This window comes from Caballeronia temeraria (assembly GCF_001544795.2).
GTDB lineage: Bacteria > Pseudomonadota > Gammaproteobacteria > Burkholderiales > Burkholderiaceae > Caballeronia > Caballeronia temeraria.
This window is the reverse complement of the sequence record NZ_FCOI02000042.1, coordinates 1-55,088: the sequence shown is the minus strand read 5'-3', so window position 1 is coordinate 55,088 and position 55,088 is coordinate 1. Positions and strand designations below refer to the sequence as shown.

Here is a 55,088-nt window from a genome sequence, read left to right as displayed (position 1 = left end):
CGAAACGCAGTGTCGTTTCCGTATCCTGCATCGGCCAGTACGACGCCGTCCGGTGCACCGCTTTGCCGGGCCTCGCGCAACTGCGTGAGTGCGATCTGCGGCTTGGTCGCAAACCCGATCTCGGCGGGCACGCCAGCCTGCGCCCGCCGTAGCGGATCATCGGCCCATTCCTGTGGCAGATAAAGCTGATAAGCCACCGGCAGGCTTGCCTCTTCGGTGGCCACCAACAGGCTCACGGCCACCTGGCACTTATCCTGTTTGCCCAGTTGCCCGCAATATTGCCGCGCCACCCCAACCGAATGTTTTCCCTTCTTTGGGAAGCCCGTGTCATCGATGATCCAGTACAGGCCCTTTGCCGGATCCATGTGCGGCAGCACCCAGCGACGCACTTGCTCGAGTAACGCGGCGTCAGACCATTCCGACTTCGACACGAAGTGATGAAGTGATTGGTGCCGCGCACTCACGCGCTGAGGTTCCAGATGTGCTGCCAGCGGCTCCACGCTCTTGCGCCGGATCGGCAGCATCAAGCCTTGGCAATAGCCAATCAACCCGGAGTGGCGATCGCTATGTCTGACTGCCTCACATAGATGTTCCAGATACTCCTCGAACGACGTCTCCCAGTCCATCACTTCCTCATGCAAAGGACGAAGAAGCTCCTAACGGATAGCGCAGTCACCGACGTCCACCAGGTCTTAAGGGAAGAAATAGCCGGCGCACAGAACCATTCGCTCCTACCGTTGCCCTAGTGATGACATCTGCGGCCCACCCCGTTGAGGCCTTTTTCAATGAGTGGGTTTATCGAACTTGGTTCTATATTTCACGGGGCTTAGCCGCTGTTCGACGATTGCGACGACTCGCCGAAGCATGGCTCCGGTTACAAATGTGCTTTCAGGCCGGGCCGTTGCCATATGTCCTCTTATCAGGCATAAAAACGCGTCAGTCTCCGCCTCGTGCGCTCGCTGCACCTGCCTCGCCCGCACTTCCTGTGCGCAAACGCGACCAGCAGCCACCGGATTCGGCCGAGGCTTGGCGTGGCGGTCGGTGAGCAGATAGGCGTGTTGATGAAATGAAGCACCGATGACAGTCAACCTTAACCCGCGCTCAAATCTGCCGTAAACCATGCATCGTCCCTCGACCGAGGACCGCCTCATACAGACCTGTAAATGCGAGTTGCCCCGCTGCCTTCCAACGAACTCGACCGATTGCGCGTACTGCGCAGCCTCGCAATTCTAGATACTCCCGCCGAAGAGGCATTCGATCGTCTCACGCGCCTGCTTGCGCACATGCTTCGGGTGCCGGTGGCGCTCATCACGTTCGTCGACGACGATCGTCTGTGGTTCAAATCGCGCATCGGCGTAAGCACGTGCGAGACGCCGCGGGACATGGCTTTCTGCGCGCATGCACTGACGGCCGAGGACGTGCTCGTCGTCGAAGATGCGCGCGAAGATCCGCGCTTCTACGACAATCCCGCGGTGACCGGGCCGATGCGCGTCCGCTTCTATGCAGGCGTGCCCTTGCGCTCGGCGGATGGCTACGTACTGGGCACGCTATGCGCGACCGATACTGTCGCACGCACGCTATCTGATGACGAGCGCGCAGCGATGCGCGATTTGGCGCGCACGGTCGAGCGCGAACTACTCGTGCGCAAAACCGCCGTATCGGCGCGTGCACTGCATCAGGCGGATGCTGAAGCGATCCATCTGTCGGAAGCGCGCTTTCGCACAATCTTTCATCAGACGCCGACGGGCGCGGCCATCGTCGATCTCGACGGCCGATTTATCGAAGTCAATCCGCGCCTGTGCGAATTGGTCGGCTATACGGCCGACGAGTTGCTCGCGCTCACCTTCCAGCAGATCACCCCCAAAGAGGATCTCGAACACGAATTGTTACGACTGGTCGAATTGCTCGCGGGGCGCATCGGAGCTTATACGCTGGAGAAGCGCTATCTGCGCAAGGACGGCATCCAACAGTGGGTCCAGTGGCACGCCTCGCTCGTGCGCGATGGAAACGGCGATCCACTGCACTTTATAGCGGTCGTCGAGGATATCGACGCGCGTAAGGAGAACGAGCGACTCCAGATCGAACATCGTTGCGCGCTCGAGGAACAGGTCGCGCGACGCACTGCAGAACTGCATGCGCAGAACCGGCATCTGCAGGCCGTCATCGACAATGCGCAAGCTGCGTACGTATCCATCGATGAGGGCGGCAACGTCACGGAATGGAACGACGCAGCCGTACGCATGTTTGGGTGGGCGCGGCACGAGGTGCTGGGCCGGCCAATGGCCGAAATCATCATTCCGCCGGAATGGCGCGATGCGCACCTAGACGGCATGCGTCGCTTCCTGCGCACAAAAGGAGGATCGATCCTTTCGAAGGCGACCGAAGTGTCCGCGCTGCGCCGTTCCGGCGCCACCTTTCCCGCCGAGTTGCGAATATCGACGGCGTCGACGGACGATTGTCACACCCTCTTCGCTTTTATCTCCGATGTGAGCGAGCGCAAACGAGTCGAAGCAGAAGTCGCCGAAAGCCGCGAAACAATTCAGAAGATCACCGATAGCTTGCCCGTTCTGATTGCCTACGTCGACCGGGATCTGTGTTACCAGTTCAACAACGACGGCTATCGAAGGCTGATCGGCATGAGCACCGCGCAATTGCGGGGACAACCGCTGGCTTCGGTGATGCCGCGGGCGCTCTATCGGGCGCTGCTGCCTTCGTTTCACCGGGCGCTCGCTGGGGAGCGAGTGCAGTGCGACGACATCGACGACGACGAGCTACGTCATCGGACGTGGAGCATGTCGCTCGTGCCCGACCTACGAGGGCGCGAGGTCATTGGCTTCTACATGATGGCGCAGGACGTGACCGACCGGAAAAAGGCGGAACAACAGCTCGTCGTTCAGGCGATGCGAGATGCGCTCACCGGCCTGCCGAACCGTCGCGCGCTGTCGGCGCAACTTGACCGCGCCATCGGCCCGGGTGCGCTCGCGCGGCGGCCCCTCGCCGTGTTCTTTCTCGACCTCGACGGATTCAAGCAAGTCAACGACGCGCACGGCCACGAAGCAGGCGACGCGTTGTTGAATCAGGTCGGCAGGCGTCTTCAGAAAACCATACGGAGTACGGATTTTGTCAGCCGGCTCGCTGGCGACGAGTTCGTGATCCTGAGTCACGGTGTAGCTGAAGACGTGACGGCAGCGCGTATCGCCGAATCGATTTGCGAGGCTCTGCGAACGCCGTTCGACGTGGCGGGCAGCGAGGTCACGATTGCGACGAGCGTGGGCGCCGTGATATGGGACGGGCACGCCGCCACGACGCCCGGCATGCTGCTCGCCGCTGCCGACAAGGCGATGTACGAAGCGAAACGCAAGGGCCGGAACGGTTATACCCTGGCTCCGAGCATCGCGGTACGGTGACGGCGCTTATGGGCCGTTAGACCTGTCCTTTGGCTATCACCCAAAATCCATCGTTTCCCGCAGGCGAGTGGCACTTAACTCGTCGGCGAGGAACAACTAAGATGACTGAGCGACGCTTGCGTCTTCATTCGATTTCCGCACAATAAATTTCGAAGTGTTTAAGCTCCGAGCCGCCGGACCGTTCGCGTCTCTCTTTCCCAATCGCGGCCCCACCTGGGAGCGTGGCGTCTCTCGCAATCTCTGGGGGAGCAGGTGCGCTTATTGCCGGCGTCTGCGTGATGCTGTCCGCCGTGGCGCTCGGCGAGCACTACGCGAACGGCGCAATCCACCGCCGCGAAGAACTCGTCGCTGGCGACATGATCGAATCGGTCGAGCGCATCCTGCGTCATGTGATGTCGAGCCAGCGCGAGCCGCTCGACCGACTGCCGGGTCAGCGTTGTGAAACTGAGGCGAAGCTGCTCGCCGAATTGAAGACACACGTCCGCTACGTGCGCGGCGTCAACCTCTTTCAGAATGGACACCTCTATTGCTCCTCTGCGTTGGGACCGATGAACGTACCCTTGTCGGCGTACATCTCCACCGCGCAACGCGATCTCGGCATCAGCCTGATCCGCGGCACCCCTTACCAGCCTGCGGTCCCCGTACTGCCGGTCTTTCGCTCGACTGGACACGGCACCGGCCTGCTGTACGTCATTGAAGGGGCGTACGTCGCAGATATCCTGGCGCACGGCCTGCGCTACGGCGCAAGCAAGGTGACGCTGTCTGTCACCGGATCCGGTGCGATTGACGAACACGGCGTATCTTTCGCCACCGGCGTTGCTGCGGCGCCTCGCCCCCGCACGCTGGTGGGATCGGCCGGGCTCCCCCTTCTCCGTGACGGTGACGGCATCGCCTGCTTTTGCATCGCAGATGCGCTGGAAGTACGGTGCGATCTGTTGCGGGACCGGGGTGCTGCTGAGTCTTCTGATTGCCGCGTCTTACCTGCTTGCTTTCGCGCCGCGGCGACTGTTGCTGTCGGCCGTCAAACAAGGGCTCCGGACCGGTCAGCTCGAGGTGGTTTATCAACCGGTCGTCGACATCGCGACCCGCCGCACCGTGGGCGCTGAAGCCTTGCTGCGCTGGACTCATCCTCGCTGGGGGCCAATCAGCCCCGCTGTGTTTATGGCGGAGCTTGAAAAAAGCAACCTTCTCGCCGACGTCACCCGGTTTGTGCTGCAAAGGGCCACGGCCGATGTCCGGAGGACGACCGAAAGCGCGCCGTTCCGGATCGCTGTCAACGTGGCGCCGATGGACCTCGAACGCAAGGGGTTCGTGTCGGAACTGCTGGCGCTCACTGAACGACTGCCCGAATCGACGATTCTCGTGCTCGAAGTCACCGAGCGTTTCCTGCTGGCTCGGCATCCCCGTGTTCAGAAGATCTTCCAGACCCTGCGAGAACAAGGAGTTCGTTTCGCACTTGACGACTTCGGTACGGAGAACAGCAACCTCGATTTGCTTGGAAGGTTCCCGTTCGATTTCGTAAAGATCGACAGGCAGTTCATCGAGCATGTTGACAATGGCGGTGCGAACCATATTGAAGGAATTGCCGCTGTGGCAGGCCACTATGGCATGCAGGTGATCGCCGAAGGCGTCGAAACGGAAGCGCAGCACAACGCGCTGCGGAAGCTGGGCATTCCCTACGGTCAGGGCTATCTGTACCAACGGCCGGTGAGCGCCGACGAACTTTTTGGCGTTCGGCCTCCAGTGGCATTTGCCGCCGATCCAGTAAATTGACGCAGCGTGACGGGAGCAGGTGCTCCGCACTCACGCGGAGCCGCTTCAATTCACCGCCCGAGTGGCGCTTGAAAATTCCGTGATGCTTGCCATCGCACCGCCTATTTTTCGACGGCCGGGGGGTGCGGCGTCTAATCATCCTTTAATTATCCGAAAAGCAGGCCATGGACGTGATTGAGCAGCGTTTTTCTTGCCAGTTATCCATGCGCGACTGCCATGGCTCTTTCATCATCGCTGTATCCAACAATGACGCCAAAAGACGACCGTTTGGGGCACGCCACCGGCCATTGACACCACGCGACGTCGAAGGACCGAAGCGGGTCGGCAAGGCCCGGCCACATCCGGCCGGACGGGGCCATTAGCTGACTTCCTTTCGCCAGGTTCCGGGTAGGACCGCCGTGGCATCAACCTTGCTGCCCTTGGGGAAAACATGTCAGGGCGCAAGGGATGAAAGCAACAATTTGGGGACATACACGGCTGCCGGACGGGCATCAAGAGATTCATCGCTTTGCTTTCGAACTACACGACGGAAGCACGGCTCCGCCCGTTCGCGAGTCTATTTCTTTGCGCACCGCTCGTGTTGTCGTCGCACATCTACACGATGGCAACGCATTAATCCAGATGTTCCGAGCCATCGTGAATAGCGAGCCGACGGACTACGATCACTTGGTCGGACAGACCTTTGAGGATGATTTCATTGAAAATGGTCCGAGCGATCGCATCGATGAATCCCCGGAATGGCAAAACGCCGATCGCTGACGCCCTGATATTGACGAAATTCGGACCGCGGGGCGCTTGTCGGCCAGTTTGCGACATTCGACACTGGTGCATGGATCGTCGACAATCTGCTGCGAGCGACAACCAGGTGTCGCCCGCAGGAATCGGATCTTCGCCGCCCCGGCAAAGTGATTCTGTTTTCTAGCCCCAAAAACACCATTCAACGTCACTGCATCTATGGCAACCACGCAACCTGTCGCCCTTGTCACTGGCTCGACCTCAGGTATCGGCTCAGCGATCGCCCGGCGTCTTTCGTTGGACGGATTTTCGGTCGTCCTGCATTCGCGAAGTTCGGCGGAAGCGGGACACGCACTGGCCCGTGAACTCGGATCGGCGGCGTACGTGCAAGCCGACCTAGCGAATGATGCTGACAGGGTCAAGCTAATCCGTGAAGCGATTGCCGTATATGGCCGACTCGACGTTCTGGTCAACAACGCCGGCATCGGTCGAGTTATCCCCCATACCGATATGGCGGCGGCCACACCGGAAGTGTGGCGGGAGTTGCATGAAGTTAATGTCGTCGCGCCGTTTCGCCTCGTAACCGAAGCACAGTCGGCGCTGCGTGAAGCTGCCGCGGAAGGAAGGCCGGGTTGCGTCGTAAACGTCAGTTCGCATGCAGGAGTCCGCCCTAAGGGCGCCTCCATTCCCTACGCGGCGACCAAGGCGGCACTAAACCACGTGACGCGTTTGCTCGCGCTGTCGCTTGCCCCAGACATTCGCGTGAATGCTGTCGCGCCGGGTCTGGTGGACACACCCCTCACAGCAAAGTGGACGCAGGCCCAGCAGCTATGGAAAGAGCGTTCGCCTATGCGACGAGCCGCAAGCCCCGAGGATATTGCTCAGGCGGTCGCTTTTCTCGTCGCTTCGGATTATCTGACGGGCGAGATTCTGCTCTCTGATGGGGGACTGAATCTCACGTAGGCAGCGAAACACGACCCACGTCTGGGTCGGTTGGGCGTCATTGTCCGTCAAACGATGAACTGAGGAACGCGCCATAGGCTTGCGAGAAACGCCACATCCGAGTCTTCCAAGGTGCGGCGTTTCGTCCTCGGCGCAAACCGCATGCAGTCGCTCAAGTGATCGGTGATCTTGCCGTAAACAAGGGTTTTCCCTAGCGGCCAATAATGAAAAATATTCCTTTCCGGGTGCGCATGTGGCTCCCTTTGGCGATCAGCCTCGTCTGCCTCACTGCACTTTCCATCTTTGATGCGTTCGAAATGCGCGAAATCCGATTCGAGGAACGTCGCGCCACGCTCGGGGCGGTCACGGACGCAGCCCTCAATACGATCAAAGACTACGCGGCAAAGGTGCAGACGGGGCAACTCACGGACGCCGAAGCGCGCAAACAGGCGGCGGAGCGCGTGCGGGTGATGCGTTACGGCGCAGACGGCTATTTCGCGATCATCGATCCCGATGTCACGCTGGTGATGCACTCCACGAAGCCGGATATGGAAGGCAAGAGTGCCAAAGACATTCGGGACAAGGACGGCGTTCACATGTGGTCCGATGCGGTAGCGCTTGCACAGCGCGACGGCCAAGGCTTTCTTCGGTATAGCTGGCCGAAGCCGGGCGCGAGCGAAAGCGTGTCCAAGCTCAGCCATGTCGTCTCGTACGGGCCGTGGAAATGGACGATTCTGACGGGCGTCTACCTCGATGATCTTCAGGCGGACTTCATGCGGTCGATGTATCGCGCGCTTCTGGTGTTCGCTGGCATGGCCGCGCTGCTTGCGCTGACTACAGTGTTGCTCAACCGTTCCCTGCGACGCACGCTCGGCGGAGAGCCCGAATATGCGGTTCAGATTGCAGACGGGATTGCGAGCAACGACTTATCGGTGGCGGTCGTGACCGAACCGGACGACCACTCGAGCCTTCTGTATGCGATCAGCCGTATGCAACGGCAACTGAAGCAAACCGTCACGGCCATCAAGACGTCCGCGGATTCGATCGCCACTGCGTCGAATCAGATTGCGGCCGGCAACCTCGATCTTTCTCAGCGTACGGAGCAACAGGCGGCATCACTGCAGCAGACTGCAGCGAGCATGGAAGAGTTGACGTCGACGGTTACTCACAATGCGAGTAACGCGCAGGAAGGAAATCGTCTAGCTTCTGCAGCGGCAGACGTCGCCGACCGTGGCGCAAGTGTCGTCTCCGATGTCGTCGCGACGATGGAAGCGATCAACAGCGACTCCAGGCAGATCGCGGATATTGCCGGAATCATCGAGGGCATAGCGTTTCAGACCAACATCCTGGCACTGAACGCTGCCGTCGAAGCCGCGCGAGCAGGCGAGCACGGGCGAGGCTTTGCTGTCGTCGCCTCGGAAGTACGATCCCTCGCGCAACGATCGTCAGCGGCATCGAAAGAAGTCCGCGAGTTGATCGACAGATCCGTTGAACGTGTGCGCGCTGGAACGACGCACGTCGAGGATGCCGGTGCAACCATGACGCAGATCACAGAAGCCATTAAGCGAGTCACGGGGCTGATGAGCGAGATTGCCGCAGCGTCTGAAGAGCAAAGCAAGGGCATCGAACAAGTCAACCAGGCGGTATCGCAAATGGACGAGGTGACGCAACAGAATGCGGCGCTCGTTGAAGAGGCCGCGGCTGCCACGAATGCACTCGAAGCCCAAGCCGGCGAGTTGCGCGCGTCGACGACGGTTTTTGTCGTCTGACGCATAGCTGAAAACGACCTGTAAATACTGCCGAGGACGGCTGACACACCCTATTTTTGACGGGAAGGGCGCGCCCCAAGCACTTTGGAAGCGGCCGTTCCTGGTTGCTCAGCTTGGAACGGCAGGTACGGGTCCGGCAAGCGAAGCTCGCCGGCCAGCGCGTTCAGCGGCGAGCCGCGCGTCCTACCAACTTCGGGGATCGGCCAGAAGCGGCCGGCCGACCTTGCCTCAGAATTGTCGACAACGCCGCCGATATCGAGAGGCGAGCTAGCCCAACGCGCTGTTATCTCCTCCAGAAGAGCCCTTCTGGGCACAAGCGAAATCGCCGGTCGGCGCTCCACGATTTCTTCGCCTCAGAGGGTGATATTGCTGCGAAGGGCACTCTTACGTGGATCGCCCGGCGTATAGCGCGACCGCCTCGAAGGGCGCACAAGAACGAGGTCTTGTGCGCCCTTCACGCATCACTCACACAGTGCGTTCTTTGACCCGATCAAGCACGGGCAGCAGTTCTTCGGGGTCGGGCCGGCGCGTGTAGTCCGGATTAACTTCAGCATAAAGGATCACGTCGTCTTGCCCGATGACGAATCGCGCTGGCATCGGCAACGTCCAGCTCGGCTCACCGTTCGCAACGGCTAGATCGTTTTTGAAAGCGGTCTTGTACAGGTCCGCCAAATAGTCGGGCAACTTGAACCGGATACCGAATGCCGCTGCGACTTCATTGCCTGGATCCGATAGGATGGGGAAGCTTACGTGGTTCTCGCGCTGGCTACGCCGACTATTCGGAGCGGTCTGCGGTGAAATCGCGACGAGTTGGGCACCCCGGCTTTCAAGCTCCGGGAGCGCGGCCTGAATCGCCTGCAGATCGAAGTTGCAGTACGGGCACCATACGCCGCGATAGAACGTGACGATCAGCGGGCCATTCGCGAGGAGATCAGTAGACGAGTGCGGCGTTCCTTCCGCATCTTTCAGGGTGAAGGTTGGGGCCTTGTCTCCAACCTTCAGCGCCTTTGCAGCGGCACTGGACTCGATGAGTTCGCGCGTGGCGCGATGCATCGGTTCGTGAATGTGTGACGGTGCGTTGTAAGGAGGGCCGCCGGCCTCGAAGTTGGCACGGAATGCGTCGAGCTTGTCTTGCAGTGACATGAGAAGACCTCTTTCAGGTGATAAAAATTACGTCTTGGGTACATCAGCGTAAAAGGGATAGTCGAGATAGCCGCGGTGATCGCCGCCATAGAACGTCGAGCGGTCATAGCCGTTGAGCGGCACGTTGCTCCGGAATCGTTCCGGAAGATCGGGGTTCGCGAGGAAGGCGCGTCCAAAGGCGACTGTGTCGGCAACACCGGATTCAATGATGGCTTCGGCACTGTCGCGATCGAAACCACCGGCTGCCATAACCGAGCCATGGAAGATTCCCCGCAGCATGGCCGCGGCGATCGGTTGAGCACCGTCTTCGATTTCCTCGGTGCCTTTGATGCGGGGCTCGATGACGTGAAGATAGGCGAGGCCGAAGCGGTTCAGCGCTTGCGTCGCGTTGGAGAATGTTGCTGCCGGATCGCTGTCGGACATCCCACCGAACGTCCCGCTCGGAGAGAGCCGGACGGCGGTTCGATCCCCGCCCCAGACAGAGGTCATTGCCTCCACTAATTCGATCAGAAATCGCGCTCGATTCTCTTTTGTTCCGCCGTATGCATCGGTGCGGATGTTGCTACCATCCTGCAGGAACTGATCGGCAAGATAGCCGTTCGCGGAGTGCAGCTCGACGCCATCGAATCCTGCTTCCATCGCACGCTCCGATGCCCGACGAAATTGAGCAATAAGTTCAGGTATTTCGTCCAGTTCGAGCGCACGAGGCATCGCAAATTCGATCTCACCATTCCTAGAGAAACCAAGGCCGTCGGCGCGCAAGGCGGATGGCCCGATGGGTGTTTCGCCGTCGATGATATCGGGATGAGACTGGCGGCCACTGTGCCAAAGCTGCAAAAAGATAGTCGAGCCGGCTGCGTGCACGGCATCCGTGACCCTGCGCCATCCCGCGATCTGATGATCGCCATAAATTCCCGGCGCACCGGCATAAGCGATTCCTCGCTTCGAGACCGGCGATGCTTCGGCAATCATGAAGCCGCCTTTGCTCGCGCGTTGCCGGTAGTAATGAACCATCAGGTCGCCGGGTACGTCGCCCGCCTCGGAGCGCATTCTTGTCAGGGGAGCGAGAACCACGCGATGGGCAATCTCGTATGGACCGATCGCTGTAGGGCTGAAAAGCTTGCTCATGAAAAACCACCAAATTGATGTGCTGAGTGAGCAAGTTAAGTTATTCCATGAAAAAGCAGTAGACTGCTATTTTCGATAACACTCATTCCAATGGAGAATGACCCGTGGACCGATTCGCGACCATGGAAGCATTCGTGCGCGTTATTGAAACGGGCTCCTTTTCGGCAGCTGCGCGCCAACTCAGGGTTGGTCAGCCCTCGATATCAAAAGCTGTTGCACAGCTTGAAGAACGACTGGGAACGCGACTTCTTTCACGTTCGACGCGCGGGTTAACGCCGACCGAGGCAGGTCAAGGTTTTTACGAGCGGGCGAAGCGTGCGCTCGACGAAGCAAACGAAGCGGACCTGGCTGCGACTGGAGCCGGGACTGGGTTGACGGGGCGTTTGCGCTTCAGTGCGACTGTGACGTTTGCCCGGCTACACGTCATGCCGGTGCTACGGGCTTTTCTTGAGGCGCATCCTGCACTCACCGTGGAAGCAATTCTCGACGACCGTAGCGTCGACCTGATCGGAGAGAACATCGACATTGCGCTGCGGATGGGAGATCCCAAGTCGATGACAGTAACGGGAAAACGGATCGCCACGTCCCGACGCTTAGTCGTTGCGACTTCCGACTATCTTGATCGGCATGGCACGCCTAAACGACCCAGTGATCTACCAAACTTCCCTGCCGTCATCTATGCGCAGGGCGGTGGCGGAGAAACATGGACTTTTCGAAAGGGCGTGAAGTCTGAGGTGGTGACGCTCAGGAACATGATCAGCACCACCGCAGCCGAGGGCGTACGTGAGGCCGTCTTCGCAGGCATGGGGTTGGCAGTTTCCACGGAGTGGATGTTCCAGCCAGAGATCGATCTCCATCGTGTTGAGACTGTTCTTCGCGACTGGACGCTCCCTTCACTTGATCTTTGGGCTGTTTATCCGGCAGGGCGGCAAGCGACTGCGAAGGCGCGCGCCTTTGCAGCTTTCATCAGCGAATGCCTGGCAAAAACACCTTTTTCGCCTGTTGGGTAGGCCGATCGTTGCCGCCCGCAGTCGGCGAAAGATTGGCCGAATGGCTGCTACCGGGTGGGCCGTCGGTCCGCTAAGGGTCAGGTCGGCAACGGCCGGCGCCGACTCGACACATCGGCGTTCGCGCGGCTACGTTGCGGAACGCAGATAGGCGTCCAGCATCTCCAAATGCATTTCGGAGATCTTCTGCCGATCAGACCAGTGCGAATAATCGCGACCGGTGAACGCGTTGATAGTGAAGCGGTTTGAAGCGATGTAGTAGCCCATACCAACTAGCGTGACATAAAAGTCAAGCGGATCGATTCCGCTACGAAACTGTCCTGCATCGGCTCCGCGCGCAAGAATCGACCTGACGACTTCAACCACTGGCAAGATCGTCTCGCTGAGTTTTTCTGAAGACTTCAGGTACCGGCCCTGATGCAGGTTCTCGTTGTTGATCAGGCCGATCCATTCGGGGTTGTCCCATAGATGCGCCCAGATTGAGGTTGCGAGCGCTGCCATCGCCTCGCGAGGCTGCAGGCCGCTCAGGTCCAGCTCGCTCTCCTTCTGCGCGTAGTCGGCGTACATGGACTCCAATACGGCGACATAGAGCAGTTCCTTACTGCCGAAGTAGTAGTAGAGCATTCGTTCGTTCGTACCCGCGACCTGGGCAATTGCGTCGGTCCGCGCGCCGGCTAGTCCGAACTTGGCGAACTGACCTTTTGCCGCTTCGAGAATGCGGCGGCGGGTCCCCTCGGGGTCACGCTTGACTACTGACTTCGGCGGTTTGCTGTCCATTTTTTGTCGGTAAAGTTAGCGGCGGCATATGGCTGCTCGACAGCATTATGAACGCCACATCGCACCCTAGATCGGTTTGCCGCCTTGCCTTGACTTCGCTGGCCGCTCCGTAGGCTCGGTAGTGAGTCGTGACGATAGTGTCGCGGCAGCTAACGGAGGGAGCATGGCGTATCTAGGTCAACTCAGAGACATCGTCTACGCGAATGAGAAACGGGAGCCTCGCGTCGCGACTTACCGCTTGGTGCTACTTGAAGAAAAGCCCACAGCGGCTGTTGTGGTCCACCTGCTTCGTAACCACAACGCAGGAACCGTTCGCTTCGCGCGAGAGCAAGAACTCGACGTCGTCATCGGTCGCATTGTCGGCCAAGAGCTTCGGGGCATTCGCGTCGACCGCACGCGCGTCGTGGTGGAAACGGATCAGGGATTCATCGAGTACTCGCTCGACTTCAACGCGGCTGACCTGCCGGGCACTCGGCGAGTTGGCGAACCATGGAAACCGGCGGTTGTCGCCGTTGAGTCGCGCGACATCGTCGGCGGCAGTTTGCCCATATTTGTGGACCTAGCAAGTGCGCGCCCCGTCGACGCGTGGCTGCTGAAGGTTCTAAAACGACGGTCCAAATAAGGACTTTTCGGCAAGCCCTTAAGAATTTCGCTGGTTTGGCCGCTATGACGTCTTCTACCGCCGAAATTATTTTAGGAGAGAGGATCTGCTGTGCCGCCGAGATTTATACAAGCAGGAAACGAGATAAGCCTCGCGCTTTTGGACATTGAATTTGACGTATTCGAGCAGTACAAGACGAAAGAAGATCGCATTCAGGCACGTCGCGACGTCCATGAGCATGTGCGGCAAAAGTACGGCTTGGCGAGCGCTCGCGAGGCGGTTCGCTGTCGGGAGATTAGCGCGTTGGTCGCGAACCGACCCGCGATGATGCATCTTTTCGACTATGACGAACTGAAGGCGATGGTGATGCTCAGGGTGAAGCCGACACTCGTTGACCAATTCATTGCGGCAAAAAGAGGGACGTCGTCGTTTGGCTTACCGGATATTCTTGGGTTGGCTCTCCATGCGAAAGAGCGTCACGATTGGGGCTGGGACTAGGAGCGTCGATGCAACGATATGCGGTCGGAGAATGGGATTCGCTGTGGGCCAGCGAGCCCTACATGAAGCACCGGTTCGTGCTCGATCTTGAGTCGCGCGCCGTAATCGCCGGCGAAGACCGCGTCCGACGCCACTGGTAGTCGATGCGTCTTGAGCACGTCGCCTATATGCAGCAACTTCTCGATCAAACGTTCGATTCGATATGGGACGAGCCAGAAGAATTCGGCCTTGTTCGTCAGGACTGGATCCCATCATGGGCGACAAAAGCGTGGCCGTGGCCCCCATTGCCCGAGGTCCAGGACGTCGAGAAGATGCTGGACAGTTCAGACCTGCCCGTCGAGCGCGACGAGCACGGCTGCATCATCTTTCCGCCTCGCTTCATCGCCGACGGACGCAAGTAGCAGCAGCGAGCGTGGCGGCCGCGCCGGCACCGGTCGGTCGAACATGCGGCACACTGCTTGTTTTCGTTGGAAGAGCGATCGGTGGCCAAGGCATACAAACCCACGGCGGAACAGGAAGCCGTCGTCGAAGCCGCAAAAGGCGGCGGCGACCTGAAGGTCAAAGCGTATGCGGGCGCAGGCAAGACTTCGACGCTTCGGCTCGTCGCCCAGCAACTCACTGGCCGGCGCGGTAGCTATCTGGCGTTCAACAAGGAGATCGCGGACTCGGCGCGCCGCGGCTTTCCGGCCAACGTCTCAGCCCGCACCGTCCATTCGCTCGCCTACGCTAGCACCCCCGCGTGGCTGACCGCGCGCATCAACCTGCCGTCCGAGCCGCCGCACGAACTGGCCGCGCGATATGGGTTCGGTCCTATCGAAGTGCCGACCATCACGGGAAAGAATGCGGAAGTCGCGCCGTTCGAGATCGGCCGGATGATCGCCGACGGTCTCGGCCGCTTTTGTCGGTCCGCTGACGATACGCCACAGCCCTTTCACATACCGGTCGACGAAAAGATCCGCGACGACGCGGCCGACTGGCTTCGCGAGCAGCTCGCGCCTAGCGTTGGGCGGTTGTGGGCGGAAAGCATCAACCCACGCGGTCTGAAGGCGATACAGCCGGACGTTTATCTGAAGGTGTGGGGCCAGTCCAATCCGCGTATCAACGCCGACTTCATCTTGTTCGACGAAGCCCAGGATAGCGATGGGATCATGCTGTCCGTTCTTGCCAAGCAACGACACGCGCAGACGATCTACGTGGGCGATCCGTACCAGCAGATCTACGAGTGGCGCGGCGCGGTCAACGCGATGGCACAGATCAATGCGCCAGAGCGACCGCTGACTGAGTCGTTTCGTTTCGGGCCGACCTTCGCAGGACTCGCGAGTTGCGTGCTCGCACTGCTTGGGGAATCCACCCCGATCCGAGGCCAGCCGACCATCGGCTCGATCATGGTCGAAGATCCATCAGTGCAGCCGCCCGTCGACGCGGTGCTTTGCCGCAAGAACGCGACGGCAATCTGGCAGTTCGCGGCGGGCATTGAGATGGGGCACCGACCGGCGCTTCGCATGAACCCGAGCGAGATCATTGCCTTTGCGGACGGTGCTGATCAGTTGCTCAACGGAAGGCGGACCTTCCGACCAACCGCCCTATCGCTATTCGAGAACTGGAAAGAAGCGCAGGCTTTCGCGCGCAGCGCGGTCGGACGCGACTTGCTGCCTGTCGTAGAGATCGTCGACGATCGCGGCACGGATTACTTGCGCGCACTCGCTCAACGCCAAACGCCCGAAGGCCAAGCTGACTATGTCATCTCGACCATTCACCGGGCGAAGGGACTGGAATGGAAGCGGGTGCGGATCGTCAACGACTTCCGCTTCAAGATGGTCGACGGTCGGCTGACCTCGGACGAGGACGAGATGCGGCTGCTGTATGTTGCGCTCACGCGGGCGCAACACGTGCTCGACATCTCGGATGTTCGCGACGAACTGCTTCGGCTCTTTAACGTGCCGAAGGCCGCTCGCGGATAAACGCTCAGGCCGCTTTTGCCCGCAAGGCGGCGTCTCGCTTGAGCGCGGCTTTCGCGGCCGCCTTGGTCTTACCTGCCCGTGACGGCGGCTGGCAGATGCCACACACCATCGAATGTCAGCGGGCGTGTGCCCAGGCACGTGCATCGCCTTTGCAGTCATGCCGCCGATGGCAAACGCTTCGCCGTCCGCCAAAAGATGATCGAACTGTGTTCCGTCCAGGCAGAACTCCGGCTCGAGGTTGAAGTGAACCGCACCGTGAACCGCACCGGGAATCGTGGAGGCCGGTCGGTTTAAGTTAATGCAGGCACGTCAGCGGCATTTCTGAGTTGCCTGTAGTGGTTTGCCTCAGCCTCGGCGGGCGGGATATAGCCGAGCGGTTCCATGAGCCGACAATGGTTGTACCAGGCGACCCATTCCCCTCGCTGCCCGAGGACGTCAGTAGCGCTTCTCGGCGCAACGACTGTCGTCGCCGCGCCTGCCGATAGGAATCGCCTTCGCCGACGTGAATCCGCTGCCTACCTAGAACGCCTCGCCACCCGGACGGGTACGCATCCCGCGCGCAAGGCGTGTCCAAGGCAAGTCAGCCGGGTCAGCCACCATTGGGCCGGGCGCTTTCGCGACAAGCACGGCCTTGGCGATCGGCTCGAAATCTGCACGGAAATGCACCGAGCTCTTGTTCACCAAAATCCTCATCTCCTCAGGCTGGATACCGGCCACGCGATAAAGATTTCGATCCAGCATCTGCGCCTTGCGCGAGCTCACCGCGATCAGCACGTCATCGAAACGCAGACATGCCACAGGGCCAAGCTCAGCTTGCATCCCGTTCATCATCGGGCCGTCGTAGCGGCAACGTCCATCAGATAGCGATACGACCTCGAATACGCCGGCGAACGGCGCATCGCCCGGTACGTTGGATTGCCCGCCCAGCGACAGTTCCAAGCGCGCGCCGACGCCCGCACGATGCGCAGCCGCCGCCGCAGCGGGATCGTAGATCAGCCCGAAGGCCGCGCCGTTCGCGCCATTGCGTACCAGTGCACGCAGCATCTCCATTGTGTTGGCATCGCCACCCGCGCCAGGATTGTCCTGCGTATCCGCAATCACAACCGGACGGCTTGCACCGTTCGACAGTCGCATCGCTTCGCGCACGGCCTCGTCGGGCGAGAGAAACGGCACGCACCAGGCGGACTCTTCAGCGAGCATGCGGCTGTACAGCGCGTCGACGGCCGCTTCCGCCTCCTCGGCCGAATGTGCGTAAGCCCAGATCACCGGACCGCATTCGGCGAAATCTGCTGCCGGAAAACCCGGCGCGAACGACGCGGACACCACCGCGCCCGCCTCTGCCGCGCTCACGGACTCGTACATCCCGCGCGACGGCTCGAGCAAGGTGCACATGCCGTTGATCGGAATCAGGAATGGCAACCGCCGCGACGCGCCGTGCAGCGTCTCGCCCGCCAGGAGCCGTTCGAGCAGCGCGGCCGCGCGCGCACCCGTGTCCGCCATATCGACATGCGGATACGTGCGGTATGCGACCAGCGCGTCGGCGTTACGCAACATGCGTTCCGTGACGTTTGCATGCAGATCGAGCGAAGCGACGATCGGCACATCGCGCCCGACTATCTCGCGTACGCGCGCGAGGAGCTCGCCTTCGCCGTCGTCGACATGCTCGGCGACCATCGCGCCATGCAGATCCAGGTAGACCGCGTCGAAGTCGCGCGTACTCGCGGCCTCGACGACTTCGCCCGCGATCCGCTCGAAGGCGTCGCGCGTGACGTGCGCCGATGGACTCGCGCCCGCCCAGATGACTGGCACTAGCGTGTGCCCCGACGCTTGCGCCGCGCGAATGAATCCCCCTGCGGGAATGTTGACCTCGCGCAGCGCGAGCACGTCGGCGCCGCGACACATCAGCGGAAAACCTTCGCCGCGCTCGAAGCTTTCATAGGTGGCTTTCGAGGGCGCGAACGTGTTCGTTTCGTGCTGGAACCCGGCGATGAGAATGGTGCGACTGGAATTCGGCAAGATGCAAGCCTCTCGTTCTCGTAGTTTGTTCGATGAATGGGCGAAGGTCACGCCGCACGGGCGGGACGCATGAGGATCAGCACGAGCGCGCCGATGGCAAGCAGCGCGACCATCACGTATAAGCCGGCGTGCAGGCTGCCGGTCGCGCTTTGTGCCCAGCCGATGATCGTCGGGCTGAGAAAGCCGCCGATCAGCCCAATGGTGTTGATGAGCGCGATCCCACCCGAGGCGGCGTCGCCCTTCAAATGCTCGGAAGGCATCGCCCAGAACACCGTGTAGGCGGACCACATCATCGCAGTCGCGATGGTCATGCAACTCAGCGATATCGCCAGATCGCCGCCGAAGAAGGTTGCGAGCGCGAGCGCCAGCGAGCCGACGAGAGCCGGAACCGCGCTGTGATAGCGCCGCTCGCCGCGACGGTCGGAACTGCGTCCGATGCAAATCATCGTGATGGCGGCGGCGACATAGGGAATCGCGGAATACAGACCGATCTGCATCGTGTCCTTGACGCCCGCCGCCTTGATGATGGAAGGGAGCCAGAAACTCACGGCATAGATGCCGCAGATGAAGCAAAAGTACGGCACGGCCATCAGATAGACACGAGGATCGCGCGCGACCTGCGCGAACGAATGATGACCGCCGGAAGTATCGAGTTCGGACGCGAGCAGACGTTTTTCATCGTCAGAAAGCCAGCGCGCGTCGGCGGGACGGTCCGCGAGTACGAACAGCGCGAGCACACCGAACAGCACACACGGCAGGCCTTCGATGAGAAACATCCACTGCCAGCCGTCGAGACCATGCGCGCCAGAGAAAGACGTCATGATCCAGGTCGAGAGCGGCCCGCCGAAGGCGCCGCCGATTGGCCCGGCAAGCATCACGATCGCCATCACCTGCGCCATGCGCAACCGGCCATACCAGTATGTCAGATAGAAAATCATGCCGGGCGCGAAACCAGCCTCGAACACACCCAGCAGGAAGCGCATCGCATAAAAGGTCGTTTCGCTGCGCACGAATAGCATTGCCGCCGATGTCATACCCCAAAGAATCATGATGCGGCTGATGGTCTTTCGTGCACCGACCTTCGGCAGCAAGAGATTGCTCGGAACTTCGAACAGTACGTAGCCGAGAAAGAAGATACCCGCGCCGAGGCCATAAACGGCGTCGGAGAAACCGAGATCGCTCTGCATCTGCAGTTTGGCGAATCCGATATTCACGCGATCGAGATACGCGAATGTGTAGCAAAGCAGCAGGAACGGGAGCAACCGCCAGTCGAGCTTGCGATACAGCGCCGCGTGCAGCTCGGTCATGTGCGTGGAGGGAATGGCGGACAAGTGCGTTCTCCGGTAAACGTTTTCGGTCGTGAGGTGAATCTATCTTCAACGGCCAAAACGCGACGAGCAAGAGCAACCGAAGCCGGCTATCGTTGCCTCTTGGGCAACGTTTGAAAGTGGTCTTGAGATGCGCGAACTGAATCAACGAAGGCTGCGGTATTTCCATGAAGTGCTCGCGCAAGGCTCGATCCGCGCGGCGGCGGACAGCCTCAACACGGCGGCATCCGTCATTACGCGGCAAATCCGCTTGCTCGAGGAAGAGGTCGGCGCGCCACTGTTCGAACGACAGGCGCGCGGGGTAAAGCCGACCGAAGCGGCGTCGCATCTGCTCGAATACTGGCGTGGCTGTCAGGCACAGCAGGAACAACTTGAAGACCGGCTGCGGGCGCTGCACGGCCTTGAGCGCGGGCACATCCGGCTTGCGATCAGCGAGGGTTATATCGACGGCCTGATGGAGGAAGTGCTGAGCGACTTCCACATGCAGTATCCAAAGCTCGATGTGGCGGTCGATATTCTGCCCGTCAACGACGTGCTGGAAGAAGTCGCCCAGAGCCGCGCGCACATCGGCCTCGCGTACAATCCGCCGGCGCATCCCGATATCGTGTATCGGGCGACGTCATCGCAGCCGGTGGTATTGCTGGTCAATGCGGCGCATCCGCTTGCAAAACGGGGCGGCGCCGTTACCATCGGCGAGATGTTGCGCTATCCGCTCGCATTGATGCCGCCCGCCTTCGGTCTGGGACAAGTCATCGAAATGCTCGCCTACACAGAAAATGTCGAGGTCAGACCAACGCTCGTCACCAACTCTCTGCAGGTGCTGCGCCAGTTCGTGACCCGCGGCGAAGGCGCGACGTTGATCGGTGCGTTCTCCGTATACCGGGAGATCGATGCGGGCGATTTGGTCGCGTTACCCATCCTGCATCCGGTATTCGAGGCAGCGAAAGCACGCATTCTTGTGAAGGCGCGACGGCCGCTTTCCGGCGCGGCGGAAGAACTGCTGAGTTGGATTTTGCAGCGGATGAGCGTATTTGCGGCGAGCGCCTAGAGCGCGCTCGGCAAACCACACTTGCGCGATGTCGCAAAGACATCGACCGATCAGGGAACCGGTGGCGGGCAACGCGCCGGTTCCTGGCCGACAGCGGACGCGAGGGCTCTCGGCCAAGGACGGCTGTGCTTGCGCGCCGCGTTGCTGGCAGTGACTTCGACATTGACACGGCACATCTGGCACGGTATTGTCCGACAACCTGATTAATCGTAGACGCAATGCTTGAGCTTGAAAGACCTGACTCGCTGGTGCAGCGGGTAGTAGGAGCGATCCGCGCGGAGATTCAGGCGGGCACGTTCCCGGCGGAATCTCGCTTGCCGACCGAGCAGCAACTTTCGGAGCGGCTCAATGTCAGCCGCTCGGTCGTCCGAGAGGCGATCGCTCAGTTGAAGTCCGATGGCGTGCTGATTGCGCGTCGAGGTGCCGGCTCGTTCATCTCCGGCACACCTTCGGGCACGGTGTTTCGCCTTCCCAGTCCCGACGGCAGCCGGGTCGACCTACCGCAATTGTTCGAGTTTCGACTGTGGATAGAGACGCAGGCAGCCACTGCGGCCGCGCGACGTCGTACTCGCGCCGACCTGCAGTATATGAAGGCCGCGATCCGCGAAATGGAGGAGAAACGCAACGATTCCAAGGCGGCCTCGGCGGCAGACGTCGCCTTTCATCGAGCGATCGCGGCGGCGACGAAAAATGAGTACTTTGTCGCGTTCCACGATTTCCTGCATAGCCAACTCGCGATAGCGCGGCGGGCGCAGTGGGAAAAGACGGCGCACCACGCCGGCGACTTCGCCTGGCGCGAGCACGGCGAACTCTTCGATGCCATCGAACGGGGCGATTGCATTGAGGCGGCCGCAGCGGCCGAGCGCCATTTGCGCGCGGCGGCAAAGCGTCAAGGCATCGATCTGCCTCGCAACGATTGACGCGGGGGCGCCTACGCAAGATGTGAGCGCCGCAATTTTTTTTGCGCACATTGTCTGACAACCTGATTTCCTGACTATCGCGGTATACGGGCAACTTCCCGATACGAACCAACCACAAACCGGAGACATTTAGTGAAAGAGCAAGTCCAAGGCCGCACCTGCCTCAAACACCTTCCGTTGGCAGGAGTCGCCGTCGCGTGCACACTCGCGATCGTTAGCGAGGCACACGCGCAAAGCAGCGTGACGCTATACGGCATCATCGACGAAGGCGTGAATTACACGAGCAACGTCCAAACCAGTCCCGGCAACGGTCATAACCTGTTCAATCTATCGAGTGGCATATTGAGCGGCAGTCGCTGGGGGCTGCGCGGCGTGGAGGATGTCGGCGGCGGGATGAAGGCTGTCTTCGTGCTCGAGAGCGGCTTCGATGTAAATAACGGCAGGATGGGACAAGGTTCGCTCGAGTTTGGTCGGCAGGCTTACGTTGGACTCGCGACGAACTTCGGAACGATTACCCTCGGCCGCCAGTACGACCCGGTCGTGGACTACGTGCATGCGCTGATGCCGAGCGCCATGTTCTCTGGAAGCATCGGCGCGCATCCGGCTGACGTCGACAATCTGAACAACGCGAACCGCGTGAACAATGCGATCAAGTATCGCACCGTCACCTTGAACGGCTGGTCGGCGGAAGGGCTCTATAGCTTCGGCGGCGTTCCGGGAAGCGTCGGCGCGAATCAGATCTGGTCCATGGGCGTGGGCTATTCGAGCGGTCCGCTCAACATCGGTGCGGGTTACCTCAACGCACGCAACCCGAACGCATCGTTTTTCGGGACGGCGGTCGGCGCCACGGCGGCGAGCAACAACTTCGGCAGTTCTCCTGTCATCAACGGTTACGCGTCGGCGCAAACCGAGCAGATCATCGGAGCCGGTGCGACCTATGCGATCGGCCGCGCGACGCTCGGAGCCATTTACTCCAATACCAAGTTCAAGAACCTGAGCGGGACCGCATCTATCTTGAACCCTGCCGGAGCCAGCGGCACGGCGACCTTCAACAGTGCCGAACTCGACTTCCAGTATCAGTTGACGCCGGCGCTGTCGGTCGGCGCCGCCTACAGCTACACGAAAAACAGCGGCGCACATGACGCCAGCTATCACCAGGGCGCGCTCGCTGCGAACTACGCAGTCTCGAAGCGAACTGACTTTTATCTGATCAGCGTTCTGCAACACGCTTCAGGTACCGACTCGACCGGCCATGCGGCACGCGCATCACTTAACGGCCTGACGCCATCGTCGTCGAATCAGCAGGCCGCCGTTCGCTTCGCCGTGCGCCACAAGTTCTAACGAGTCGTCACACACGGCTTCACCTTCCAACAGGATGCTTCCAGTGAATACCACCCGTTCGCTCACCGACGAAAACCGCGCGCGCCTTCGTGGCGTCAGCACGGCGACTCTGACTACTGCACTCTTCAAGCGAGGCCTGCGAAACGTCTGCATCCAGGGTGTGCTGCCGGTTAACTCAGCGGCGGCGCGCATGGTCGGCGAGGCGTTCACGCTGCGCTATATCCCGGCGCGCGAGGATCTCGACACCATGTCCGTCTTCACCGATCGCAGTCATCCGCAGCGGCGCGGCATCGAAGAGATTCCGGCCGGTCACGTCATGGTCGTCGATTCCCGCAAGGACCCGCGCGCCGCTTCCGCGGGCGGCATCCTCATCACACGCATGATGATGCGCGGCGTCGCCGGAATCGTCACCGACGGCGGTTTTCGCGACACGCCGGATCTGCGCTTGCTCGACTTCCCGTGCTATGCGGTCCGTCCGTCCGCGCCGACGAATTTGATACACCACCACGCGGTGGATCTGAACGTGCCGATCGCGTGTGGCGATGTCGCCGTGTATCCCGGCGATATCGTTGTCGGCGATGCGGAAGGCGTCGTCGTGATCCCGGCGCACCTGGCGAACGAAATCGCCGAAGAAGCGGCCGCGATGACGCTTTTCGAGGATTGGGTCGATGCGCGAGTCCGCGAAGGCCGTTCCACTCTTGGCCTCTACCCGCCGGGTGACTCGGCGCGAGCAGAGTTCGAGGTCTGGAAAGCAAACACCAGCAAGTAGGCCGGCAAATCCGGAAACGGTTGCGCGACGCCTTCTGTGCGCCGCCCAGCTGCAACATCGTCAAACGCCACAGCGCGCGGGGAAAGCCGCCGGGCATGGAGACCATAGTGACAAACCGTAGTGTGGAAACGCAACTTTTCACGCGCGTTGCGTGGCGGCTGGTGCCGCTTCTGATCGCGATCTTTCTCACCGCCTATATCGATCGCGCGAACATCGGCTTCGCCAAGTTGCAGATGCTCACAAGCCTGCATATGAGCGAGGCGTCGTACGGCTTCGCATCATCGCTGTTTTTCGTTGGCTATCTGTTGTGCGAGGTGCCGAGCAATCTGGCGATGCATCGGTATGGTGCTCGCCGCTGGATTTCGCGCATCATGTTCACGTGGGGCATCGCGACGCTGTTGCTGGCGTGGACGCCGTCCGAAACCGCGTTCCAGGTGCTGCGCTTCTTGTTGGGCGCGGCCGAGGCGGGACTTTATCCGGGCATCATTCTTTATCTCGGCATGTGGTTTCCGGAACGCCAGCGCACCGGCATCATCGGATTGCTGACACTTGGCAGCAGCATGGGCAATATGCTCGGCTCGCTCATCGGCGGCTTCTCGCTCGAACTGCACGGTTCGCTCGGCCTTGAAGGCTGGCAGTGGGTGTTTCTCACAACGGGCACGCCCGCTGTGTTGCTGACGTTCGTCTCGTTGTACTTTCTGCCCGACAATCCGCGCTCGGCGCGCTTTCTCTCCGAGCGCGAGAAGGAAGTCATCGAGGACAGCCTGCGCCGTGATCCGGCGCCGGTCCAGGCGACCGGTGGCGCCTGGTCGTTCAACTCGCTCGTGACCGTGGCGCTGTTTTCGGTCGGCTATGGCACGATCTCGATTGCGATTTACGGTATCGCCTACTGGCTTCCTACCTTGGTCAGGGGCTTTGGGGTATCGAGCAGTGTTAACGGCATGCTCAACATGATTCCGTGGTTCCTGACATCACTGATGCTGCTGTGGCTGCCGCGCCGCTTGCGCACGCCTCGCACCGTGCTGATGGCGGCGTTCGCTGCCGCGTTCCTCGGCATCCTGTGCTTCATCGCGAGCGTCGGGCCGTTTTCGAATGCGGTCCGTTTCGCGGCGCTTTCGCTCGGCGCGCCATGTCTGTATCTGATGATCCCGTGCTTCTGGGCACTGCCGCCGCGGCTCTTGCCTGCATCGTTCATGAAGGGCGCGGGCGGCGCCGCGGCGCTCGCCGTCATAGCAGCCGGCTCCAGCGTGGGCGGCTTCCTGGCGCAGAACATCATGCCATGGGTCGGCAAGACGATGCACAGTACATCCGCACCAATGCTCGTGCCCGCCTTTAGCCTGCTATTGCTCGGGATCGGCGCGCTCGTCGTTTGGTTCCGTCTCGGTCTCGCGCGACGGGACCGCGCCGATGCGGCCACGGCAACTCGGTAATTTCGATAAAAAGCCTGCCCTCTGGGGCCAATAGGAACGGTCTGCGCGCTCGTCGCCCCTACGCGACGAAGCCCGACGAGCGCGGGGACCACTGCAAAATGGAAAGGCGTTGCGCGGCATGATCACAATCAGGCAATCCAAAAGTGTCTCCCGGAAATTGCGCGGCTTCCTCTCGCTCGCCGATTTCGAGGCAGCGGCCAAACGCAAGCTGCCGCGCCCTCTTTTCGGTTACGTCGCGGGCGCGACGGAGGACAATGCGTCCCTCGCGGACAACCGCGCGGCGTTCAACGAATTCGGCTTCGTTCCGCGGGTACTGCGCAACGTAGCGCAGCGAAGCCAGTCGACGAAACTCTTCGACGTACGCTACGAGTCCCCGATCGGCATTGCGCCAATGGGCATCAGTTCGTTGACGGGCTACCGGGGCGACCTCGCGCAGGCGCAGGCGGCGCGCGCGTGCGGCGTGCCCATGATTCTCAGCGCGGCGTCGCTCATCCGGCTCGAAGAAGTCGTCGAAGCCGCGCCAGGAACCTGGTTCCAGGTCTATATGCCGAGAACGCTCGAAGAGATGCGTGCGCTGGTGGCGAGAGTCAGCGCCGCCAACGTATCGACGCTGGTCGTCACGGTAGACTCGTCGGTCGTGCCGAATCGGGAAAACAACCTGCGCAACGGCTTCCGGACTCCGCTCAGGCCGAACTTTCAGCTATTGCGCGACGGCCTGACGCATCCGACCTGGTCGCTCTTCACATTCCTGCGCACGTTGCTTCGTCACGGCATGCCGCATTTCGAGAATGCCTCGGCGCAAAGAGGCGAGCCGTTGCTCTCGCGTCGCGCCAACCGGGATTTCAGCGGACGTGAACATCTGGACTGGGATGCGATCCGCGAAATTCGCGCGCGCTGGAAGGGCCCGCTGGTGATCAAAGGCATTATGCACCCGGACGATGCCGCGACCGCGCGAGACCTCGGAGCGGACGGCATTATCGTATCCAACCATGGCGGCCGACAGCTCGACGGCTCGGTCTCGCCAATGCGCATGCTTCCTGCCATCGTGGAAGCCTGCCCTAACATGGAGCTCATGGTCGACAGCGGCTTTCGACGCGGCACTGATGTATTGAAAGCGATTGCTCTCGGCGCGAAGTGCGCTTTCATCGGGCGGCCGATGAACTACGCAGCGTGCGTGGGCGGTCAGGCGGGCGTGGAGCATGCCATCGGTCTCGTGAAGGCTGAGATTCACGCGGATATGGGTCTGCTCGGTGTCAACCGTCTTGACGAACTCGGGCCCGAATTCTTGCGCCTGCTGCGTTTCGGCTCAGTGACCTGAGCGCGCCGATATTCTTGTACGAGATGAGACAAGTCGCGCCGTGGTCGAAGTTGATCGAGCCGCATCATCCAAAAGAGAGCACAGCATGTCCATCACTCAGCCTTGCAACCGCCTACCGGGCAACGCGTCGCCCTGAGAGCATGACATTCCTGTTCTCAAGGCGCGCCAACGCAGTCGAAGGATTCGGTTGGACAACAAGCATTAATGTCCTTCTTCCTCCACTTTCAGGTTGTTCTGGACCGATGTCACGCCAGGAACACCCTCAGCAACCTTCGCTGCGAGATCTATCTGCGCCTCGTCAGGAACCATCCCCACAAGATAAATCTTGCCGCTACGAGCGATGGCATGAACATCGGACCATACGCCCTTTTGCTTGTACAAGGCCGTCTGAACTCGTTTCCCCAACGCCTTGTTTGCTGCTCTGTTCGACGAACCAGGGGCCGCTGTCGGTGAAGTTGCCGTCGTCTGTTGTGCGTAAACGACAGGCACGGTCGCGACAATGGCGCTGACGGCGATCGCTGTGGCAACGCAGGCTTTCATCGTTTTCATCTTTTCTCCTTCAGATGATCGCTGCATGATTCGCTGTAAGTGGAAACGAGGCGGGATCACGGCGTGCTCGTGACCCGATGAGCCGTCCGGTTATCTCGGCCACCTCATGCGACAAGTCGGGACGCCCGAACCGGAAACGCAGTCGAGCGCCCCGTAACAACTTCGGGTTCTATGCGGCTTTCTTCACGCTGCCGTGCGGATCGATGACGAATTTCTTCGGCGAGCCGTCGCTGAACGTCTTGTACGCCTCCGGTGCCTGCTCCAGCGTGATGAACTCAACGTTCAGCATCGCGCCGAGATAGGGCATCCGGTCCCACAGGATCGCCATCATCAAATCGCGGTTGTAGTGCATGATGGGTGCCTGCCCGGCCGTTAGCTTCGGCGACTTGATCCAGGCCTTGCCGAAGTCAACAGGCAGCTGGCCCTTCTTCGTCAGATCGGTGCTCGCCTTCGGGTCAGCGTCGGTATAGATGCCCGGGACGCCCATCGCCCCACCGGCCCGCACCACTTCGAGAAGCGTGTTGATTACCGCCTCCGAGTGCTCGCTGTTCGCCTCCGGACCACTGCCGTGCGCCTCCAGCCCGACGCAATCCACGCCGCAATCCACCTCCCGCTTGCCCAGGATCGCTTCGATCTGATCGGCCACCGGCGTGTCCTTGGTGAGATCGACCACTTCGCAGCCGTTGTTCCTCACCAAGTCCAGCCGCGCCGGATTGGTATCGGCCACGATGATGCAGGACGCGCCGATCAGGCGAGCTCCCGCCGCGGCGCACCGGCCCACCGGCCCGGCCCCGGCGATATAGACTGTCGATCCGACCCTCGCCCCGGCCTCCATGAGACCATGAAAGCCGGTCGGCAGGATGTCCGATAACAGCGTGAGATCGCGGATTTTCTCCATCGCCTGGTCCTTGTCCGGGAAAGGCAACAGATTCCAGTCCGCGTAAGGCACCATGAGGTAGTCGGACTGGCCGCCCTGCCAGCCGCCGAGATTGAAACCGTAGGCGCCGCAGTCGACGGCGTCATTGACGTTCATGCACACATCAGTGTGCCGCTCCTTGCAATTGCGGCAGCGCCCGCAAGAGACGTTGAACGGGACCGAACATAGGTCGCCCTTCCTGATGAACTCGACGTCCGGCCCGACCTCGATGACTTCCCCGGTCATCTCATGTCCCATCACCATCCCTTTAGGCGCGGCAAAGCGGCCGTGGTAGATGTGCTGGTCGCTGCCGCAGATGTTCGTCGTCACGATCTTGAGGATGGCGCCGTGATTGGCTTTCTTGCCTGTCGGCGTGACCAGCTTGGGATAGTCGAAAGTCTGCAGCTCCATCTTCATCGGACCCATGAACGTTACTACGCGATTGCCGCTCGCAGCCATGATATTTTTCCTTGTCGAATGTGTAAGGACCGATCGACATCCCCATCACTGAATGGGTAAGGCGTGACGATCCCGACCACCTATGCAGGCTAAGAGATGACGCCGATCTGGTCGACGTGGCCACTGACCCAATGACGATGACGTCAAGACTAGGCTCTTGGCGGTTACCTTTCTTTCTCAATCCTGCAAGAATTTGTCGGATCTCTGCGCTCCTGCTGCGAGGGTTTCTGACGTGAACGTACGGCAGCATTTCGCAAAAACTGCGCAGGCGAAGAGAAGAAAATCGGCGCTGCGCGCGCTACCTTTGCCTTACGGTGCGCGGGTGCGCGAGCTCCGCGTGCACGCGATAGTCCCTCAGCGAGACGAAGAGGAGCAGCGATGCGAACCGACGACGACATCAAACGAGATGTTGAGTACGAACTGAGGTGGGATCCGGACATCGATCCCTCAGATATCGGGGTCGCGGTCAAGGACGGCGCGGTCACATTGTCCGGCTTCGCACGCAGCTTCCGGCAAAGGACCAAGGCCGAGGAGGACGCGACGCGTGTGCGGGGCGTGAAGGGGGTTGCAAATGATATCGAAGTGCGGTTGCCTCTGGTTAACAAGCGACCCGATCCGGAGATCGTGCGCGAGATCATCGCCCAACTGAAGGCCGAGCTGCCTTATGCGGTGGAAGATATCAAGGCGGTCGTCAGGGACGGACACGTGACGCTGAAAGGCGAAGTCGAATGGGACTATCAGCGCCGCCGCGCGGCCGACACGGCGCTGCGGGTGAGCGGCGTAACCGGCCTGACGAACGATATTGAGATCAAGCCGAAGATCCAGCCCGAGGACCTCAAGCGCAAGATCGAGGACGCGTTCAAGCGCAACGCGGAAGTCGACGCACAGCACGTCACGGTGGAGGCCGAAGGCAATAAGGTCGTCCTGCGCGGCAAGGTCCGCTCATGGGCCGAGCGCGAAGAGGCCGAGCGGATTGCATGGCTTGCGCCCGGAGTGACGTGGGTGGACAACCGGATCACCATCGATTACTGAGGGGGCGGGAAATGGGCGGCTAGCTTGCGTATCGACGTGGCCGAGGGGCGGGAAACGACACGGCAGCGAGACTGGGAGCCCCCTCGCAGCTCTCGATGGCCGCCTATACCGCCAGAGCGACTTGCGTTGATGAGACCGCTCTTCGGCTCGTTGCGCATGAATTAACGGACTCGCGAGGTTCTCATGAAAATCTTGGTGGTTCTAACTTCACACGAGCAGCTCGGCGATACGGGCCGGAAAACCGGATTCTGGCTCGAAGAGTTTGCCGCGCCTTACTACGCGTTCAAGGACGCGGACGTCGAGATGACACTCGCTTCGCCAAAAGGCGGTCAGCCACCTCTCGACCCCAAGAGCGACGATCCGGATGCGCAAACTGAAGCGACCCGGCGCTTCAAGAAGGATGGCGAAGCGCAAGCGGCCCTGGCAAATACGGCGAAGCTCTCATCTGTCTCGGCCGCGGACTACGACGCCTTGTTCTATCCCGGCGGACACGGACCGCTATGGGATCTGGCGGAAGATCCGCAATCGATCGCATTGATCGAAACCATGTATGCGACGGGAAAGCCGGTCGCCGCGGTTTGCCACGCTCCCGGTGTGCTCCGTCATGCAAAAGCGCCCGATGGCTCTCCGCTCGTGCGCGATAAACCCGTAACCGGCTTTGCCAATTCAGAAGAAGCCGCTGTCGGTCTTACGGAAGTGGTGCCTTTCCTCGTCGAGGACATGTTGAAGAAGAATGGAGGCAAGTATTCGAAGGGGCCGGATTGGCAATCATACGTGGTCGTCTCGGCAAGCCTGATTACTGGCCAGAATCCCGCTTCGTCGGAAGCAGTGGCCAAAGCGCTGCTCTCGAGGCTGAGCATGGCCTGATACGGCGCTTGAGTTGAAGGAATGAGTCATCGCCAGGGCCGCGACCGGGACCCGCAGACCTGGAACCCGGACCCAATCCAGCTCCGTGATGCTGATGCCCGCCGAATTTGCATCAGTCCCACCTAGAACTTCACTTCGATCGCACGCACAGAGCATCTTTTCAGAAAACCAACTTCGACGCCTGACGGGGACGCGATCGACGATCGTTTGACCACGTCATGGGGCTTTCTGTTGCTGTCCGTGTCAGTTGGCTCATGTCCCTGTTTCGTCGGATGAGAATCGAGGAACCGCATCATGCAAGCTCCTTTTGGAGATCACAGAACGACGCAACCAACGATGGCCCTCTTACCGGGCGAAGGCGACATGCGTGTGCCCATTGTGACCAGTCGTGTCCGGCCGATGCGCGGGGAAAGCTACTTTGGGAAATGTGTCATCCGGCTCCTCGAACGTGATAGTCCGACCACGGCAACTGTTGCGTGGAGCGACTCGACCTCCTGCTTCTACGGCGCACAGCTATGGCGGCGCGGCACCGCGAAGAGAGTCGGGGTCTGCTCCCTGAGTGGCCAGAACATTGCGAGAGGCGACGCCGTATATCGACCCAGACGTGTTCACCCTGCACCACGAAACGTCGAAGCCATGATTCTGGCCGCAGTGCTGGAAACTGTCTGCGTGGAAGGAAGGATCTGACAGTTCGGCTCTGATCGGGCACGGATCAAGCACCAGGAGATTTTGACGGACAGGCATCTTCCGCAAAAAATGGCAGAGCGTGCCCCAGCTTCTTCGCCGTGAAAGCCTGAATGAAGCGGTGGCCCTCGTTGCTGCGACCGCAGTGTGAGCCATCACACCTGCGGCGCAGACGTTTTTATCAGCAGCGTGGCCGATGGCCTCCGGCACGGCTGTATCCGGCGCGGGAATACTACTCGTCATCAATTGTCGCGGCTGCGAAGGCGGCTCGCGCGGATTCGCGTGCCCATCCGCAAAGGCGAGCCGTTTCGACGTACGCGCAAGCAGCCCCCATCAAGCGAGCACCGGCGCCTTCCGCTTGCCCGCGCCTTGTTCATACGCATAGGCCAACGCGAGCAAGGCACCTTCATCCCACTGGCGGCCTACGAAGATGAGGCCGAACGGCGAGCCCGACGCGTAGTACCCCGCCGGCACCGCAATGCCAGGCAGACCCGCGATATTGATCTCTCCCACGGTCGTCTCCTGAATGGTGTCTTTGCCGTGTAACGCCGGAAGCTCGCAACGCATCTGCGGGAAGACGAGGGCATCGAGCCGTTGCGCCCCGAACACTTTTTCGAAGATGCGCAGATAACGCGCCTTCAGTTCGACGAATTCCGGCATCTCCGGAGGCAGCGACGGATTCGCCAGCGCGGCCTTGAAATCCGCCAGGCTGTGCATGAAGTTCAATACGCCGTCCGGACCGAATGCGTTTTCGTCCTGCGTCGCCTGCGCGAACTCCGCGAAGGTCTTCAGCGCCGCGCCCGTGCCGAGCCGTTCGAGATACTTCTCCACATCGTAGGGAATGGATTCGAGACCGCGCGCATCGAAATTGGCAAGCGGCACAGTCGTCTTGCGCAGATCGGCGAAGCCCGAACCTTCAAACGGATCATCGATCAGCGTCGCGCCGAGCGATACGAGTTCGCCCTTCACGCGCTCGTACAACGCCGCCGCTTCATCCGATAACGGCTGGTTCCGCCACCCGGGACCGTACAGACCGATTCGTTTGCCCCGCAGCGCGTTGGCGTCCAGCGCGCCCGTATAGCCACCTTCCGGTTGCCGGCCGACGCTCGCGAGCGTCTTCGGGTCTTCGCTGGTGTAGCCGGCGAGCACGTCGAGACACAGCGCGGCGTCTCGCACGTTGCGGGCGATCGGCCCGACGACATCGCGGTTGCCCGACAACGGCACCACGCCCGCGTTCGGCACCAATCCGATGGTGGGCTTGATGCCCACGAGATCCTGCGCCGATGCGGGATTCTGGATCGATCCGCCGGTCTCTTCGGCGAGTCCGAGCACCGCCATGCCCGATGCCACCGCCGACGCCGTGCCCGCGCTGCTGCCGCCCGGCACGCGGTCGCGCATCGCGACATTGATCGTGGGACCCGCCCAGCTATCGTTGGCATGCGACCCCGTGTGGCTCAGGATCGGCACGTTCGTCTTGCCGAGCAGGATCGCGCCCGCACGACGCATGCGCGCGACGACCGGCGCATCGCGCTCGGGCATCAGATCGACGCCGCCCGTCTTGCTGTACAGCTTCGACCATCCCGCGGTGGTCGGGAAGCCGACCATGTCCATCGGGTCCTTGATGACGACCGGCACGCCCGCGAGCGGCCCCAAAGCTTCACCGGCCGCGCGCCGTTCGTCGATTCGGCGGGCATCGTCGAGCGCCGTCGGATTCAGAAAGATCAGCGCGTTATAGGTGCCGTTATGGCGCTCGATCCAGTCGAAGCAGGCACGCGCCAGTTGCTCGGCCGTGAACTTGCCGTTTCGGAATCCGTCCTGCACGCTCTCGACCGTGAGGTTGACGAGATCGATGTCGATCGCACTGCGTGTTTCCATTCGATGCCCCCGTTAAGTTGCCCGGTTAGTCAGAGTTGTACGCCGCGCGTGAGCGCACCATCGACGACGATGTTCGCGCCGCTCAAGAAGCTCGCTGCCGGACTCGCGACGAACGCCACCGCATTTGCGATCTCCTGTGGCTTGCCCATGCGCCCGGTCGGGTTCAGCGCCAGCGCGCGTTCGAAGAGCGCGGGATCGTTGTGCTCGATCCAGTCCCACACACCGCCTTCGAAGTACACGTTGCCCGGCGAAACCGTATTCGCACGAATTCCCTTCGATGCCAGCTGATTCGCGAGCCCCTGCATGTAATGCACGAGCGCCGCCTTGAATACGCCATAAGGCCCGGCCGCGAAGTCGATCTCGCGTCCCGACACACTCGAGATCGCGACGATCGATGCGGCCTTGCTCGCGGTGAGATACGGCATGGCGGCGTCGACGAGATTCACCGTGCCGAGCAGATCGGTCTCGAACTCCTTGCGCCACGATTCGATGTCGTTGCCGATGGCAAGCGCGCTCACGTTGGCCACGACGATGTCCAGCCCGCCCCACTCCGCACCGACGCGCTCGACCCACGCCTTGAGCGCCGCGCCATCCGACACATCGACGGCCGCGCCCGACGCCCGCGTGCCGCTCAGTTCCGACAGCGCGGTCGCAGTCGTCGCGACACTGGCTGCGTCGCGTGCGCAAATGGCCACGTCAGCGCCCTCGGCAGCCAGCGTCCGTGCAATCGCAAGACCGATGCCCTTTGTCCCGCCGGTGACGATCGCCTTCAAGCCCTTCAATTGCAGGTCCATGCTCGTCGCTCCTTTGTATGTCGATGAAAATGACGGGACGACGCGCTCATTCCCGGTCGCGCCCGTCCTCCGTTCCCAGACCGCGCGCGATCTGCAGGACTTCGCCGGCCTGAATGACGGAGTGGCAGATATCGTCGATGGTCACGCGCTTTTCCATTGCCTGCGCGCGCAGCATGTCGTACGCTTCGCGCTCGCTCACGCGATGCATGATCATCAAAATGTTCTTGGCTTCCTGCAGATGCCGGCTGTCGAGCAGCTTCTGCTCGAGCCTCGCGATGCGTTGCGTATGCTGACGTGCACGCCTCGCGTGATAGAGCGCCATCACGACGGTGGACAAGAGACCGGAGGCGCGAATCGGCGTCGTGACGATGCCGTCCGATCCCATCTTGATGGCCTGATCGATGAACGTCGGGTTCTCGTACGCCACCACGCAGATGACGGGCGGCGCATCCGGACCGCTCCACTCGCCTTTCGGCGCGCGCTCTTCGGGCCGCAACGCGCGAAACACCAGATCGGTCTTCTCGGGCAGGGTTTCCGTGGGCGGCCAGCATCGCTCGACCTGAAAGCCCATGCGCCTGAGATGATTCGTGAGCGTCAGTCCGTCATCGTCATCCGGATGAAACACGACGACGCGCGCATTGCGCTCGAGAATCGAACCCGTCAGGCTTCGCTGGCCTCTGTCTGTTCGGGCGCTCACGTCAGTACTCTCGCGTGCTCAGCTTCGTGACCCAGTCCCCCAGCGTCTGACGCGTCATGTACGGATCGGGGCCGACGGCGAACTTGGACTCGCGCAGGATCGTGAACTGGCCGTCGGCATTCGCGCGGCCGATGCGCGGATAGAGCGCCATGTGATGATTGACCGGATCGATACGCACGCGGCCTTGCGGCGCAGCGTATTCCGAGCCGAGCAGATGCGGCATGATCGCGCCGATCTCGTCGGAGCCCGAGCGCGCGTAGGCTTCGGCGAACATGTGCATTTGATAATACGCAGCCTCCCAGTTCATGTCCGTCGGGGTATCCGAGCCGTAGCGCGACTGATGATGCGCCACCGCGCGATGATTTTCTTCCGTGTCGATGCTCTGAAAATAAGGCGCCGCCGTGATGTGCCCTGCCGCGATGCCGCGCTGCATCGCGTGGATTTCCGTCTCCGATGTGTTCAGGCTGCCAATGGGCATGCGCGAGGGATCCAAGTCCGCGTGCGCGTAGGCGTCGTAGAGATACGGCACGGTCGCACCGATGACCGTGCTGAAGATCCAGTCCGGCGACTTGCGCCGGATGTCCACGACCACCTGTTCGAACTGCTCGCGGGTGGCGTCGAGCGAGAGATAGCGTTCGCCGAGGATCGCCCCTTCCGGATGCTGAAGCAGCAGCTCCTGCATCGTGCGGTTGCATTCGTACGGATAGACATAGCTCGATCCGACGAAATACACGCGCGCACCGAATGTTTCCGTCATAAAGTCCGCGAGTTGCACGCCGTTCTGATTGGGCGACGCGCCGCTGTAGATGATGTTGTCCGAATACTCGAAGCCCTCGTACATCTGCGCGTAAATCAGCAGACGATTGTGCTTCTCGACGACGGGCAGCATCGCCTTGCGGCTCGTCGATGTGTAACCGCCAAAAACCGTATTGACGCCGTCCTTCACGATCAGCCGCTCGGCAAGCTCGCGGAACGCAGCCGGATCGGACGCGGGATCGTAGTGAATCGCGACGAGCTCGCGCCCGCCGATGCCGCCGCGCGCATTGATCTCTTCGACGGCGAGGCGCGCACCACGCCATTGAGACTGCTCGAGCAGGGCGGTTGAGCCGCTCGTCGAGCACAGCAGGCCCACTCGGATGGGATCGGACAAAGCCATTTCGTGACACGCTCCCGAATGCGCGCGGAACCGCGGCTCCGCGCGTGATACCAACTGCCTTGGATTCGTCTGACTGACGCGTTATTTGAGGTAGTGCTTGGCGACCATTGCGCCAACCGTATATTTTGGATCGACAAAATTGCCCAGTCTAACCTTGCCGACCTGACTCAGCATCATGTAGGCGTCCCACTTGTCGAAGCCGTATTCCGCGGCCATCCAAAGCACCAGTTCGCGGTACGCGATGCGCGTCGCGTCTTCAAGTGGCCGCGCGCTGCCGATACTCATCAGCGCGTCTTCGTTTTCGAGGCGCGGCCAGTCGATCTGCCACTTCTTGATGAGATCGACGCGCACGGTCGTCGTGCTCTGATATTCGACGGCCGTGCCGCAGACTTCGCCGTCGCCCTGGCAGGCGTGAGCATCGCCGATGAAGAGCCGTCCGCCCGGCGAGCGCACTGGCAAGTAGGTGATGCTGCCCGGCCCCATGTCGGGCACGTCCATGTTGCCGCCGTGATTATCGGGCGTGAGCGAGTTGATCGAATCGATTTCGGGAGAAAGACTCAACGTGCCGATATGTGGCTTGTACGGCAGCGTGTTGCGCTTGCTCCAGTACACGTTCTCTTCGTCGATCTTGATCTTGCGCACCACTTCCGGCAGCGGCTCGTTCAGGAGCGCGGTGTAGTCCGTGCCCGTCAGTCCGCCGAAGTTCGGGATCATGCAGCAGAAGCCGTGCGGATCGTCGCCGCGCGGCGCCATCTTTTCGATGTACACGGCGACCACATCGCCCTTCTCCGCGCCTTCGATCATGATCGGCCCGTTCTGCGGATTGAGGAACGGCACCTGCAGCACCTGGGACGGCTTGTCCGTCTCCTCCTTGATTTTGCCTTCAAACGCATCGCGCGTTTCCACGACGACGCGATCGCCCGGCTTCACGTGCAATACCGGCTGCGAGTACGGCCCGATCGTGTAGTGATACGTTTTCTGCATCTCCTCGGTCAGATGGTGCTCCACCGGCTCACGATCCGCGCCGACGCCACGCTTCATCATGATCGAGTCTTCAAGCCAATTCATGTTTCGTCTCCGTCACAGTGCCAGATACTGGCGAATCAGTTGTTCGTCCGCGAGCTGCGCGGGGCTCAGCGTCTCGACGATGCGGCCCTTGTCCATCACGCAGCAGCGTGTCGCGATGCGTTCGACCATCCCCATGTCCTGCTCGACCAGCACCACGCCGATGCCCGTTTCACGCGCGATCTGCTGAAGCGTCTCGCCGATGAGATCGACAATCGATGGCTGGATGCCTTCGGACGGCTCATCGAGCAATACCACTTTCGGCGAACTGATGAGCGCCCGCGCAATGGCAAGCTGCTGCTGTTCGCCGCCGCTCATGGTCCCCGCCTTCTGCTGGTAGCGCTTCTTGAGAATCGGAAAATAGCCGACCACCTTGTCCTTCATCTGCGCCGCCTGCGCGCGATTCGCCTGCGCGCCGACCTGCAGGTTTTCCGCGACCGTCAATGCACCGAAAATCTCGCGGCCTTGCGGTACGTAGCCCATGCCCTTCTGTGCGCGAACATACGGCTTTTCGTGGCCGATGGACTCTCCATCGAGTTCGATGCTCCCCGCATCGAGATCGATGAGACCGATCAACGCGCGCATCAGCGTCGTCTTGCCGACGCCGTTGCGCCCGATGAGCGCAAGCACTTCGCCCGGCCCGACGCTCAGCGACACGCCGTTAAGCACGCGTCCGCCGCCGTATCCCGCTTCCACGCCCGACACCTGGAGCAACGCGCTCATTTCTTCTTCCCCAAATAGACTTCCGCGACATCGTCGCGTGCGAGGATCTCGTCGAGCGGGCCATCGGCGAGCAGGCTTCCTCCGTGCAACACCGTCACGCGCGACGCGATCTGCTTGACGAAGGTCATGTCGTGCTCGACCACCATCATCGTGAGACCCGCGGCCGACAGACGCTTGATGAGTTCGCCGGTCGCATGCGTTTCCTCGACGGACATGCCGGCGACGGGTTCATCGAGAAAGAGCAGCTTCGGACGCAGCGATACGGCCATTGCGATTTCGAGCCATTGCTTCTTGCCGTGCGACAGATTGCGCGCGAGCACATGTTCCTCGTTCTCCAGCATGAAACGCTGCAACAGCTCATCGAGGCTTTCGGGGCGATCGTCCTTCGCGCGATGCAGCGACAACTGCAAATGCTGGCGCACGCTCAGATCCGGGAACACGCCGGGAATCTGGAACTTGATGCTCATGCCCATGCGGATGCGTTCGTGCGGCAGCACATGACTCATGTCCTGACCGAGAAACATCACGCTGCCTTCCGACGGCCGATGCTCCCCCGTGATCAGCTTGAAGAACGTGCTCTTGCCCGCGCCGTTCGGCCCGATCACGCAGCGGATCTCGCCTGCATCGATGCGGAAGTCGATGCCGTTGATGACGTGCGCGCCGCCGAAGTGCTTCTTGAGTCCGCGCGTTTCCAGCAGCGTGGTCATGACTTGCCCTCCTCCCGTTTGAGACATGCGCCGCCGCGAGGTACATCATGCGCCGCGCGGCCCTGAAGACGCCGCAAATGCCTCGCGACGAACGGCAGCAGACCTTCCGGCGCCGCGAGCACGACGATCAACAGGATCGCGCCGAGCAGGATCAGCGCGTACTGGCTGCCGTACACCGCGAGATTCTGCGAAAGCCACACGAGCAGCGCCGTGCCGAGAATGGTCCCGCCGATGCTCTTCCTGCCCGACGTCGCCACCCAGATCACGGGCATGGCGGCCGAGGTGAGGCCCATCGTCGAGGGCGTGATGTAAGAGCCCCAGATCGTGTACAGGGCGCCCGACAATCCACCGAGCGTGCAGCCGAGCACGAAGACGAGAAGCTGATGCCGGCGGATATCGACGCCCAGCATCTCGGCGCGCTGCGGATTCTCGCGAATGGCGATGAGCGTGAGGCCGAACGTGCCGTCGAGCAGCCTGCGCATCGCGGCATAGACGACGATCAGCAGAATCAGCACGAGGTAGTAGAAACTCGCGTTTTCCAGCGTGAGCGATCCGCCCGGCCAGGGAATCGTCAGCGGCGGCATGCCGCCCATGCCGTTGTAGCCGTTCAGGCGCGCTTCGCCGATCGCCCACTGCGGACCGGCCGTCTGCGACATGAACGTTTCGAGCACGAGCGTCACCGATAACGTGACGATGCCGATAAAGACGCCCTTGATGCGGCCATAGAAGATCATGTAGCCGATCAGCGTCGCCGCGACGACGCTGACCACCAGTCCCGCGCCGAGACCCAGCCAGGAATCGAACCAGGCATCGCCATAATTGAGCGTGAAGATGCCGTAGCTGTAGCCCGCCAATCCGAAGAAGGCGGTCTGCCCGAAGGACAGGATGCCGCCATAGCCCCACATCGAGGCGAGGCCGACTGCGCCGAACGCCCACAACAGGCAGTACGCGAGATTGCCGCTCGTGGTGGCGTCCACGACGAGCGGCAGCACGAGCGCCACGAGCCAGGGCACGTAGTGCGCCGCGCGAGTCGTGGCACTCGCCGGAGATAGCCGCGAAGGCTCTTTAGTCTGCTTCACGTTGCCTCCTAGCGCGCGCGGGAAAAGAGGTTGCCGAGACCTTGCGGCATCAGTCGGATCACGACGATGACCGTCACCAGCAAGCCGATCTGACCGAACAACTGACCATACGAGGCCGTGAGCGCGGTCTGGATGACTGCGAGCACTGCCGCAGCGGGCGTCGTCCCCGCGATCACGTTCGCGCCACCGACGACCACCGACACGAACGCCTGCACGATGAAGTTGCTGCCCATCGTCGGCACGGCGGTCATGGTCGGGGCATAGAGCGCGCCGGTCAGCCCCGCGAGTCCCGCGCCGAGCGCGAAGGTCAGTGTATAAAGACGGTCGGTGCGCAGGCCGAGGCATTGCGCGATGCTGGCGTTCTGGATCGTCGCGCGGGCGCAGACGCCGTAGTTCGTCCTGAAGAACAGCAGATAGAGCGCGAACAGGATGGCCAGCGCGATGCCCGGCAGCACGGCGCGGTACGTCGAAAACGAATAGTCGCCGAGCGAGAACGATCCGAACGGCGTGCCGATGCCTTCTATCGAAGGTCCGGCGACGAGCAGCATGGTCTGCTGCACGATGAGGCTGATTGCCCACGTCGCCACGACGGAGTCGAACAAACGGTCGTACAGGTGACGAATCACAAGCCGTTCGATCACCACGCCCGCGAGCGCCGCCGCGAGCGCGCCGAGCAGCATGGCGAGAGGAAGCGGCAAGCCGCGCTTGGCCGCGATGATCGTCACGTATGCGCCGCACATGATGAACTCACCATGCGCGAGATTGATGACGCCCATCATGCCAAAGATCACCGCGAGACCGAGCGCCGCGAGCACCAGATAGGCAAAGCTGTCGCCGAACTGATAGACGAGCGAATAGAGAACCGAAAAGGTGGCCATGCATGCTCCACGTTCAAAAGACCCGCGCGCGCCCGTCATGTCCGGCGCGCGCGCCGGCCCGGATCAGAACTATCAGGACTTCTTGGGCAGATTCGACGGCGTGTACTGCCGATGATCCGGCTTGTTGGGCAGATCGCAGCCCACCTTGCCGAGCCAGTACGGCTGGACGTCGTCCCAGACCTTCGGAATATCGACCGAGTGATCGTCCTTCACATGTACGAGGTAAATGGTGTGGCTCGCGTGATGGCTCTTCGGATCGATACAGACCTTACCTTGCGCGCCTTCCGTGCAAATGCCGGTTTCGAGCGCTTTGCGCACCGCGTCCTGATTCGTCGTCTTGGCTTTTTCGACGGCGGCCTTGTAGAGATAGATGGCGTCGTACGCGTTAGCTGCTTCCTGATTGATGTACGGCTCGTTCGGGAACTTCGCATGAAAGCGCTTCTTGAAGTCGTTGCTGGCAGGCGTATCGACTTCTTCCACGTAGTTCGCCGTCACGTACATGTCCTTCAGCGCAGGCGGTTTGAAGCGCTTGTGTTCGTACGCCTGACCGACGTTGACCGAACTCGCCATCGGCAGATTCAGATGGGCCGACGCCTGCTGTTCGTAGTACGACGCCTGATTTGCGCCGACCAGCAGCGTCACCACGAAGTCCGGCTTCGCCTTCTGGATATTCTGGATCGTCTGCCCGAACTGCGATACGGACAGCGGAATGAATTCCTCGCCGGCCATCGTACCGCCGTTCTCCTTGACGATATTGCGGACCCACTCGGCGGAAATCTGCCCGAAGTTATAGTCGGCGGCGATGGTGTACACCTTCTTGCCGTACCTCTGCATCATCCACGGGATCAGCGTCGAGAATTGCTGCTCGGGGACGGCGCCCGTGACGAACGTGTTGGTATCGCACACGCCGCCTTCGTACTGATTGTCGTACCAGTAAAGCTGATGCGCGCGGTCCATGATCGGCCGAATCGCTTCCCGCGATGCGCTCGAGAATGCGCCGAAGATCACATCGGGCTTGTCGGTCTGGACGAGGCGCCGTGCGAGCTCCTGGAACTTGGTGTTGTCGGATTGCGTGTCGTAGGCGATCAGCGAGACCGGACGTCCGAGGATGCCGCCCTTCGCGTTGATCTCATCGACTGCGAGTTGAGTGGCGTGAATTTTCGGAATGGTCGCCAGTGCGAAGTTTCCCGAGGCATCTTCCAGCAGGCCGATTTTCACGGGATCGGCGGCACTCGATGCGAGCGAAGTCAGTGCAAGTCCTGCGGTAAGGGCGAGACGCATCCAGCCCAACGGCTTCAGCAACATGCGGATTCTCCAGAAATGAGCGCTAGAACAGGGGGGAAAACGCGGACAAAAAAAAGCCCCCTGACGAACCGCGGGTTCGTCAGGGGGCTTCTGTGCCGGATCCTCGGGCGGACATCTTTGTCAGGCCGCGAGGTATGAGACCGAGTCTAATGCTTCAAATTTTTGCTTGTCAACAGTCGTCAAAAATCGCCGGATGGCGAAATGGCACGGAAGTTTTTTTGGCCCCCGCCCAAATTGCGGACGATAGCCGACTGGTGGGCGTGTTCAGGGACGCGCTCGCTCGGATCGAAGCGGTCGCGCGACGAAAGCTGCTGGCGCGGTCAACGCGCCCGGTCGACCTGACAGGGGCTGAACTTTCAGTTGGTTGATCGCCTAGTGCTTCTTTGCGGACATCTTCTGAAATTGGCACGCTCGTCATGATTCGAAGGGAGAGGCAAAAAGTCGCCGCGAGTCACGGCTTGCCGCTCGCTGGGGTGAATGATTCGCGTCTATCATTCCGATGACGTCGCGCGCTTCATCCTCACGCACTACCGGGATTCGGTATGCCGGCCCTGGTGAATGGCTAGTCGAGACTCGCGTGTGACGATGGGATAGCCTCAAGCCGGCGAAGCATCGAGAGCCTCGTCTTGCCGCGCCCTATTCCACAGCACTAGTTCTTCGGCGGGGATCGCCGGGGCGAACAGGAAGCCCTGCAACTCATCGCAGCCGATCTTTCGCAATACCTGCGCTTGATGGCGGGTTTCCACACCTTCGGCCACCACGCGCAATCCGAGCTCATGCCCAAGATCGACGATCGCCTTGACGATGGCAAGATCAGCGGACGCGTCGAGCATGTCTCGCACGAACGCGCGGTCGATCTTCAGGCGGTCGAGCGGAAAACGGTTCAGATAGCTGAGACTCGAGTAGCCGGTGCCAAAGTCGTCGAGCGAGAGCTTGACGCCGAGCCCGCGAAGCGCGTGAATGGCTTGCGCGTAGTGTTCGGCGCCATCCATGAGAACCGTCTCGGTGATTTCGAGTTCCAGGCAATGCGGCGGTACGCCATGCGCGAGCAGACTCTTGCCAAGCGCCGCAACGAGCCCCGGCTCGCGCAATTGGATCGCCGAAATGTTGACCGACGCGCGTATCTCGAGGCCCTCTTCGTCGCGCCAGGCGGCGAGCTGTCGGCACGCTTCCTCGATCACCCACGCGCCAATGGGAACGACGAGTCGCGTGTCCTCCGCCACCGGGATAAACACCGCCGGACCGATTTCACCCAAAACCGAGCTCTTCCAGCGCAGCAGTCCTTCGACGCTCGCGAGCGCGCCGGACCGTGCCTCGATGCATGGCTGCCACTCGAGCCGCAACTCGCCGAGCTCAATCGCCGTGCGCAAACCCGTTTCCAGCGTGAGGCGATGACGCGCCTGCTCCGCCATGTCGGCCGAGAAGAACTTGACCTGATTTCGTCCGGCAGACTTAGCCTGATACATCGCGGCGTCGGCGTTCTGCATCAATGTGTCGATGTCTTCGCCATCGTCCGGGTACAGTGCGACGCCGATGCTGCTCGCAACCTGAAGTGTCAACCCGCTCACTTCATGCGCCTCCCGAAGCAGCGGGAGTAGCCGCTGTTCGATGCTGCGCGCCACCTCGCTCGCGTGGCCGACTCCGTTGAGCAGTACCGTGAACTCGTCTCCGCCCAGGCGGCTCACGGTGTCGTGGGTACCGACCGCATTGAGCAGGCGTCGCGACAGGGACCGCAACAAGCCATCACCGATGTGATGCCCGAGCGAGTCGTTGATGTTCTTGAAGCGGTCAAGATCGATGAACAGCACCGCGACGCGCTGCCGTGTTCGCTGCGCTGCTGCGATGGCCACCCCAAGCTTTGCGGCAAAGAGTGCGCGGTTGGGCAACTCGGTGAGCACGTCGTGCTGTGCGAGAAACTGAATGCGCGCCTCGCTCTTCTTGCGGTCCGTGATGTCGATCAGCGTGCAGATGTAATGCGATACGGTGCCGCGCTTGTCGTGTACCGCGCTGATCATGAGCCACGCCGGATAATCACCGCCCTCGCGGCGGCTTATTTGCGCTTCGCCGTGCCACGTGCTGCTGCGCCCGACGCGTTGCAGAAGGTTACCCAGCGAACCGTTTTCGTCTTCCTGCGCCTGGGTGTCGATGAAGGCGGGCGGCTTGCCCGCCACGTCGTCCATCCGGTACCCGGTCGCGCGAAAGAACGAAGGATTCGCGGTGAGCAGACGCGCCTCGGCGTTCAGGATGACGATCGCCTCGGACGATGCCTCGAACACCTTGCCCCACAGTTCCAGCCGCTGCTCCATGAGCTTGATCTGATTGATCGGCGTGAAGGCGGTGAGAATGGCGTCGCGTCCCTGGAAGTCGAGACGACGCGCAGACAACATCGCCCAGCTCGGCTGAGCGGTGGCTTTCCAGTGAACTTCGAATTCGTCGATGGCTTCCCGGTCTGAAAGTTGCTGGAAGAAGCGCGCGCGGGTGGCGGAGTCGAGGCCCTGGGCCCACGGATCGGCGCTGCTTCCATTGAGCCAGAAGAGTCCCGGCGCATTCGCGTGCAATACCTCGTGGCCGGGAATAGCGGTGACGACCATCGGCACGGGCGTGGCTTCAACGAGCGCTGATTGGGCGGCCGACGCGCGGGCGGTTGCCGCCAATTCCTTCTGCACGACGCGTTCGCGGTCGAGTTGCGCGAGCATTTCGTTGAAGCCGCGCACGAGTTGGCCGATCTCGTCATGACTGTCCCAGTCGGCGCGCTTCGTGTGATCGCCGGTACGGCGCACCACATCCATTACGCGCGCGAGTTTGCGTAGCGGCGACGAAATCTGCTGCGCGACGCAATAAACCAGTGTCAGGATGGCGCACAGCAAGAAGAGCGCAGTGCCCAAATGCAGCCACATGCGCGAAAACAGGGCTTGGACGCGCGCGCGAAGCAGGCCGTCTAGTTGCTCGCCGGTATCGCGCCAGAGGTCGTCTACGCTTTGGACGAGCGCTTGCTGCGCGCTGTCGACGATCATCAGCACCGCTGCATCTGGCGCCACGTTGTCGTCCACCACCACCCGCGCCGCATGCCTGAATGCCTCGACGGCAGTGCGCATTCGATCGAACGACGGGGTAAGCGTGCGCTCGAATTGACGATTGGCCGCGCCCGCCTCGGCGTAGTCCGACCGCAACCCCTGCATGACCCCGTCGAGTTGCCCTTCGAGGACCAGATAACGCGAACGCAGTTCCTCTCGGGAGCGCGCGTGAACGCCGTCGTGCAGATGGCGGCCGATGCTGTTCACCGCGGTCAGCAGTGCGGGATAGCGCAAGATCGAGAGCGACATCGCGTAGTAGCTGTCGAGATCCGGGTCGAGAATCAGGTTCGACTGATTACCGATGCGCGTTATCAAATCGCGGGAGGCGGTCAGCGCCTGGTCCGTCGACGCGATCCTGAGTTCACGCTCGTGCGCCATCGTCTGGAGAGCGGTCCGCAGCGCGTTGCTGGGCCCTGCGCTTCCCATCTGCGCGCCGTATTGCTGCTCGGCACGGACGAGCTTGTCGACCTCTGCATCGAGTTGCGCCGCCGTCGGTGGTTTGCCCGCGCCCGCCATCGCGATGGACGTGATGCTATGTTCCACCTCATGAACGTACGCGTTGCCGACAATCTCCTTGTTTGAGAAATCAATCGCCAGATACTTTTCGTGGATCAGAATCCCGCTGATATAGATCACCGCGCTCAGATCAAGCAGGTAAATGAGCAGCAACTTGTGCCCCACGCGCAAACGCGCGAGCAGCTTGAAGAAAGGATTCCGTTTCATGGGCGAGACGTTTGGAAACGTGCGAGAAAAGTCGTGCAGGCGGGCTTACAGGGCAGCGAATGGCCGCCAGCGATCGCGTTTGCCCACCTATCTATTACGCCTCTTACGGCTCGCCAAAATTAACCTTTAATTAAAGTTTTAGTGCGGCGGTTGGCCCCGAAGAAGTGCATGGTCATGCACGCGTTTAGTGCCAGAAAGTCAATCCTCTCGCGGGCTATCCTGAAGTGGGCTGCGCACAACGGCATGAACATGGCGCTCAGCGATCCCGGCAAGCCGTGGCAGGACGGCGCGGAAGAAAGGTTCAACGGCGAGTTCCGGGATGAACGTCTTGGCTTTGAATGGTTCCGAACCCGCCCGGAAGGGGAAGTCGTGATCAAGCCGTGGAGGCGTCACTACAATGCCATCCGGCCGCATTGAGCCTGGCATACCTTGACGCCCGACAAGTCCAAGCAGCGGTTATGTTCAACTGAAGCAATCAACGCCATTCTCCAAGAACGGTGCGAAGACGTTAGTTTTGCATCGGCGCCAACAACTAGCCACCAACGTAAGCAGAATACCGACACTTTTGGGCAGGAACTCGAAAGAAGTGCGTGCCTCGCGTGCGTAGGCTTGATCAACTAGAGATAGCACGCGCCGTGTTAGCGGATGCGGGAGATCTGCCTGGGAAGCCAAACGATGGACGAACTGCTTTGTCGCGGATGGTGGATGCTAGCGCTAGGTGGCGCCGCCAGGAAATTGTTCGGCCTCCTCGCGCAAAACTACGCTAATGTCGCCCCTCCGAGTCCGGCGCTGATCAAGAAGGATTGCTAAATGTCAGATTCACTACGATGCCATCTGGCCGCACTCCGAGCCTGGTCTATATGACGCCCGACGAGTTCACTCAGCGATCTGAAGTGGTCCGCACAGAACGGTATCGACATGGCGCTCAACGATCCCGGCAAGCCTTGGCAGAGCGGCTCGGAAGAAAACTTCAACGGCAAGTTCCAAGACGAATGCTTTGGCTGGTGTCCCGGACGCGGCTTTGTAGACTAGCGCCGCTTCTCCTTGAACAAAATCTTGGATTCTATTTTCATGATCATGAAGAAGTTCTGTATTGCCGTCGCCGTCAACACAGCTTTAGCAGCGTCCGCGGCCAACGCGCAGAGTTCGGTCACCCTCTACGGGCTGCTCGACGCTGGCATAGCCTATACGAATAATGTTCAGAACGGTGTCCCCAGCCAAGGCAGCGGGCGCGTCGCAGTCACGAGCGGCAATCTCAGCGGCAGCCGGTTCGGTCTGCGCGGTGCGGAAGATCTCGGTGGCGGTCTCAGCGCTGTTTTCGTGCTAGAAAGCGGCTACAACCTCAACAACGGCGCACTCGGCCAAGGTGGCCGCCTCTTTGGCCGTCAAGCGTATGTAGGGTTGAGCAGCAACCAATATGGCACCATCACCATGGGACGCCAGTATGACTCGATGGTCGACTTCGTTGCGCCCCTGTCCGGCACGGCCGGCACGTTCGGTGACTCGGGTTTCGCGCACGTGTACGACAACGACAACCTGCAACATTCTGTCCGCTTCAGCAACTCGGTGAAGTTTTCGAGCGACGACTACGCCGGCTTCAAGTTCGGCGGCATGTACGCGTTTAGCAACAGCACCAGCTTCACCGTCGATCGCGCATACAGCGTCGGCGCGAGCTACAGCAACCGCGCGTTGCGGCTGGCCGCGGCCTACCTCCAGATCAACGGCTCGGCGGCGGCGAGCAACCCTGCAGGAGCAGTAAATCAGAGCGTCGCGGCCGACCCGAGCGAGTTGAAGTCGACCGCGGGCGGCGGCAACCTCTCGGCGGACGTGCAACGCACGGTGGGTGCAGGCATCGGCTATACGTTCGGCCCGGCAGCGGTCAACTTCGTCTACACGCATAGCCAGTACCAGAATACATCCGCTTTCGGCCTAACGGCGTCGAACGGTTCGGTTCACTTCGACAACTACGAACTGAATGTCAAGTACGCACTGACGCCGACGCTCTCTCTCGGCCTCATGGATACCTATACGCACGCCCATCTGAACGGCACGAGCAAGTCAAACGTCGGCTCCGAACCAAAGTGGAACCAGATCAACGCGATTGCGCGCTACTCGCTGTGGAAGCGTACGGAACTGTACGCTGAAGCAATGTACCAACACGCGATAGGTAACCAAAATACCGCAGTGATGTACAACGCCGGCGGTTTCTCAGCGACAAATAATCAGGTGATGGGCGCGGTCGGCATGTTAACCCGCTTCTAAGCGGGAGGCGGACTCCCCTTCACGCCGACGTCGCGTTGGATGGTTATAAAAGGACAGCGATACGGTCCGCCGAAAGTGCTTGGCTCGTCAGCAGATAAAGAGAGACCGCCTAAATAAGCGGGCAGCAATTCTGTGAACGACCTGGTACATGGCATCGCCCGTCTAATCGCATAGCAATGGAGAACGAGCTAAACATGACTTTCCCAAGCCAAAGCAATTCCTGTGGGAGCTGGCCGGCTGTCCGGCTTTGGCGTCCTTGCGTGGATGGTCAACGCAGACTGCCGCCGGCCCTGACAGAGTTTCGTTTCACCGGGCTGTCCGTATCCTGATCCGCCACGTGCAGTTCTTCGACGGCATCGTGAACCGGCTGCAAGCGGTCCAGGGCGCATCGTAGTTCGGAATTGCACCCACGTAGCCAGCGTATTGAGCGGGTCTGCGTGTGCTGCAACTAAAGCGAGAAAGTGGACACTGGTCCGCTTCCACTGTTTTCAAGGGCAGTGGCGACTCCATTAATCGAGAGAGCACCCATGAGCACCCCTGCCCCCCCATATTGCTTCGTCGTTACCAACGCCGTCTACGGCGTCCTCAATCCGATCCCGTTCGGCTTCTTCGTCGCCGCTTTCGTCTTCGACATTCTATATTTCCGCACGGCCACGATGCAGTGGGGCAAGAGCGCGGCGTGGCTCATCGTCTTCGGCCTGCTGTTCGCCGTCGTCCCGCGCCTGGTAAACCTCACGCAGGTCTGGATCACGTCCCGACGCCGCGCTCTGCGCGCTGACCGGTTCGACTTCTGGCTGAACCTGTTCGCGATCGTCGCGGCGATCTTCAACGCGTTCGTTCATAGTCGCGACGCCTACGCGATGATGCCCGCCGGCGTCTGGCTCTCGGCCGCCACGGTCACCCTCATGGCCATCGGCCGCATGGTCGTGGCGGTTCAGCCGTCCGCCGAGGGAGGTACGGCATGAATAACATCACCTATGATTGCGCGTTGGTGCTGATCCTTGGCGCAGTACTGGCCGGCTGCAGCGGAAACGCCAAGCTCGATGCCGCGCAGCAGTCTGGCGACAACCCGCCGATGCCTGCTCCGCACAATTTCCTGGTACCTCCCATGCAGGTGCCCGCCGGTGTCGGTTGGAGAGCGGGGCAAAGCCCCAAGGTAGCCTCCGGGCTGAAGATCGAGAGGATCGCGGGCGGTCTGCTGCATCCGCGGCAGTTGCTCGTGCTGCCCAACGGCGACGTACTCGTGGTCGAAGCCAATGGCCCGGGAACGGAACCTGTCACTACCCCCAAGCAGCTGATCGCCGGCAAGGTCAAGGATCGCTCAGGCAAAGGCGGCAAGGGCGGCAACCGCATCACCCTGCTTCGCCGGAAATCCGGTGGCGGCCGATGGGAACAGCACGTCTTCATCGACCACCTTCACTCGCCTTTCGGAGTGCAACTGATCGGCGACACATTGTACGTTGCCAACACTGATGCCATCGTCAAATTCCCCTACCACGCGGGAGTAACGGAGATCACGGCGCCGGGCGTGGAGTTGGCGGATCTGCCGCGCACCATCAACCACCACTGGACCAAGGCCCTGCTGGCGAGCCCGGATGGCAAGAAGCTGTACGTCGGCGTGGGCTCCAACAGCAACATCACCGAGAATGGGCAGGAAGTCGAATACCGGCGCGCGAATGTGCTCGAGGTGGACGCAGCCACCGGTGCCAGCCGCATCTACGCTGCTGGTCTGCGCAACCCCACAGGGCTGCAGTGGGAACCGGAGAGTGGCAAGCTCTGGGCCATCGTCAACGAACGCGACGAGATCGGCGCAGACCTGGTGCCGGACTACATGACCTCCGTGCAGGAAGGCGGATTCTACGGATGGCCTTACAGCTACTACGGCCAGAACGTGGACCGCCGCGTCGTGCCGCAGCGACCGGACCTGGTCGCGAAGGCGCTCAAACCGGATTATGCTCTGGGCTCGCATGTCGCCGCGCTGGGGCTGCTGTTCTCCGCAAACAACGCGCTGCCGTCGGCCTACCACGGGGGCGCATTCGTCAGCGAGCATGGCAGTTGGGACCGCTCGCCACTCAGCGGCTACGAGGTCGTGTTCATTGCGTTCCAGCACGGTAAACCCGTTGGCGTGCCCAAGGTCGTCGTCACGGGCTTCCACGCCGACGACGAGAAAGTGTTGTACGGCGCGCCGGTCGGACTGGCACAGGACCAGCAGGGCGCGCTGCTTATCGCGGACGATGTCGGCAACACCGTGTGGCGGGTGACGGCACAATGACCACCGCGCTTTCAACCGTTGCCGACGCAATGGAAGGCAAATCTTCCGTCTGTCAGAAACGGGCCACGCAAACCGACATGTGACGAATTGTCGAGCACCGGACTTCTGCGACAAGTCCGAAATCCGCTTGTCCAGCGAGGACCATTTCGCACACTTCTCGCGAGCTCATTAGCGGAATCGGAATCTGTCCACCACGCGCTTCCGCGTTGAACGCCCCAATGGCATGCGCCAGGAAGCCGTTTCCCAGCGTGTCGCGAGCTACAAATTCATTTGCTTATTCGCTGCCAGTTTTACGGCGTGATGGACGGCTCGTACTCCAGAGAGGTGGCGATAAGCGGAAGACCCAAGGCGGAACTCTTGGTGAGCGAGTCGGAGCGGGAACAACTCAAGGCATTGACGGTCCATCGCAAGACAGCGCAAGCGTTGGTGGGCACTCGGCTCGAGCGCGTCTCGGCCCCTGTCGTATTAGGCGATTTCTCGTCTCTGAGTGTTTTCAAGTGTGCCCAATGATCCGCGTCACTGCGGCTTCTCGACGCGTCGCAGCAGCACGAGCGATATCAGCACGATGACGATCGTGACCACGGCGAACGCTATCGTCGCACGCGAAATGCCGAGGCTTTGCACCGCGATACCGATCCCGATCACCGGCAGGGATATCGCCACGTAGAGCACCACGAAAAAGGCGGATGTCACTTCGGCCTTGCGCTCGGCCGGGCTGCGATTCGACAGCTCACCCAACGACGCCCGGAAGCTAATACCCTGCCCGACTCCGCAAAGGATTGTCCCGATCAAGAACGCAATGGTCGAGCGCTGACTCGCACACACGATTAGACACATCAAGCCGACGACGAGCGCAACGCAACCAACACGTTGACGCCATTGTTGCGCGATGCGCCTCTCGAACGCCTGCCCGATCGCCGAGCAGATAAAAATCAGAAACACCGCGAGCCCGATCAGCAAGCCGCTGCAGTAGCCGAGCACATCGCACATCACTTGCGGCGACACGGCGGTGAAGAAGCCGATGACGACGAATCCCGCAAATCCCGACAAGGCCACGGGCACGAACGCGGCACGCACCCCACGCGGAAGCGCGAGCCGCTGAATCCGTAGCTTTGGATGCTCGGAAACGCGCACAGTCTCCGGTGAGCCGCGCAGCAACAGCACGGCGAGCGACAGCAAGGCGATGTGCGCAATGTAGGAAAGACGCATCGGCCAAGGCGCGAATTCGACGAGCGCGCCGCTCAGCACGGGTCCGAAGCCCAGTCGCAACATGTTCGATGACGTCGCGGCAAGCATCGCTTTCGCACGCGATTCGGGCGGACTCGATTCAATGACAGCGACAGTCGCCGTGCCCGTAAAGATGCCCGCCGAAACGCCTGAGATGAGGCGTCCGAGCAGAAGCATGGCGAGGCAGTCGGCAAAAAGAAACGTCAAGGCGGAGACGGCAGACGCCGCGAGACCGGTTATCAGCATTCGCTTGCGACCGAGCTGATCAGACCAGTTTCCCATCGTCAGCAGCGCGCCGATCACACCGACCGCGTAAGACGCGAAGATCACCGTGATGGTCGCCGAACTAAAGCCGAAGGCCCTCTGGTAATCATGGTAGATCGCCGTAGGCAGCGTCGTGCCTGCCATGTTGATCATGAACACTAGCGCGACTGCGAGATAAGCTTGCATGCGAAGTCGATTCCATTTTGAGACGGTTTCAAAAGGAGTTCATAGGGGCTGGTAAGAAGCGCTCAGCTCATGGTGAAGCAGCCGGCTGCGCGTGGTAGCCAAGATCGGCAAGCCGCTTGAGCAGGCGTTGGACGGTTTTGCCGGTGTCGAGCCGGCTAAAGTAGTCGGTATTGAGGTCTGAACCGCCCCGGCTTTGTCGGAGACCGCCGAGTTTGGCGCTACGCCGCGCGAGCAGAGCGCACCAGATTCCGATTGTAGACTTCCTCTGCTTGCGCAGGCGATACGTACCTGAGCGGGCCGAGCAACCGATGGTGGTTATACCAGTGAACCCATTCGAGCGTGGCGAGCTCGACGTCTTGGAGCGTACGCCATGAACGCCGATGCACGACTTCGGCCTTATACAAGCCGTTGATCGTTTCGGCCAGAGCATTGTCGTAGGAGTCGCCGACAGTTCCGACTGATGGTTCAACGCCCACGTCCACCAAACGTTCGGTGTACCGAATGCTAAGGTATTGCGACCCGTGATCGCTGTGATGGATGAGTCCGGGCGGTGGCTGGCGATCGTGCAACGCCTGGCGTCTTGACCCGGCGCCCACGCCGCACACCTTCGAGGCCCATCACCTTCATCAGGCGCGCAACCGTGCAGCGCGCGACCTTCACGCCATCTCGCAGCAACTGGCGCCAGACCTTGCGCACACCATACACGCCAAAGTTCTCGTCCCAGACCGCCCGGATGAGGGCCTTCAGTTCCGCGTCGCGACGCGCTCGCGCTGGCCATTGCTCCGGATCGCTGCGCCGCCCGGCATGCCGGTGATACGTCGACGGCGCGATCGGCAGCAGGCGGCAGATCGGCTCGATACCGTAGACGTCGCGATGCTCGTCAATGAACGCGATCATGGCTTCGATCGGCGATCGAGCTCCGCCTGCGCGAAATATGCGGAGGCCTTACGCAGGATCTCGTTGGCCGTGCGCAGTTCACGATTCTCGCGCTCCAGTTCCTTCAGACGCGCTAGATCCGAAGTTGTCGCGCCAGCTCGTTGGCCACGGTCGCGCTCGGCCTGAATGATCCAGTTGCGAAGCGTCTCGCGCGACATCCCCATCTTCGAGGCGATCGAGCGGATCGCCGCCCCCTGCGTTTGGTACTCGTGTTGGTGCTCAAACACCATCCGAACCGCCCGCTCCCGCACCTCATCCGAATATCGCGTCCCGGTAGGCTTCCTTACCTTGCCTTCGCTTTCCATACCTCAAATCTCCAATTACAGCCAAGATCCAAAGTCTCCTACATTTCCGGGGCGGTTCAGCCTGCGAGGGTTTCTTTGGGCGCCTCAAGACAATCGTCTTTATGGTATCAGCCTGCGCGCACGCATGGCTTCCAGATGCGCCAGCAGCACCTCGTCAGAGCGTTGGTTCATTCCATTGAAGCCAGCCCGGCGCGCCTTGGTGACATCGAAAATCGCGTCGGTTTGCACGTGGAAGATGAAGTCGCCGAAGGCACCTAGCGCGATGCCGTCGAGGTTGGCCTCCGCCAGGCCGTGCGCGCCGGCGAGATTCGTCCACGCCGGCCGTAGCGCCGCTAGACGCTGTGCGAGCGAGATCGGTTGCGGCTCACCGACTTCCAGGCCAAACCAGTCGGCCAGCTTCGGCCAGACATGCGACCATCGGAACACGTCGCCGTTAGTGATGTTAAAGGCGCCGTCAGCACCTTGCTGTGCAGCCCACAAGGCAGCATCGCCAAGCACCCTGCCGCCCGTCACATTGATCAGCGTCCCGCGATAGGCCACGTCGGGGCCGGGGAACTGCATCGCCGTTCCGGTCTCCCGGCACAACGCGCCGTAGACGCCGATCAAGTTCCCGAGGTTCATCGCAGAGCGGAGCGAATGGCCGATGACGATGTCTGGGCGCAGTGCAGTCCACTTCAATCCCTCGCGTTCCAGTGAGCGGGCGTAGTCCTCATGCCGGAAATAAAGGTTGGGCGGGAAATGCCTGCTGTCGTCTTCGCGCGCCGGCGTCTTGTAGACGCCGAGGTGTGCGCCATAGACCTTACCGCCCTGGACGAAGATGATCCGCTCAAGTGGCGCGTCGGCCTTACGCAGAGCAGCGACGACGTTTTCCAGCATCACAGCGTTCTCGTCTGCCTCGATGCCGGGATCGGCGTTGGGCTTGAGGGCCGCATAGAAAAGATGCGTGACGGTCTTGAACACATCGATGCGGGCCGCGAGGCTCTCTGGAACAAGCAGATCCGCAGACAGATGCCGGTGATCGCCCGGTGCTGTCGCATCGCGGTTAAGGGTCGTGATTTCCCAGCCGGCGCCACCGAATGCGTCGATTGCGGCGCGGCCCACGACTCCGCCACCGCCCGCGATAAGTACATGTTTGCTAGTCATCGGTAATGCTCCTGCCAGTTGTACTCGGGATGATGGATCCGGGAAACGCAATGGATATCGATACCGTGGCCGGATGGTCCAAGTAGTCCTTCCAGCATGCGCGATCGGACGAGATAAAAGATGAAAGATTGGATGATAGGCACGCGACAATTGGCGTGGAAAGGGCAATTCAAGTGAAAGCTTTATTCATTTCAAAGGTCATTCAGTGCAGCGTGATCAATGGCCGTTTTAAAGATGGACCGGCCCACTACCGCGTCGACGGTGGTGCAAACAATCGGTTTCAGTTCCACTTCCGCCCTTTGCACGCGGGTCCGGTGAACCAGATCGAACTATGGATTGCGGATGCCGGCCGCGCACCTGCAGCGCGCTGAACGGCTGCCAGCCAGTGCCGCCGACGAAGGCGCACAGCAGAAGAGCGCCAACCGCGGGCATTGGCGGCGAAGCACCCGAATGCGGCGTGCTTGCCGCTTTGGGGGCGTCGTGGTTTCGCGCGGATTAATCGTCCCGTTGTCCATGGGAATTACTCACCCCGTGCAACTGCAACGGGGTCGAGGACGGCAACCATTGGCGCAGCCATCAACCAGTCGCCGGCCTGCTCTCGATACCTGAGATAATGAGCGCTCTCACGGTGCGCTTCCAGCGCGGCTTCGTCTGCATAAGCCTCGATCAGGTGGAACGTGGTGGGTCGTGTGCTATCGCGGTAGAGGTCGTAGCGCCGGATGCCCGGTTCCTTTCGGCTATGCGTGAGCAGCACGCGTAGCGCTGCCTCGACGTCGGATTCCCTTTCTGGGCGGGCCTGTAGCGTGGCAATGACTTCAATGGTCATAACGGTTCCTTTCTATCTTACGGTTGAACTGTGAGATAAGTCTGGTGGCAGCTCAAAGCCTGATCACCACCTTGCCTTGTGTGTGTCCGGCTTGAGCCTCACGCAATGCCGACGGCACCTCGTCGAGCGAAATTATGCGGGTAATCTGCGGATCGATGCGTCCTTCCGCAACCGATTGGGCCAAGCTTTCGCCTGCGCGCGCGATGTCGCGCAGGTTGTCGGCGTCTCCGTGCTGGTAGGCAAAGCCAAGTGCCACGTCATGCAGCGAAATGGCTTTTTCCCACGGCGGGAGGTCCTTGTCCTGTGGACGACCGACCACGCACACCATCTCACCGTTGTGGCGGAGCAAAGGCAGCAGGGCCGTGGCCGAGTCAGCCGATACCAGATCGATTACCGCATCGACCCCGCGGCCCTGGGTCAAGCGCATGGCCTCGGCAAGTACGTCACCCTGGCGGTAGTCGATGACCTCATCGGCGCCCAGGAAGCGGACCCGGTCCACCGAACGTGATGCGGTAGCAAGGACGCGCGCGCCGGTCTGGCGGCACATCTGCACCGCAAACCCGCCTACGCCGCCGCCGGCCCCGGTAATAAGGACCGTTCGGCCCGGCTGTTGCAGTTTGAGTTTCAGGTGCACCGCCTGCCAGGCCGTCAGCCCGGCGCAAGGGAGCGTCGCAGCCCGCTCGAACGACAGTTCGTCCGGCAGAAGGCTCAATACGTTCGCGTCGACGATGACGTACTCCGCATAGGCGCCCCAGCGATACAGATTGGTCAGTGCCATCACGCGCTGGCCTGGCTGCCATCCGGTCACATCCGGGCCTACCGCATCGATCTCGCCAGCGGCATCGATGCCCAGGATGTGGGGCATGGTCAGGCCGGCGCCACTGCGCGCGAATTTGAAGTCCACCGGGTTGATGCTCGAGGCCCTCACTCGCAGTCGGACTTCGCCCACGGCTGGCGCGGGGGTGGGAACATTCGCCCGCGCCAGGGTGTAGTCCGGCCCGGCGCGTTGGAGAAGCAGAGTTTTCATTGTGTCATTCATATGACGGCAGTTTTGGTTTTCACGGCGCGTTCCTCAAAATCTCAAAAGCGGGACAGTACGATCTTGCCGCGCGCCTTGCCGCTCTCGAGCAAGGCATGGGCGCGGCGCAGATTGGCCGCGTTGATGGTGCCAAA

At 61.1% G+C, this 55,088-nt stretch carries 47 protein-coding genes, 5 pseudogenes and 1 other annotated feature; of the genes and pseudogenes, 26 read left to right on the top strand and 26 right to left on the bottom strand.

The genetic code is table 11. The annotated features are described in order from the left end of the window. A partial coding sequence (locus tag AWB76_RS34435) for an IS701 family transposase (RefSeq protein WP_157696272.1) occupies nt 1–626 on the bottom strand: 626 nt, incomplete at its 3' end. Between the two features lie 537 nt (nt 627–1,163). Here AWB76_RS34435 and AWB76_RS34430 point away from each other — a divergent pair. From AWB76_RS34430 to AWB76_RS34415, 6 genes are all read left to right on the top strand, one after another. Further along, nucleotides 1,164–3,407 carry a PAS domain S-box protein gene (locus tag AWB76_RS34430; protein WP_082864595.1) on the top strand — a complete coding sequence of 748 codons (2,244 nt, stop codon included), beginning with the start codon at nt 1,164–1,166 and terminating at the stop codon, nt 3,405–3,407. A 278-nt stretch (nt 3,408–3,685) separates the two neighbouring features. Then, nucleotides 3,686–4,513: a CSS-motif domain-containing protein gene (locus tag AWB76_RS42430; RefSeq protein WP_244173579.1), complete on the top strand. Its 828-nt coding sequence runs from the start codon at nt 3,686–3,688 to the stop codon at nt 4,511–4,513. After that, on the top strand, nt 4,461–5,180 hold the full coding sequence (locus tag AWB76_RS42425; protein WP_244173575.1) for an EAL domain-containing protein: 720 nt from the start codon (nt 4,461–4,463) through the stop codon (nt 5,178–5,180). Before AWB76_RS42430 ends, AWB76_RS42425 begins: the two co-directional genes overlap by 53 nt. Before the next feature lie 447 nt (nt 5,181–5,627). Next, nucleotides 5,628–5,939 (top strand): hypothetical protein, encoded by a 312-nt coding sequence (locus tag AWB76_RS41285; protein ID WP_157696271.1) that lies wholly within the window; start codon nt 5,628–5,630, stop codon nt 5,937–5,939. A 195-nt stretch (nt 5,940–6,134) separates the two neighbouring features. Continuing rightward, nucleotides 6,135–6,878, top strand: a complete 744-nt coding sequence (locus AWB76_RS34420; protein ID WP_061164565.1) for an SDR family NAD(P)-dependent oxidoreductase — start codon at nt 6,135–6,137, stop codon at nt 6,876–6,878. A gap of 203 nt (nt 6,879–7,081) precedes the next feature. Then, the gene (locus AWB76_RS34415; RefSeq protein ID WP_061164564.1) at nt 7,082–8,626 is read left to right on the top strand and encodes a methyl-accepting chemotaxis protein; all 1,545 of its coding nucleotides are present in this window, start codon (nt 7,082–7,084) and stop codon (nt 8,624–8,626) included. Between the two features lie 465 nt (nt 8,627–9,091). On the opposite strand, the gene AWB76_RS34410 is transcribed toward AWB76_RS34415, so the two are convergent. Both AWB76_RS34410 and AWB76_RS34405 read right to left on the bottom strand, forming a co-directional pair. After that, entirely contained in the window at nt 9,092–9,769 is a 678-nt protein-coding gene (locus tag AWB76_RS34410; RefSeq protein ID WP_061164563.1) for a peroxiredoxin-like family protein, read from the bottom strand. A gap of 27 nt (nt 9,770–9,796) precedes the next feature. After that, nucleotides 9,797–10,897: an alkene reductase gene (locus tag AWB76_RS34405; RefSeq protein ID WP_061164562.1), complete on the bottom strand. Its 1,101-nt coding sequence runs from the start codon at nt 10,895–10,897 to the stop codon at nt 9,797–9,799. Nucleotides 10,898–11,001: 104 nt separating this feature from the next. Here AWB76_RS34405 and AWB76_RS34400 point away from each other — a divergent pair, with 104 nt between their 5' ends. Next, nucleotides 11,002–11,907 carry a LysR family transcriptional regulator gene (locus AWB76_RS34400; protein WP_061164561.1) on the top strand — a complete coding sequence of 302 codons (906 nt, stop codon included), beginning with the start codon at nt 11,002–11,004 and terminating at the stop codon, nt 11,905–11,907. A 126-nt stretch (nt 11,908–12,033) separates the two neighbouring features. On the opposite strand, the gene AWB76_RS34395 is transcribed toward AWB76_RS34400, so the two are convergent. After that, complete coding sequence (locus AWB76_RS34395; RefSeq protein WP_061164560.1) at nt 12,034–12,681, bottom strand: TetR/AcrR family transcriptional regulator; 648 nt, start codon at nt 12,679–12,681, stop codon at nt 12,034–12,036. Between the two features lie 163 nt (nt 12,682–12,844). Between AWB76_RS34395 and AWB76_RS34390 the strand changes: the two genes are divergently transcribed. The 4 genes from AWB76_RS34390 to AWB76_RS34375 all read left to right on the top strand — a co-directional run bounded on the left by AWB76_RS34390 (nt 12,845) and on the right by AWB76_RS34375 (nt 15,741). Next, nucleotides 12,845–13,303: a hypothetical protein gene (locus AWB76_RS34390; RefSeq protein ID WP_061164559.1), complete on the top strand. Its 459-nt coding sequence runs from the start codon at nt 12,845–12,847 to the stop codon at nt 13,301–13,303. Between the two features lie 90 nt (nt 13,304–13,393). Continuing rightward, nucleotides 13,394–13,780 (top strand): hypothetical protein, encoded by a 387-nt coding sequence (locus AWB76_RS34385; RefSeq protein WP_061164558.1) that lies wholly within the window; start codon nt 13,394–13,396, stop codon nt 13,778–13,780. A 167-nt stretch (nt 13,781–13,947) separates the two neighbouring features. Next, on the top strand, nt 13,948–14,181 hold the full coding sequence (locus AWB76_RS34380) for a hypothetical protein (RefSeq protein WP_244173573.1): 234 nt from the start codon (nt 13,948–13,950) through the stop codon (nt 14,179–14,181). Between the two features lie 81 nt (nt 14,182–14,262). After that, nucleotides 14,263–15,741, top strand: a complete 1,479-nt coding sequence (locus AWB76_RS34375) for a 3'-5' exonuclease (protein WP_061164557.1) — start codon at nt 14,263–14,265, stop codon at nt 15,739–15,741. 4 nt (nt 15,742–15,745) lie between these two features. Here the strand turns inward: AWB76_RS34375 and AWB76_RS43135 are convergent. The 4 genes and pseudogenes from AWB76_RS43135 to AWB76_RS34365 all read right to left on the bottom strand — a co-directional run. Next, a pseudogene (locus tag AWB76_RS43135) lies at nt 15,746–15,856 on the bottom strand (flagellar transcriptional regulator FlhC); the annotation flags it as partial. Continuing rightward, a pseudogene (locus AWB76_RS42415) lies at nt 15,832–15,984 on the bottom strand (MBL fold metallo-hydrolase); the annotation flags it as partial. The pseudogenes AWB76_RS42415 and AWB76_RS43135, both read right to left, overlap by 25 nt. A 276-nt stretch (nt 15,985–16,260) precedes the next feature. Then, on the bottom strand, nt 16,261–17,757 hold the full coding sequence (locus tag AWB76_RS34370) for a M81 family metallopeptidase (protein WP_061164556.1): 1,497 nt from the start codon (nt 17,755–17,757) through the stop codon (nt 16,261–16,263). Between the two features lie 47 nt (nt 17,758–17,804). Then, nucleotides 17,805–19,088 carry an MFS transporter gene (locus tag AWB76_RS34365; RefSeq protein ID WP_061164555.1) on the bottom strand — a complete coding sequence of 428 codons (1,284 nt, stop codon included), beginning with the start codon at nt 19,086–19,088 and terminating at the stop codon, nt 17,805–17,807. 127 nt (nt 19,089–19,215) lie between these two features. Here AWB76_RS34365 and AWB76_RS34360 point away from each other — a divergent pair, with 127 nt between their 5' ends. From AWB76_RS34360 to AWB76_RS34335, 6 genes are all read left to right on the top strand, one after another. Then, on the top strand, nt 19,216–20,133 hold the full coding sequence (locus AWB76_RS34360) for a LysR family transcriptional regulator (RefSeq protein WP_061164554.1): 918 nt from the start codon (nt 19,216–19,218) through the stop codon (nt 20,131–20,133). A gap of 218 nt (nt 20,134–20,351) precedes the next feature. Continuing rightward, nucleotides 20,352–21,053, top strand: a complete 702-nt coding sequence (locus AWB76_RS34355; protein WP_061164553.1) for a FadR/GntR family transcriptional regulator — start codon at nt 20,352–20,354, stop codon at nt 21,051–21,053. 177 nt (nt 21,054–21,230) lie between these two features. Next, nucleotides 21,231–22,394: a porin gene (locus AWB76_RS34350; protein ID WP_061164552.1), complete on the top strand. Its 1,164-nt coding sequence runs from the start codon at nt 21,231–21,233 to the stop codon at nt 22,392–22,394. Between the two features lie 43 nt (nt 22,395–22,437). Next, entirely contained in the window at nt 22,438–23,163 is a 726-nt protein-coding gene (locus AWB76_RS34345; RefSeq protein WP_244173572.1) for a ribonuclease activity regulator RraA, read from the top strand. 95 nt (nt 23,164–23,258) lie between these two features. Continuing rightward, nucleotides 23,259–24,593 (top strand): MFS transporter, encoded by a 1,335-nt coding sequence (locus AWB76_RS34340; protein ID WP_061164550.1) that lies wholly within the window; start codon nt 23,259–23,261, stop codon nt 24,591–24,593. Between the two features lie 118 nt (nt 24,594–24,711). Next, a complete protein-coding gene (locus AWB76_RS34335) occupies nt 24,712–25,911 on the top strand; it encodes an alpha-hydroxy acid oxidase (protein ID WP_061164549.1) in 1,200 nt (399 codons plus the stop codon). A 201-nt stretch (nt 25,912–26,112) separates the two neighbouring features. Here the strand turns inward: AWB76_RS34335 and AWB76_RS34330 are convergent, their stop codons facing one another. Further along, nucleotides 26,113–26,460 (bottom strand): BON domain-containing protein, encoded by a 348-nt coding sequence (locus AWB76_RS34330; protein WP_061164548.1) that lies wholly within the window; start codon nt 26,458–26,460, stop codon nt 26,113–26,115. A gap of 169 nt (nt 26,461–26,629) precedes the next feature. Then, nucleotides 26,630–27,835, bottom strand: coding sequence for an alcohol dehydrogenase catalytic domain-containing protein (locus tag AWB76_RS34325; RefSeq protein WP_061164547.1), 1,206 nt, complete (start codon nt 27,833–27,835; stop codon nt 26,630–26,632). A 378-nt stretch (nt 27,836–28,213) separates the two neighbouring features. Between AWB76_RS34325 and AWB76_RS34320 the strand changes: the two genes are divergently transcribed. The 3 genes from AWB76_RS34320 to AWB76_RS39735 all read left to right on the top strand — a co-directional run bounded on the left by AWB76_RS34320 (nt 28,214) and on the right by AWB76_RS39735 (nt 30,421). After that, nucleotides 28,214–28,867, top strand: coding sequence for a BON domain-containing protein (locus tag AWB76_RS34320; RefSeq protein ID WP_061164546.1), 654 nt, complete (start codon nt 28,214–28,216; stop codon nt 28,865–28,867). 183 nt (nt 28,868–29,050) lie between these two features. Further along, nucleotides 29,051–29,734 (top strand): type 1 glutamine amidotransferase domain-containing protein, encoded by a 684-nt coding sequence (locus tag AWB76_RS34315; RefSeq protein WP_061164545.1) that lies wholly within the window; start codon nt 29,051–29,053, stop codon nt 29,732–29,734. Between the two features lie 294 nt (nt 29,735–30,028). Beyond that, nucleotides 30,029–30,421 carry a DUF3331 domain-containing protein gene (locus tag AWB76_RS39735; RefSeq protein ID WP_074171470.1) on the top strand — a complete coding sequence of 131 codons (393 nt, stop codon included), beginning with the start codon at nt 30,029–30,031 and terminating at the stop codon, nt 30,419–30,421. Nucleotides 30,422–30,751: 330 nt separating this feature from the next. On the opposite strand, the gene AWB76_RS34310 is transcribed toward AWB76_RS39735, so the two are convergent. The 11 genes from AWB76_RS34310 to AWB76_RS34260 form a co-directional block, all read right to left on the bottom strand. Continuing rightward, nucleotides 30,752–32,293 (bottom strand): amidase, encoded by a 1,542-nt coding sequence (locus AWB76_RS34310; protein ID WP_061164544.1) that lies wholly within the window; start codon nt 32,291–32,293, stop codon nt 30,752–30,754. A 29-nt stretch (nt 32,294–32,322) separates the two neighbouring features. Next, complete coding sequence (locus tag AWB76_RS34305; protein WP_061164543.1) at nt 32,323–33,087, bottom strand: SDR family NAD(P)-dependent oxidoreductase; 765 nt, start codon at nt 33,085–33,087, stop codon at nt 32,323–32,325. A 46-nt stretch (nt 33,088–33,133) separates the two neighbouring features. Beyond that, the gene (locus tag AWB76_RS34300; protein ID WP_061164542.1) at nt 33,134–33,784 is read right to left on the bottom strand and encodes an ANTAR domain-containing response regulator; all 651 of its coding nucleotides are present in this window, start codon (nt 33,782–33,784) and stop codon (nt 33,134–33,136) included. Between the two features lies 1 nt (nt 33,785). Then, entirely contained in the window at nt 33,786–34,940 is a 1,155-nt protein-coding gene (locus tag AWB76_RS34295; RefSeq protein ID WP_061164541.1) for a transporter substrate-binding domain-containing protein, read from the bottom strand. An 81-nt stretch (nt 34,941–35,021) separates the two neighbouring features. Beyond that, nucleotides 35,022–36,008, bottom strand: a complete 987-nt coding sequence (locus AWB76_RS34290; protein WP_061164540.1) for an acetamidase/formamidase family protein — start codon at nt 36,006–36,008, stop codon at nt 35,022–35,024. A gap of 12 nt (nt 36,009–36,020) precedes the next feature. After that, nucleotides 36,021–36,728, bottom strand: coding sequence for an ABC transporter ATP-binding protein (locus tag AWB76_RS34285; RefSeq protein WP_061164539.1), 708 nt, complete (start codon nt 36,726–36,728; stop codon nt 36,021–36,023). Next, nucleotides 36,725–37,435 carry an ABC transporter ATP-binding protein gene (locus AWB76_RS34280; RefSeq protein WP_008348134.1) on the bottom strand — a complete coding sequence of 237 codons (711 nt, stop codon included), beginning with the start codon at nt 37,433–37,435 and terminating at the stop codon, nt 36,725–36,727. The genes AWB76_RS34285 and AWB76_RS34280 overlap by 4 nt, the downstream gene beginning before the upstream one ends. Beyond that, the gene (locus tag AWB76_RS34275; RefSeq protein ID WP_061164538.1) at nt 37,432–38,514 is read right to left on the bottom strand and encodes an ABC transporter permease subunit; all 1,083 of its coding nucleotides are present in this window, start codon (nt 38,512–38,514) and stop codon (nt 37,432–37,434) included. Before AWB76_RS34275 ends, AWB76_RS34280 begins: the two co-directional genes overlap by 4 nt. An 8-nt stretch (nt 38,515–38,522) precedes the next feature. After that, entirely contained in the window at nt 38,523–39,392 is an 870-nt protein-coding gene (locus tag AWB76_RS34270; protein WP_061164537.1) for an ABC transporter permease subunit, read from the bottom strand. 72 nt (nt 39,393–39,464) lie between these two features. Next, a complete protein-coding gene (locus AWB76_RS34265) occupies nt 39,465–40,697 on the bottom strand; it encodes an urea ABC transporter substrate-binding protein (protein WP_061164536.1) in 1,233 nt (410 codons plus the stop codon). Nucleotides 40,698–41,293: 596 nt separating this feature from the next. Beyond that, entirely contained in the window at nt 41,294–44,494 is a 3,201-nt protein-coding gene (locus tag AWB76_RS34260) for a bifunctional diguanylate cyclase/phosphodiesterase (RefSeq protein WP_061164535.1), read from the bottom strand. 204 nt (nt 44,495–44,698) lie between these two features. Here AWB76_RS34260 and AWB76_RS34255 point away from each other — a divergent pair. From AWB76_RS34255 to AWB76_RS34240, 5 genes and pseudogenes are all read left to right on the top strand, one after another. Then, nucleotides 44,699–44,989, top strand: a pseudogene (locus tag AWB76_RS34255) (integrase core domain-containing protein); the annotation flags it as partial. Nucleotides 44,990–45,370: 381 nt separating this feature from the next. Further along, nucleotides 45,371–45,490 (top strand): annotated as a pseudogene (locus AWB76_RS40540) (integrase core domain-containing protein); the annotation flags it as partial. Nucleotides 45,491–45,571: 81 nt separating this feature from the next. Next, nucleotides 45,572–46,756, top strand: a complete 1,185-nt coding sequence (locus AWB76_RS34250) for a porin (protein WP_061164568.1) — start codon at nt 45,572–45,574, stop codon at nt 46,754–46,756. A 527-nt stretch (nt 46,757–47,283) separates the two neighbouring features. Further along, a complete protein-coding gene (locus tag AWB76_RS34245) occupies nt 47,284–47,721 on the top strand; it encodes a DUF2231 domain-containing protein (protein ID WP_061164533.1) in 438 nt (145 codons plus the stop codon). Continuing rightward, nucleotides 47,718–49,028: a PQQ-dependent sugar dehydrogenase gene (locus AWB76_RS34240; RefSeq protein WP_061164532.1), complete on the top strand. Its 1,311-nt coding sequence runs from the start codon at nt 47,718–47,720 to the stop codon at nt 49,026–49,028. Before AWB76_RS34245 ends, AWB76_RS34240 begins: the two co-directional genes overlap by 4 nt. Before the next feature lie 516 nt (nt 49,029–49,544). Here the strand turns inward: AWB76_RS34240 and AWB76_RS34230 are convergent. From AWB76_RS34230 to AWB76_RS34215, 3 genes and pseudogenes are all read right to left on the bottom strand, one after another. Then, nucleotides 49,545–50,705: an MFS transporter gene (locus AWB76_RS34230; RefSeq protein WP_061164530.1), complete on the bottom strand. Its 1,161-nt coding sequence runs from the start codon at nt 50,703–50,705 to the stop codon at nt 49,545–49,547. Nucleotides 50,706–50,923: 218 nt separating this feature from the next. Continuing rightward, nucleotides 50,924–51,946: pseudogene (locus AWB76_RS34225) on the bottom strand (IS3 family transposase). Further along, nucleotides 51,528–51,644: a sequence feature (AL1L pseudoknot), on the bottom strand. Its footprint overlaps the pseudogene before it by 117 nt. A 99-nt stretch (nt 51,947–52,045) precedes the next feature. Beyond that, a complete protein-coding gene (locus AWB76_RS34215; protein WP_061164528.1) occupies nt 52,046–53,089 on the bottom strand; it encodes an NAD-dependent epimerase/dehydratase family protein in 1,044 nt (347 codons plus the stop codon). Between the two features lie 155 nt (nt 53,090–53,244). On the opposite strand from AWB76_RS34215, the gene AWB76_RS41280 reads away from it, so the two are divergent. Then, on the top strand, nt 53,245–53,460 hold the full coding sequence (locus tag AWB76_RS41280; RefSeq protein ID WP_157696269.1) for a hypothetical protein: 216 nt from the start codon (nt 53,245–53,247) through the stop codon (nt 53,458–53,460). A gap of 149 nt (nt 53,461–53,609) precedes the next feature. Here the strand turns inward: AWB76_RS41280 and AWB76_RS34210 are convergent, their stop codons facing one another. Together AWB76_RS34210 and AWB76_RS34205 are read right to left on the bottom strand one after the other, a co-directional pair. Then, nucleotides 53,610–53,915: a putative quinol monooxygenase gene (locus tag AWB76_RS34210; RefSeq protein WP_061164527.1), complete on the bottom strand. Its 306-nt coding sequence runs from the start codon at nt 53,913–53,915 to the stop codon at nt 53,610–53,612. Between the two features lie 52 nt (nt 53,916–53,967). Beyond that, nucleotides 53,968–54,942: a zinc-binding dehydrogenase gene (locus tag AWB76_RS34205; RefSeq protein ID WP_061164567.1), complete on the bottom strand. Its 975-nt coding sequence runs from the start codon at nt 54,940–54,942 to the stop codon at nt 53,968–53,970. Nucleotides 54,943–55,088: the final 146 nt, after the last annotated feature.

Bases quoted from the DNA above. Each gene is read 5' to 3' on its own strand.
- AWB76_RS34215 (WP_061164528.1), bottom strand. From the start codon at position 53,089: ATGACTAGCAAACATGTACTTATCGCGGGCGGTGGCGGAGTCGTGGGC.
- AWB76_RS34355 (WP_061164553.1), top strand. From the start codon at position 20,352: ATGCTTGAGCTTGAAAGACCTGACTCGCTGGTGCAGCGGGTAGTAGGA.
- AWB76_RS34265 (WP_061164536.1), bottom strand. From the start codon at position 40,697: ATGTTGCTGAAGCCGTTGGGCTGGATGCGTCTCGCCCTTACCGCAGGA.
- AWB76_RS34395 (WP_061164560.1), bottom strand. From the start codon at position 12,681: ATGGACAGCAAACCGCCGAAGTCAGTAGTCAAGCGTGACCCCGAGGGG.
- AWB76_RS34295 (WP_061164541.1), bottom strand. From the start codon at position 34,940: ATGGCTTTGTCCGATCCCATCCGAGTGGGCCTGCTGTGCTCGACGAGC.
- AWB76_RS34205 (WP_061164567.1), bottom strand. From the start codon at position 54,942: ATGAAAACTCTGCTTCTCCAACGCGCCGGGCCGGACTACACCCTGGCG.
- AWB76_RS34390 (WP_061164559.1), top strand. From the start codon at position 12,845: ATGGCGTATCTAGGTCAACTCAGAGACATCGTCTACGCGAATGAGAAA.
- AWB76_RS34315 (WP_061164545.1), top strand. From the start codon at position 29,051: ATGAAAATCTTGGTGGTTCTAACTTCACACGAGCAGCTCGGCGATACG.
- AWB76_RS34210 (WP_061164527.1), bottom strand. From the start codon at position 53,915: ATGACCATTGAAGTCATTGCCACGCTACAGGCCCGCCCAGAAAGGGAA.
- AWB76_RS34240 (WP_061164532.1), top strand. From the start codon at position 47,718: ATGAATAACATCACCTATGATTGCGCGTTGGTGCTGATCCTTGGCGCA.
- AWB76_RS34380 (WP_244173573.1), top strand. From the start codon at position 13,948: ATGCAGCAACTTCTCGATCAAACGTTCGATTCGATATGGGACGAGCCA.
- AWB76_RS34330 (WP_061164548.1), bottom strand. From the start codon at position 26,460: ATGAAAACGATGAAAGCCTGCGTTGCCACAGCGATCGCCGTCAGCGCC.
- AWB76_RS34290 (WP_061164540.1), bottom strand. From the start codon at position 36,008: ATGAATTGGCTTGAAGACTCGATCATGATGAAGCGTGGCGTCGGCGCG.
- AWB76_RS34430 (WP_082864595.1), top strand. From the start codon at position 1,164: ATGCGAGTTGCCCCGCTGCCTTCCAACGAACTCGACCGATTGCGCGTA.
- AWB76_RS34270 (WP_061164537.1), bottom strand. From the start codon at position 39,392: ATGGCCACCTTTTCGGTTCTCTATTCGCTCGTCTATCAGTTCGGCGAC.
- AWB76_RS34405 (WP_061164562.1), bottom strand. From the start codon at position 10,897: ATGAGCAAGCTTTTCAGCCCTACAGCGATCGGTCCATACGAGATTGCC.
- AWB76_RS34280 (WP_008348134.1), bottom strand. From the start codon at position 37,435: ATGACCACGCTGCTGGAAACGCGCGGACTCAAGAAGCACTTCGGCGGC.
- AWB76_RS34360 (WP_061164554.1), top strand. From the start codon at position 19,216: ATGCGCGAACTGAATCAACGAAGGCTGCGGTATTTCCATGAAGTGCTC.
- AWB76_RS39735 (WP_074171470.1), top strand. From the start codon at position 30,029: ATGCAAGCTCCTTTTGGAGATCACAGAACGACGCAACCAACGATGGCC.
- AWB76_RS34340 (WP_061164550.1), top strand. From the start codon at position 23,259: ATGGAGACCATAGTGACAAACCGTAGTGTGGAAACGCAACTTTTCACG.
- AWB76_RS34415 (WP_061164564.1), top strand. From the start codon at position 7,082: ATGAAAAATATTCCTTTCCGGGTGCGCATGTGGCTCCCTTTGGCGATC.
- AWB76_RS34305 (WP_061164543.1), bottom strand. From the start codon at position 33,087: ATGGACCTGCAATTGAAGGGCTTGAAGGCGATCGTCACCGGCGGGACA.
- AWB76_RS34410 (WP_061164563.1), bottom strand. From the start codon at position 9,769: ATGTCACTGCAAGACAAGCTCGACGCATTCCGTGCCAACTTCGAGGCC.
- AWB76_RS34335 (WP_061164549.1), top strand. From the start codon at position 24,712: ATGATCACAATCAGGCAATCCAAAAGTGTCTCCCGGAAATTGCGCGGC.
- AWB76_RS34250 (WP_061164568.1), top strand. From the start codon at position 45,572: ATGAAGAAGTTCTGTATTGCCGTCGCCGTCAACACAGCTTTAGCAGCG.
- AWB76_RS34325 (WP_061164547.1), bottom strand. From the start codon at position 27,835: ATGGCTGCGAGCGGCAATCGCGTAGTAACGTTCATGGGTCCGATGAAG.
- AWB76_RS34320 (WP_061164546.1), top strand. From the start codon at position 28,214: ATGCGAACCGACGACGACATCAAACGAGATGTTGAGTACGAACTGAGG.
- AWB76_RS34245 (WP_061164533.1), top strand. From the start codon at position 47,284: ATGAGCACCCCTGCCCCCCCATATTGCTTCGTCGTTACCAACGCCGTC.
- AWB76_RS42430 (WP_244173579.1), top strand. From the start codon at position 3,686: ATGCTGTCCGCCGTGGCGCTCGGCGAGCACTACGCGAACGGCGCAATC.
- AWB76_RS34260 (WP_061164535.1), bottom strand. From the start codon at position 44,494: ATGAAACGGAATCCTTTCTTCAAGCTGCTCGCGCGTTTGCGCGTGGGG.
- AWB76_RS34310 (WP_061164544.1), bottom strand. From the start codon at position 32,293: ATGGAAACACGCAGTGCGATCGACATCGATCTCGTCAACCTCACGGTC.
- AWB76_RS41285 (WP_157696271.1), top strand. From the start codon at position 5,628: ATGAAAGCAACAATTTGGGGACATACACGGCTGCCGGACGGGCATCAA.
- AWB76_RS34420 (WP_061164565.1), top strand. From the start codon at position 6,135: ATGGCAACCACGCAACCTGTCGCCCTTGTCACTGGCTCGACCTCAGGT.
- AWB76_RS34230 (WP_061164530.1), bottom strand. From the start codon at position 50,705: ATGCAAGCTTATCTCGCAGTCGCGCTAGTGTTCATGATCAACATGGCA.
- AWB76_RS34285 (WP_061164539.1), bottom strand. From the start codon at position 36,728: ATGAGCGCGTTGCTCCAGGTGTCGGGCGTGGAAGCGGGATACGGCGGC.